The following is a 55,558-nucleotide window of genomic DNA, read 5'->3' on the forward strand; positions in this document are numbered from 1 at the left end:
GTGTTTCATCCGCGAGCCGGAATTCGTCGGCCAGACCAAGGACCGCCTTGCCACGGTCGAGGCGCAGCGGCTGGTGGAAAATTCCGTCCGCGACCATTTCGACAACTGGCTCGCCGCCGATACCAAATCCGCGGGGGCAATCCTCGACTTTCTGGTGCTCAGGGCCGAGGAACGCCTGCGCCGCAGGGCCGAGAAGGAAACACAACGCAAATCCGCCACAAAGAAACTCCGCCTTCCCGGCAAGCTGGTGGATTGCTCTAGTTCAACACGCGACGGCACCGAATTATTCATCGTCGAGGGGGATTCAGCGGGCGGCTCGGCCAAAATGGCCCGCAACCGCAAGAACCAGGCGCTGCTGCCGCTCAGGGGCAAGATCCTGAACGTGCTGGGCGCGGCCAGTTCGAAACTGGGCAGCAATGCCGAGATCAGCGACCTGACGCAGGCGCTTGGCGTGGGGCTGGGCACCAAGTTCAACATCGACGATCTGCGCTATGACAAGGTCATCATCATGACCGACGCGGATGTGGACGGCGCGCATATCGCCTCGCTCCTGATGACCTTCTTCTTCACCCAGATGCGGCCGATGATCGACGCGGGCCACCTGTATCTAGCCTGCCCGCCCCTCTACCGCCTGACCCAAGGCGCCAAACGGGTCTATTGCCTGGACGAGCCCGAGCGGGACGCGTGGCTGGAGAAAGGGCTGGGCGGCAAGGGCAAGATCGATGTGTCCCGCTTCAAGGGTCTGGGTGAGATGGACGCCAAGGACCTCAAGGAAACCACGATGGACCCCGAGAGCCGCAAACTGATCCGCGTCACCATCGACGAGGACGAACCAGGAGAGACCGGAGACCTCGTCGAACGCCTGATGGGCAAAAAACCCGAACTTCGCTTCCAATACATTCAGGAGAACGCGCGGTTTGTGGAGGAGTTGGATGTATGAGGGCGAGTCATGGACTTTCCGCCAACATAATAGTTAGTTTCTGATGCCCAAACCTCCTGAAGTCCTAGTAGCATTCTTCAAGCAACCCTATGACAAAATCGGCTCATGGAAGATAGTTGGGGACCAACTTGGCCAATACGATGCCCTTGGTGAAGTACTAGACGAGCTTCAACATGAGAGCGATCGGGGAGCCGCGATTGTTGCGGCAACCGTACTCGATGGCCTTCTAAAAGATCTGTTATTCGCTCTTTTTCAAAATCATGACAAAGAGAGAGAATGCTTTTCAGGAAATGGTCCTCTTGCAACATTCTCGTCAAGAATAGACCTCTCATATTAACTTGGCATTGTTTCCAAAGAAGAACAGCTGGCATTGAACATCAAACGCAAAGTCCGAAATGACTTTGCACATATTCGTAGGCTGAAGTTCGATACGCCGGCAATCGCCGACCGTTGTAGATCTCTAGATTTTGCAACAAGAAACCAAGAATCCGACAGTCCTCGGTATGTTTTCCTAAACAACTCTATTGGTTTGATTTTTCAACTTTTTGACAGATCCAGCGAGATAAAGTCTCGACGACCCAAACTAGAAATTAGGCGAACAGTCAAAGACTTCTCCACAGATGAGAAGTAGGTAAGCGGCTGGATTTGACCAGCAAGCTGTAGCGCGGGTTCTCAACCCATACTTCATCCTACCAAGCCGTCACGAAGGTGCGTGCCCCCTAACCGGGCAACACGCCCCTCGCGCCCGGCCCGAGGGTGGGTGCGGAACGCGCCCGCCCTGTGGGGCGGGTCGGGCGCGTGCGAAATTCAAGGAATTTCGCATTGGTTGGATCAGCCGCTCTCCCATCCATTTGAAATCTTGACGACAAATGCGTGAGGGCTGTTGCGTGTGGGCTAGGCGTGCATAGACTCCCCCCATGACCTCTTTCATCGCCGAAAACCAACTGGCCCTGCTTCTGCTCTTCTTTCTGGGGGGCTGTATCGGCACCGGGTTCCTGTTTCGCAAACCCGCTGGGCACCGGGCCTGGAAGCTGGCCGATCTGGTCTGGGTGCTGCTCGGCGGGATTGGCGCGCTGACGGCGATTATTGCGGGGCTTTATGTCTCGGACAGCTCGCGCCTCGACCGGCAGATCGATGTGGCCTATGCCGCCACGCTGGCCTTTGACCGCGACGCCGCCCGGTTCCGCCTGCGCTTTTGCGACCCGGCCTATGACCCCGATACCGGGGTTCTGTGCGAAAAGGTCGAGTTCCTGTCCGCCTCCACCGCCAGCAATGCCGACCTGCCGCTGTTCATCGCCGTCACCGACGAGGTCGCGCCGCTGCAGGGGCTGAACTTTCTGTTTGGCGGGCGCGACGAGGATGACATGGACGGGATGAAGGGCATGATGGCGCAGGCCGATGCCTTTGACCCCGATCAGTTTCTGGTCTTCACCACGCTGGATGACGACACACAGGCAGCGGTGGACAATATGCGCCGCAAAGTGCCCGCGATCGCCGGGGATTACCTGATCTTGGCGCAGGCCTATGACGATCTGGTGGAACAGGTGGGCAAGCTGAAGGATGAATGGGAATACCTGCAGGCCAATGCGCATATCCTGATCCTGCAGATCATCGCGCTGTGCCTTGTGAGCTTCGCCGCACCCTTCCGGTTGGGAAAATCCGTGGTGGAGTTACGCTGAAGCGCCGCTTGGAAACACCTTTTCAGCGCCGGTAGCTCTCGGCCAGCTTTTGTGGATCGGCACCGGCAAAATACCGTGTCAGCGTCCAGAGGTTGCGCGCCCCGCGCCGGAGCCATCCAGCCTTGGCGTATCGTTTGGCGCTGGTTGTCGCGCGCACGGGCAGGCCCGTCAGCCGTGGCAGGGCGCGCACCAGCGCCACATCCTCCATCAGCGGCTGATCGGGATAGCCGCCGACGCGCTCATAGACCGCGCGCCGCACCAGCAGGCCCTGATCGCCATAGGGCAACCCGAACAGCCGCGAGCGCAGATTGGCCCAGCCCGCAACCCACGCCGGGGCAAATCCACCGGCACGGAAGGCAAGCCGGAAATAAGCCCCCTGCCCCGACCCCTCGATATGTTCGCCGACAACCTGCGACCAGCCCCGCTCCAGTACCGTATCGGCATGCAGGACCAGCAGCCAATCAGCCCGGGCCTCTGCACAGCCGCGCCGCAGCTGCCCCCCGCGCGAGGCAGGCCCGCTCACCAGATGCGCCCCGGCCTCATCCGCGATGGCGCAAGTGACATCCTGCGAGCCGCCATCGGTCACGATCAGCTCGCGGATCAACCCGGTCGTCAGCCCTTCGATCAGGGCCTCCAGACAGGTTGGCAGGCTGTCACCGGCGTTGAGCGTCGGGATCACGATGCTGATCTTGGCCGCCATGTGCTTCTCCTCTGGTGCCCGGGCGGGGTTGTCCTATATCACGGGGGCCAGACCCTAGACGAGGAACCCCAGATGTCCACCCGCCGCATCCTGATGATTACCGGTTCTGACGCTACGGATTTTCTACAAGGCCTTGTCACCAACGATATGAAGGGGCTGGAGCACGGGCTGGTCTATGCCGCGCTTCTGACGCCGCAGGGCAAGTATATCGCCGATTTCTTCCTTGTCCGGCAAGGTGACACTATCCTGCTGGATGTGGCGGAAATCCTCGGTGACATGCTGTTCAAACGCCTGAGCATGTACAAGCTGCGCGCCGATGTGCAGATCGCCGAGAGCGCGCTGAACCTGCAGCGCGGCACCGGCCCTGCCCCCGAGGGTGCCCTGCCCGACCCGCGCCATGCAGATCTTGGCTGGCGGCACTACTCCGAGGTGGAGGAAAGCGATGATGGCAGCGATTGGGATGCGATTCGCGTGGCCCATTGCATCCCCGAAACCGGGGTCGAGTTGACACCGGACAGCTATATCCTGGAATCCGGGTTCGAGGCGCTCAATGGCGTGGATTTCAAGAAAGGCTGTTATGTCGGTCAGGAAGTGACTGCGCGGATGAAGCACAAGACAGCGCTGCGCAAGGGGCTTTGCCTGGTCGATATCGATGGCGAGGCCGAACCCGGAACCGCGATCACCGCCGATGGTAAGCCCGCCGGAACGCTCTTTACCCGGTCCGGCAACCGCGCCATGGCCTATCTGCGCTTTGACCGCGCCAAAAACGATCTGAGCGCGGGCGCGGCCCGGGTCCGGATGGATCAGGCCTGACCCCACAGCCCTTGCCGCATTCAAGGTTTGAGTTTGGATCGGTTTCTTCGCACACTATGCAGACGCGTGTTTGAGGGACGAAGATGCTTCAGCTCTATACCGCGATCTGGCGGGTCAGTTCCGGGCGGCAGATCGTTCTGATCCTGTTGTCGCTGGCCATCGCCGGGCTGGCGGCTGTCCCGCTGGATTTTCAGAAGAACATCATCAACCTGCTGACCGCAAACACGCTGGAGAAGGAAAAGCTGTTGCTGCTGGGCGCAGGGATGATGGCGGCAATCCTGCTGAGCCTGCTGCTGAAATGGATCATGGGGTACCGCGCCAGCACTTTGGGTGAGGATACGATCCGCCTGATCCGGGCACGGCTGCTGGAGCGGACCGACATTCCGGGCCGCACTAAGGGGCGTCAGGGCACGCTGACCACCGCAATCTCGGCTGAGGCCGAAGAGTTGGGCAAATTCGCCGGAAGCGCCTTTTCCGAGCCGGTGGTGCAGATCGGCACCTTGATCAGCGTGATCGGCTATATCGCCTCGACCCAGCCGATGCTGGGGCTGATCGCGCTGATGATGATCGCGCCCCAGATTCTGATCGTGATCTATTCACAAACCCACGTGAACCGCTTCATTGCCGAGCGGGTGCATGTGCTACGCGCCTCGACCGACCGCCTGAGCGCCGAGCAGTCCAAAGAGGTCAAGGCCGCCATTCTGGCCGAGTTCGACCGCATCTATGACACTCGTCGGCGGATCTTCATCTGGAAACTGTCCAGCAAGTTCCTGCTGAGCGTCATTAACGGCCTTGGTACGGTTGCGGTGCTGATGCTGGGCGGCTGGCTGGTCCTGGACGGGCGCACGGATGTGGGCACCGTGGTGGCAGCCACAGTGGGCCTCACCCGCATTCAGGCCCCCACCGCGTTCCTGATCGCCTTTTACCGGCAGGTCAGCGCCAACAGGATCAAGTTCGACCTGTTGCGTGAGATTCTGCCCCCGTCGCCATCGGCTGGGAAACCGGCCAAACCGTGACAGCCGCGAGTCGGTCAAGGCGCGGCCTGATCTGAAATGTTTGTGCAAAAGCCCAATGAACACGCGCCAGCTGCCGGGCGGTTGGCGAGTATTTGGTTGGTTCCGTTGTGACGCCGCGTTACGCGCGTTCGGAATATTCCATGGTCTCGGTGTTCACGACGATCATTTCATCCTGCCCAACAAAGGGGGGAACCATGATCTTGACACCATTGTCGAGGATCGCGGGTTTGAAGGAGTTTGCCGCAGTCTGCCCCTTGACCACCGGTTCGGTCTCGACGATCTGGCAGGTGACTTTTTGCGGCACCGTGGCGTTCAGCGCCTCGGCTTCGTAGAACTCGACCACAATGGTCATACCATCCTGCAGGAAGGGGCGGCGGTCGCCCAGCAACTCGGCCGGGACCTCGACCTGCTCATAGGTTTCCGTGTCCATGAAGACCAGCATCCCATCGTTTTCATAGAGAAATTGCTGATCTTTCTGCTCCAGGCGCACACGCTCGACCTTGTCAGCAGACCGGAAGCGTTCATTCAGTTTCGAGCCGTTGCGCAGGTTGCGCAGTTCGACCTGAGCAAAGGCGCCGCCCTTTCCTGGCTTCACATGGTCGACCTTGACCGCAGCCCAGAGCCCGCCATTATGCTCCAGCACGTTGCCCGGCCGGATTTCGTTTCCGTTGATCTTGGGCATGACTTAAATCCTTCACATACGGTTGATGCCTTGTTTCGCGCTCCTATATCTGGCGCAAAGGACACAGGCAAGACAACGATACCTTGTGCTGCACATGCAGCGAGCCATGCACTCAGCGCAATGCTCTTATGCACTTCTGGGGTACCCGAATCGAGTCTGATCAGTCATAAGCAACGCTACGCCGAAAAATGCAAGAGCAAGAACAACAAGGAAGACGAGATGCAAGATTTCGTTGACGGCACCGCCTTTAACAACGAGCAAGGCAATCGTGCACGCAAACTTTTCGCGGCTGTCGTATTGGCCGCATTGGACGACGCCATAGCCGACGACAAGAAGTACGGCAATGGTCCTGAGCAGATCGCCCGCTGGGCACGCTCGCGCGATGGGCGCGAAGTTCTGAGCTGCGCCGGGATCGATCCGAACGAACGAGTCGTGGGTGGCCTGATGGAATTCGTCGGTCGCGGGGTGCGCACATCCGTCGCGCTATCGCGCGAAGAGAGCGAGCGCCGCAATGCAGCGCAGCAGGCAGAAGCGGCCTGATCGCAATCTCCTCAAGGTTGAAAAAGCGCGCCCCACGGGGCGCGTTTTTCGTCAGAAGAACAAAATCCACTGCCGCGCCGTCCAGAGCTCGGCCGCCAGCATCAGACCAAAGACAGCCACGCCAACCGGCCCCAGACCGCCGCGCCACAGGCTCCAGAACGCCAGACAGCAGGCAAGGGCCACCACTGGCGCCACCCAAAGCGAGTGATGGGTGCTGTCCCAATAGCTGACCGGGCTGTCGAAGACCCAGTTCGTAAGCGGCCAGAATTGCGGCCGCCCATCCCCGGCATGCAGCACGAAATCCGTCGCCAGATGCAAAAGCGCGGCACCGGCAAAAGCGATCAGAACCGGACTGCGCCGGATCAGCGCAACCGTCATCAACAGCCCCCAGAGAACGAAACTGTTGTCGATGGCAAAGACGCTCTGCCAGGCGGGCGAGAAATAAAGCTCGTCAAACACCACTTGCGGTGGGATGCCCTGCACATGGAGCGCCCAAAGCGCCATCACATAAAGCGACGCATCCGGCGCCAATGCCCCCAGAAGCGCCGCAGCCATCACCCGACGGCCCTGCCCCCGCCCAAAGACGGCGGCACCGATCAAAAGATGCGCAGGCGTGTTCATGGGGCTTTTCCTCGGGGCGCAAATCAGGTCATCTGCGGGCCACGTTAGGAGGCGGGCCATGGTCAAGTCCATCATGATTCAGGGCACTGGCAGCAATGTCGGGAAATCCATGCTGGTGGCCGGGCTGGCGCGCGCCTATGCCCGGCGCGGGCTGCGGGTTGCCCCGTTCAAGCCGCAGAACATGTCAAACAATGCCGCCGTGACGGCGGAGGGCGGCGAGATCGGGCGTGCGCAGGCGCTGCAGGCGCGGGCGGCGTTTCGCGCGCCGCATACGGATATGAACCCGATCCTGCTGAAACCCGAAACCGATACCGGCGCGCAGGTGATCGTTCAGGGCCAACGGCGCGGCACCCTGAAAGCCGCCGATTACCGCAAGGACAAATCCAGCCTGCTGGCGGCTGCGTTGGAGAGCTTCGACCGGCTTTGCAGCGATGCCGATCTGGTGCTGATCGAGGGCGCAGGCAGCCCGGCAGAGACCAACCTGCGCGCAGGCGACATTGCCAATATGGGCTTTGCCTGCGCGGCAGGGGTTCCCGTAGTACTGGTGGGCGATATCCACCGTGGTGGCGTGATCGCGCAAATTGTCGGCACCCAGGCAGTCTTGGATCAGACCGATCTGGACCGAATCAGGGGTTTTGCGGTGAACCGCTTCAAGGGGGATATCCGTCTGTTCGACGAGGGGCGTGACGACATCGCGGCGCGCACCGGCTGGCCCTGTCTGGGTGTGGTGCCGTGGTTCGAGGACGCCTGGAAGCTGCCCGCAGAGGACATGATGGACATCCGCTCACATGCGGGCGGGGCGTTCAAGATTGTGGTGCCGCAATTGGAACGCATGGCGAATTTCGACGATCTCGACCCGCTGGCCGCCGAAGCCGGCATCACGGTCGAGATCGTGCCGGGCGGGCGCCCCCTGCCCGGCGATGCCGATCTCGTGCTACTACCGGGCAGCAAATCCACGATCGGCGATCTGGCTTATTTCCGCGCCCAGGGCTGGGATATCGACCTGCTGGCCCATGTGCGGCGCGGCGGGCATGTTCTGGGCCTGTGCGGTGGCTATCAGATGCTGGGACACAGTATCGACGACCCCGATGGCGTCGATGGCCGTCCGGGCAAGGTCGCCGGTCTGGGCCTGCTGGATGTCGAAACGGTGATGGCGGGGCGCAAGCAAGTCAAGCTGACCGAAGCGGTTGCGCTGGAGACCGGCGCAACGGTGCGCGGCTATGAAATTCACATGGGCCGGACCGCCGGGCCGGATTGCGCGCGTGCATGGCTGTCCATCGGTGACCGGCCCGAGGGCGCGGCCTCGGCCAATGGCCGCATCCGCGGCAGCTATCTGCATGGTATCTTCTCGTCGGATGCGTTTCGGGCGGGGTATCTGGCGTCGCTGGGACAAAGCTCAGACACCGCCTATGAGGACGGTGTCGAAGCAACGCTCGACGCGCTGGCCGATCATCTGGAGCGCTACATGGACCTCGACCTGCTGCTGGCGTTGGCCGAAAGCCCGGCGCGGCGGTAGGGGCTCAGCCCCATGACTCAGCCCAAGTCGCGGGCGGTCAGTGCGCGCTGAATTTCGCGGCGGACAAGCTTGCGCACATTGCGCGTGATCCGCTCACCCAGAACGCCTTGCAATTCCTCTCGCAGAATTTCCGCGACAAGCACGCGCAGGCTTTCCTCGTCCAGTACCGCCCCATCCGAGATCGCCGAGTCTTGCTGAGATGCAGCGGCGCCTTGTGGCGCGTCTTCGGTGTGCGTCGTTGCAGTCGTCTCCGGCGCGGGGTCGACTTCATCGACAGCCGGCTCCACCACCGAAGCTGCAGCGATTTCCACCTGTGACATCGAATCCGGTGCCGCTGCCGCGTCTTTTTCAGGCGCACGGTTCCGCCAGGAAATGGATGGATCGACCTTGGTGCCGGAATACTCCTCATTCGTGGTGCCGTCAGGCTCCCACTGATCCTCGGTGCGCGCAATCGCCGCTTCAAGCGCTTCGATCTTCTTGCTCAACGGCTCTTCAATTGGTGCACTTGACGGATTGGCTGTTTCGGCATTGTGGCGAAACGAAAACTCATCCGCCGATTGTTCACGATCTCGACTTTCGTCCGGAACGATCTTTGGGCGAATCCATGCCACCTTGTCGTTCGGAACCGCATCTTCGGGCCGCAGCAGCATCGGACGGGGCTTTGACGGAGGGGTTTCACCCTCTGCCTGCCGAGCCGACTGCGCCGCCTCATAAAGCGTCGTTCTAGGGTTGGTCCACGGAACCGCTGTCCCACGCTCGGGTGGCCCGCGGCGCTCTGCCTCGGGAACGGGCTCCGTCACGCGCAAAGCGGGCGTCAGGACGAGCTTATTGGCCTTTTTTGGCCTTCGGGGCGCGACCGGTCGCGGTTCGGGCACGCCTTCATTGCTGACAAGTTTTCTGATCGAGGACAACACATCCTCGATTCCCAAATCGGCTGCTTGATTGGACATTTTTTTCTACCACTCTGAACCTCACCCCAAGTGTAGCGAAGCCCGGCTGTTCTGCCAACACAGGAGTGGAACGTTATTGCCTGCCCAGCGCTTTCAGGACACGGTCCAGATCCTTGCTCTGCTTGCTGACCCGAGCAGGCGCGTTTTTCACCAGGTTATAATAGAGCGTCGGATCATAGATCTGAACCGCCAGCCCCAGCCGTTCGGCCGTAAGCAACCCCTGCGACAACAACACCTGATAGGCAGCCAGAGAACGTTCGGAGCGCGCAAAAATCTGCTGGGTCTGCGCATCGAGCAGGTCCTGCTCGGCGGTCAACACATCGAGGGTCGTCCGCGCACCCAGCGTCGCCTCTTCGCGAATACCGTCAAACGCGATCTGCGCCGCGCGCACTCGTTCGTTCGAAGCGGTCAGGCTGGCTTCGGCCGTCTGGAACCGCACATAGGCGTCCTTGACCCCCTGAATGACGTCCTTTTGGGCAGTCAACAGCGCAAAACGGGTGGAATCGCGGGTGGCGATTGCGCGCCGAACCTGCGCCGCAAGCGCGCCCCCGGCATAGACTGGTTGCCGAAAGGTCACCCCGGCAGAAGAGTCATTGCGAAAATCGGAACTGCTGAAGTCCTCAGTATATCCCAGATCCGCATCCAGGGTCACGTTCGGCCCAAGTTCCTTGCGTTGCTGCTGCACAATCAGTTCCGCAGCACGTACCTGATGCTGTGCCGCCAGAATGTCCGGGTGGGTTCTGACTGCAACCGCTATGGCCGCGTCAATCGAAGCTGGAAGCCTCGGAAGACTTGGCTGGCCCGCAGTTTTGCCGGGCTCGTTTCCGACGGCGTTTACATATTCGGCCTTGGCCGTCGTGAGACTGCCTAATGCATCAGCCAGGTTTGCGCGGGCTGCGGCAACACTGGCCTCTGACAGAGCCACATCCGTTCTTGTGACTTCGCCCACTTCAAAGCGATCTTGCGAAGCGCGCAATTCCTCACCCAGAACTCGGACGTTGTTGCGGCGAAGTGCAACATTGTCTTCCTGCAGGATCAGGTTCATATAAGCACTGACTGCCCGGAACAGGATGCTTTGCTCGACATCAATCAGTGATTGACGTGCTGACAACACCGATTCCTGGGCGGCTTGCTTGGCCAGCCGGGTTGCACCGCCATCAAAGAGTAATTGCTGGAAGGACAAGCCGATAAAACCCTCGGTATCACCATTGTTAGAACTGAAGTTGTTGTTCTGTTGATCCACCAATTGCCGCTGAATCTGCATGGTCCAGTTGATGATCGGCCGCAGCTGGGCCACTGCAATCGCGACATCTTCGTCCGCCGCCCGCAGCAGTGCCCGGTTCTGCTCCAAAAGCCCGCTGGTATTATAGGCCCCAACCAGCGCATCTGCGAGATTATCCGCGAGCGCCGATCGTGGCACCACTGATGCCGCCAAAAGCGCAACCGACAGGGCCGTTCCTTTTAGTACTGCTCTCAACATTGTTTTCCGCGCCTCTTTATATGTCCGGCCTGTTTTTCCCGACCCAACGGGTCACAGCGAAAATTCCGGTTGTTTTGCGAACCCCGGCAGGACTTGTCCGCCAGCATTGAATGCGTATCGCCATGACAGCTTGCCGCCGGACTTATGCCCGATCCGAACGGTCCCCACGCCGTCCTCGACAAAGGTGCAGGCAATGCGCCCGCCCTCCTTGAGCTGCGCCAGCAGAGCTTCGGGCACCTGTTCGACGCCCCCCTGAACAAGGATGGCATCATAGGGGCCATGCTCGGCGGCCCCTTCGGCCAGTGGACCGTGATGCACAACCGCATTGTCGGCACCGGCCTCAGACAAAAGCGACTGCGCCTCACCTGCCATGGCCGCATCTTCCTCGACAGCCACGACGAGCTGCGCCAAGCGCGCTGTCACGGCGGTGGAGTACCCAAGTGCCGCAGCCACATCCAGAACCGCTTCGTCGTCCTGAATGTTGAGCGCATCAAGCATTTTCGCGAATGTCCGGGGTTCGGGCAACACCCGTCCATCGCCCAGATCGATCATCTCCTCCGCGTAGGCGGCCTCGCGCTTCGCATCGGGCACGAAGGTTTCGCGAGGGACCTCCAGCATCGCCTCGATGATCGGGAACTTGGTCACATCCGACGGGCGGACCTGCGTATCCACCATGGTACGGCGCCGTGCGGCAAATTCAGGCATAATCGTGATCTTCCAACACTGTGTTACTGTGGCTTGTGCCATACTGGCATCCAGGCGGCAATGTCCCATCCACAAGTAACATTTCCTCGGTTGCCCTGTTGCAACGTGCACATTCGCCAGATTGGTCTCTCAAGTGGGTGTTTTTTGGCCGAGACCGTCTGGACGCCATTGAACAAAGCTGCTAGAACACCCCCTGAACCACAGCAAGTGATTGATTTCACTGAGAAAGGCGAGTTGGCGGAGTGGTGACGCAGCGGATTGCAAATCCGTGTACACCGGTTCGATTCCGGTACTCGCCTCCAAATAAAATCAATAACTTATCGAGCCACCATGCCAGTCTCTGGTCTCCCCTCATAATTCTGGGGGACATATAGGGGACAAGGTTGATCGTTTCCTCAGTAGTGTTCGGCCTCGCGACTGCGGCCTAACGTCCTTGGCGACTACCCCAAGACAACCCGCTTATGACGGGAAGCCAATTCGGTGCGGTCCGTCAGATTATTCGCTAGTTTGGCGCAAGAGCCTCCATAGACCAACCTTACCAAGTAATTGATATCTTCCTGCCACTCCAAGATTTCTGAGTGGTCTGCATCATAAAGCGACCTTAGCTCTGACTGAATTTTAGGCAAATCTATCAACCAGTTGTGCGCTGCGCAGTTGCGAATGGTTCGCACTCTGTCACATGTCCGTTGCTCATCCTTGCAAATCAGGCCGAGGCCGAACGAAAGGCTAATACGAGTAGAGAAGTTCATTTCCTTGTTGTCGTGAAGCAACTTTTTGGAAATCTTATGGTCAATCAGGAAGCTTTCGAGCAAGCGAGTGACTAGGACCTCGATCATCGAAGACCACACTAAGATTTGCCCTCGTATAGTTCCGGCAGAGCTTTCCTGGTTCGCCTCCAGGATAAAACGATACACTTCAGGCCATCGATCCAGAAACAGTAATCGCTCAGGTTCAACGGCGTCGTCCTCACCAACCGCTGACTTGGGTTCGAATGCCGCAACTGGTCCAAATTTGCCAGAAGCGCAAAGCTCATAAATCTCCTTGCCATGAGGCTCTGAGACGCTCGGCTCAGCCGTGAATTGAACCTTCTGTTTTATGTGATCGAATTTCACGAAGCAGTTGATCTTGGTTCTTTGAGGATTGGCCCACGCTGGGCTGTCTACTGACGAGTAAGTTAGTTTCATATCTCATAACGGCTTGGGACAACGTAGCATTCATAGCTGTCCCACCAAGAACTGAATTAAGCAAACGCAACAGCATGGACGCTCTCTCACCCCCTCGCCACCACCAACGGCGGATCATCCGGGAATGACCGGATATCGAACCACTTGAAGCACGTCCCGTCCGGGTTTCGCTTATCGCCCATGCGAATGAAGCTGCCATTGGCCCCGTGGCGGATCAGAGCGGCCCTGAACGCTCGTAAGTCGATGAGCCACCAGTTTTGCAGCGACAGCCCATCAACGTCCGCGTGCCCGTAGAACATCCAGTCGCCGTAACCGTTCACTATCTTGGAAAGCTCCGTCTCTGCACCTGACGGCACCTGTGCGCGAATGGTGAACTGGTTGGGGTAGAGCATCGCGTAGCCGGGACGGCGAACACGGGCTGCGATGCGCATGTCTCTGGCGTCCAGCGTAACCAAGTCCGTGGCCTGGAAGTGATCCAGAGGATCAGGCGCGGCCTTGAGCAAGTGGCCCCCGACGATGCGCCTAATCTCCGGCAGGAACTGATCCGACCAGCTCCGGTTCACTTGGTAAAAGGTCATGGAAACACTCGTTACAAACAAAAGAGGGCGCAGTGACTACCGCGCCATGGTTGAAGTTCACTAAGCCGCTTGGGCGTTCTCCCTTTTCTCGGCCAAGGTGGCCCGCCAGTCAGCGAGCCATTCGGGGTGGCGTTTGAAAGTGGTCATGCGTTACTCCCTTCCAAAAAGTCGCCCTGTTCAATGTCGTGCAGCAGGTCATTGGATTTCTCCGCGACGGTCTTGATAAGCGCCCCTACAGCGCTCGCGTTCTGCTCGCCGCCGTCCTCCCAAGTCAGGGCATCAAGGGCCAATGTCAGGCCGTGCAGGATAACTGCATCACGGGCGAGGTCGTGCCTGTCCTTGCCTACCTGTTGACTGCGCTCACCCATTGCACACGGCCTCCGGCTGCTTACGCAGGGCGTTAAGGCCTCGCTGGATGCTGTGATAGAGAGTGCGGCCTTCCCCGGCATAAGTCCTGTCCAGTTCAACACCCTCGGAAGCCGCAAATCTTACATGCGCCGCAATGCCTTCAAGCGTCTGCGCCGTTGCGGCGGTGACTTCGCGTTCTATCCGCTGCCAAAGCAGGTTGAGAGGGCTTTCCACCGGGATATCGCCGCCGTAGCCGTTTATGCCTGCCCTGATGGCCTCGTATTCACGCATCAACTGGCAAACCGGGTCGCCAAGTTCAGGATCGATGGGCATGGGCTTACCGTCACGCATGGCCCTGTGCATCCCGCGTGTGCAGCCCAGAAAGATGAAGTCCAGGCTTGCACCTGTGTCATGGGTGAATTGCAACAACTCGTCGGTTGGCGCGCCTTCCGCATCTGTCAATTCGGCTGGGGCGGAAACGTCCAGCATTTCCGCAATCTCTTTCACGCGACGCTTGGCCGCTTTCATATCAAGCCTGCTCATCGCTGCACCCTTTCTCTTCAGGCTCAAAACCCGGCTGCATGTAAAGGATATCGGATGCGAGGTACGCAGTGCATTCCAGCAGCCCGCGATATCCATCTTTTACAAGGTCGATATTCATGGCGCTGTCGGAGGCCGCGATACCGGTGCGGGCGAGCGAGATAATCCTTGCTGCCTTGTCAAATGTGCCCTCCTGTCGAGCGACTTCATAGTTGGGTCCGAGCATGACGGTATTGGTCGCGCTGGCGCGTTGAACATCATTGCTTTAGCCTCCGGTTGTGGTATTGATAGAAATCATATCATAACGAGCAGCACAAATGTCAATAGAAATTCTATCAATTAGGCAAATCAAGGCGGCGCGAGCTTTGTTGGCTTGGTCCCAAGTGGATTTGGCAGAGCGTTCTGGGGTTTCTTATCCGACAATCGCCAGACTTGAGACCAATGATGGCCCTCTGGGTGGTCGAAGAGAAACGGCAATTGCGATCCGATCAGCCCTCGAAGCCCAAGGCATCCAGTTCCTAGACAGCGGCGAGGTTGCTGCGGGGCCGGGGGTGGCTATGAAGCCCTGAAGTGATTGCGTTCCTAGTTGGCGCAGTGTTCATCGTTGCGCGCATACTCGATCCCATCGCATGGACTCTCGCGCGTTCCTACTTGGCAAAACTGAGCATGCCCCTGTAGCCTTGTGCCACGCTGATAGGGAGACCAGTCACCATGAACATCTCTGTGCTATTTGATACCGCTATTGCCAAGCTCGAAGCTCAAGACACAAAGGCCTTCAATCCGAATTATGGCGTAGGGGCTTATCGCTACAACGGCACAAGTTGCCTATTTGGCGGAATGATCGATGATGCACTCTATAAACCCGAAATGGATGCGCACCGTGACGAAAGCGGCAACGTCGTCAAGCGCGCACCATCCAACGAAAGCGCGATCCTGGACGCCATACGCGCCTCGACCGGCGTCAACTTGCTTGATGACCTGAGCGCGGAGGACATCGAGACTATTCACGGCATCCATGAGGTGGAGTGGCAACCCGGACGCTCCTTCAAAGCACTTCTTCCCGCTGAAGTGTCCGCTAAGATTTGGCCCTTAGAGCCAGTGCATTAAGAGTTAAGCATCGCTAAGAGGTCACGTGCCTCTTGGCAGGTTTGCTCCGCGCGAGAGACTGACCTGTTCACCTGCTTTCGAGTAGTTCCGGTAAGCTCGGCAGTCTCGGCTGCAAACTGTTTCTCATGCTGGGGCTTCTTGGTGGAACCAGTTGTTCCAGCTAGACGCCGGGCCTCCCAAAGCAATTTGCGCTTCGCCAAATGCTCAGACTTCTGCACCTGATCCAACTCCGACCGCATCAGGCTCTCGTCAATCTCCCAGAGCTGGTGAAATCCTCTACCGGGCTGCTATTCCCGCTAATCTTGCTAATCGGTCAGGCGGCCATGGCCCTATGAACGTGAAGACCCCGCACCGTGCGTAACCGGTACGGGACCGATTGTCAGCGCGTGAACAAGTGCGGCCCTGATTCAAGGATCCTGGGTCAATGGGATGGATATTGCGGACGATATGACCGTAACAAGCGAAATTGCCGAGATACATCCGAGTGTTGTCCCACCCTGTACATCTAGTAGGTCCAGGTCAGATACCTCACCTTGAACGGGCGCTGCGGGAATATGGAGGTACTTTGTATCTGCGGTGTCCCGCACAACCTTAAAGGTCACACCCTCTGGTAGCTTACCAAGAACTTCTTTGATTGCTGATGTGGCGTCGCTTTCCAGGCGCGCGCTGAAGTCTTTATCATTCCAGGCGCGCTCTTAGAGTGCTGCAAGCTTGTCGGCGCTGTTTGAAGTTTTGAATTCCATGACCTCCGTGCTCCTAGTTCGCGATGCGTAGTGCCGTCCCCTTTTGGGTGACCTCGAACCAGGAAGTATGAAGGCGACCTGCGGAGTAGATTTCTGAAGCATTAAAATCAACTGATCTGGCGGCAGGAACAGATGCCAACAGTAAGTCCCGCCATTCATGCTAATCGCGAGCCACATTGGCGAAGCTTAATCGGCTGTTAGGTTCATTCTCACAAACGGCTCGCACCATCTGTCCCCCACTGCACAAGCCAAACTTCTCACACCGGAGGCATCCGTATCATGAAGAAAGTATATTGCTGGGCCTACGCAATCGGTATTGCGCTATCGTTGAACTCTGCTGCGCAAGCGAGTGAGGCCTACGTCGGGTGCGGCCAGACAGAACTCTTGCACAGCAACACATCGATTAAGTTCGTCGGTGCAAAAGAGACAGAGGACGAAGTCGGCGACCGGCGGGAATTATACTGGCATCTCAAAAGTCTTGATGGCGACTTTGCCGGGACGTTCGACGTCATCTCCACTATTATTGGCGGAGACACTAAGACAGGACACGACGTTAGGGTTGATGGATTGCTAAGGCTCCCAAACGGAAACATCTTTTTACTAGGCAGAACATCGCTCGAAGATGCAACCGACACCGAACGGTCCGGCAATGCGGCGCAGCAGGTTGACCTTACAGTCACTGGCGGCACAGAAGAGTTTGCTGACGCAAGCGGCGGCGTTACCATCACGGTTCCTGAAAGCGACAAGAACCATTTGGAGAACCGCCCAATGACGATCAACCTAAGCTGCTGAACCCGACTTGAGCATCTGGTTGCACGCAGCGCTGCTTGTCATTCTGGGGCTTGCTGTGACGCTCTGGTGCGCATGGGGGTCGCCAAACAAGGCATGAGCGGGATTCGGGACAAGTTAAGGTGGTGACCGGGTTTGTGTCATAGGTCGAAGTGTCGGCTAAGCGCCCGCAGGCGCGACAAAATAGCAAAAAAACTACAGATGTGTTGACATCGCGGTTAGAGAAATCATGTCTGAACCATCCACCTCATACGGTATATCCTATGAGACAGGCCGCGCTGAAAGGCGCGGCTTTTCCCTTTTCTGAGAATACTTATGAGACGAGTCTACGTCTACATTGATGGCTTTAACCTGTATCACGCAATCGATGAGCTGAATGACGACAGCCTCAAGTGGCTTTGCCTGAGACGCCTTTCAGAGGCAATGATAAGTCCTAGAGAGGAAATCAGCTCTATCAAGTACTTCTCTGCGTATGCCACTTGGATTCCCGACGCATACGCTCGGCATAGGGCCTATGTGCAAGCATTGCAGGCCGAGGGCGTCAAATTTGTCCCAGCGAAGTTCAAAAAAGAAGTATCTAAAGTGCCGGGTCTGTGGTGCCCAGTACCAGACGTATGAGGAAAAAGAGACCGATGTGAACATCGCCATTCACTTGGTTCGCGATACCATGTTGGACGTGTTTGATAGGGCGCTAGTGATTTCAGCCGACACGGATATGCGTAGTGCTGTTGAGATGGCGCGCGACCTGAGTGGAACAAAGTCTATCGACGTTGTGGCCCCGCCTGGACGCAAGAAAAGGTCGAAGTCTCTAAAGCCGTTGTTTGAGATTTCAAAGGGTAAACTTAGGTCTTCTCGTCTGCTTGATAGCTACAATTTGGGCTCGGGAAAAGTTGTTCATATGCCGAGCAGATACCGACTTCCCAACGCCTAGAACTTTGCGTGCCGGTCAAGTGGGCATGCCCTTTGCATTAGGTGAGTAAGCCTTGCTCACGCCCCGCCCGCCTTCACACTCCGGTAACAATCCCGGTCTAGGCCCGGCCATCCTTTGTATTTCTTCGTACTGACCCCACGCCTGTGGGGTCACTTTTTTGCGCCCGCCTGCCTTCGTCATAAGCCATCTAAGCGACTAAGCGCACGAACTGGACCAGTTCCTCGCCTTCCAACTCAACAGCGCCAGCTACGAAGGCCGAGACGTCGGGGCTGTGTGACCACGCCCTTGCCTCTGCGCTGATGTTGTCCAGCGCCTGCTTTATCTCTTCCTCTGGGGTCATGATGGCAGTATGCACATTCATACCGGTTGTGGACAGTATGCCCTCGGTCTTGGCCATCAGCACCGTTAGCGCAACCTTGCCCCAAGTCGGGGGTAGAGACGGTTCGGAGCGTGCGAAAACATGGGGCGAGGCTGCGTGTCCTCGGTATTGTGTTACTGACTGCTCCCCCGGCTGTCCCGTTGTGATTCCGCGCGGCCTCAATAACGCAATTGGGAGTATCCGGGATAAAGCAGCTTCTGTAGGCGTTCCTGCCGGAGTACCTCGCACGCGGAATAGTCAGAGAAATCGGTGACATAAGACTGATTGACGCGCACCCATGCCGCCAAAAACTATGAGATTTGGAGGGGGATCAAATGACAACTTACACCTATACAGGCACTTCGGTGTCATATGCTGGCCCTGACAGCACCACTGTAGTCGCGGTTGACGTCACCACTCTAACAATCGTTGCGGCGGATACGGATGACAGCTTCAGCTATGCCATAACTGCATCAAACACAGGTGGCCTTCCAGAGGTCAGTATCACAAATCAAAATTTCTATAGTGTGCAGGTCAATGGCGTTTCGGCTCTAACGGGCCTTTTCGAAATAGAAATCGGTCAAATTGCTTGGGGTCCGGGAAATATAACCCAATTGATGAATTTCTGGGATGATTTTGATACCGCACATGGATTTACGTTAGGCGGCGCGACAATTCCAGAGATTTCCACGGTGGCGGATTGGCAAGCGTTTGAGGCTAGCGTTACCGACGTTGGCGCTATCATTATTGGCCCATATGTGGCAGGCAGCACAGTCAATCTCGCCAACTTGCCTGGAGTTGTAATCACCGAACATGACCGTATCATCGGCGATACCGACGCCAATTTTCTTGAGGGCGGCGTTGGCAGAGACCAAATCCAAGGGCTCGGCGGCAACGATACTCTGCGCGGTGGCAACGGATTTGATACGCTGAAAGGTGGTGACGGGGCGGATCGGCTCTTTGCGGGTGACGGTGCCGATGTGGCGCGCGGAGAGAACGGCAATGACACATTGCGCGGTGGCAACGGAAACGATACCCTCTATGGCGGTGCGGGCAGTGACGTCGTCTATGGCGGCACCGGCAAGGACGTTCTCGGCGGCGGCAATGGCAATGACCGCCTCTTTGCGGGCCGGGACGATGACAAGGTCACGGGTGGCTGGGGCAACGACAATCTTGGCGGCAACGACGGCGACGATTCACTCAGTGCCGGAGTAGGTAACGACACCATATTCGGCGGCGACGGCGCGGACACGCTGGGCGGCGGCGATGGTGCAGACGCGCTGTGGGGCGGGGCGGGTAATGACACGCTGTTCGGGAGCAACGGCGATGACTCGCTGCGCGGCAGTGGCGGCGATGACAGCTTCTTTGGTGGCGCGGGCGCTGATGTGTTGGACGGCGGCGCGGGCAATGATACGCTTCGCGGCGGCGCAGGCGTGGATGTGCTGGTTTTCACGAGCGGTGCGGATCAGGTACTCAGCTTTGGTCTAGGTGACCGGATTGATCTGTCGGGAGTGACCTCAATCTTCAACTTTGCAGACTTGCAGGCAAACCATCTAACTGGCCCAGTGAATGCGACAATCAACGATGGGGCGGGCAACATCATGACGCTTTTGGGCGTGGGGTCAGGGACGCTCGATGCGGGTGACTTCATCTTCTAAAGCGTTCCGCCCAAAAGCTGAATAGGCATCCAATGCGCTGTTCGACAAGGAAAATACCAGCCTATCGGTTCAGTCCCGATTTCGGCCCCATCAGCCGATATGAACTCTCGCCGGGACGCTCTGGATCACCCTGCGCAAGTTCCAGGTCGAACTCTTCCAGAAACGGCACCAGCAGCCCCGGATCGGCCATATAGAAGGCCGTTGTGTCTCTGAGGTCGCAACGAGGCACACAGTCAGCATTGTAGCCCCACAAGCCCCGCCCTGCGCGCTCGTCCATCCATCTGTGCAGGTCGTCATAACTCCGTCCGAACCCATCTAAAGGAACCAGCACGCGGACCCTCAGAGGATAGAACAGCTCGTCAGCGGCTTTCTTTCGGGAGCGGGATTTGGTGCGCATGGCGGGAAAACTAGGAGCGATTTTCAGCTTGGGCAAGCTGCAATGTTCCCAGTATGTTCTCTTTATGCCTGTCTCTCATCCGCCAGCCCATCCATACCCCGGAAAGGCCCGCACGTTGCGGGATGCTGCGGCTGGTGGTCAGGTCATCACGCTTCGGTGCAACCTGTGCCGTCGCAAAGTCCATTTCCTTGCCTCAGACCTCGTTAACATCGTTGGCCCCGACTGGCCCATGCATGAGCCGGTACTCAGCAACTTTTCCAGGGCGCGTGACCTTGATTAATCAAAATTAACACGGCCAAGGCGAAAGGCTCAGCATTCGCTTCCATCTAACTTGAAGGACGAAACAGAAACAGGCGGCTGGTGCTGGAAATCCGGACATCTGATTGAACGGGTGCGCATCGAACGGTCTGGTGAGTCCAGTGAACCTTGTTACGCAGCAATGCGCTCAAAATGGGAGGAAGACATGAAACCTATGAATAAAAACTCAGCAGAAGCTCAAAAAGCGGCATTTTTCGAAAAGATTTGGAATGATGACGCCTTCGCTCGGGCATTGGAAGCGAACCCGAGGGCCGCGCTTGCAGAATTCGGGAACAACCTGCCCGAAAATGTAGATATCCGTGTCGTGCGCGACACTGAAAAGGTGAAATATCTACATATTCCGGCGGTTCCGGTCGATATGGAACTGTCTGACGCCGATCTGATAAGTGCTCAGGGCGGCACCACGCCGCTCTGCGGTGTCATCCTCGGTAGCATCATCAGCGTTGCTTCGGTCAGCGTCAGCGCCACGTTCACCAAGGATATGTAGCGGCTTTGCCACCGTTTTGGGGGTTAGGGCATCAATCGGCGCCAACGCCTCCCTGGTCGGAGCGTGTTGTGCGCCGGTCCTGATATGGTTCGGGAAGCAAGGCGCCGGTGTCAGCGCGTCGCAGTAACCCCCTTTGGCATGACCTCATAGCCCGGCTCTTCGGGCTCATCATCTGCCATTTCGGCCGGAAAGCCCGCGGCGCGGATGTCGAGGCCGGTGGCCTTTTCCAACCGCTTTATGATGTTGGGAGAGAGTTCTCGCGCGCCGAAACGGGCGATACCGTCATCGATGATATCGATCAGCAGCGGGTTGACCTCCAGCGGCACACCGGCGCGGTCGGCCACGTCCTGAAACAGCCCGATATCCTTCTTCACCAGATCCATGGTGAAAGAGATGTCGCGCGACCCGTTCAGGATCACTTGACTTTCGGTTTCATGCACAAAGGATGTGCCTGACGAGATCGCGATGGCCTCATAGGTCGTGTTCAGGTCCATACCAGCCGCCTTTGCGGTCACCAGCGCCTCGCAGCAGGTCACCAGATTGGCCGTGGCCAGGTAATTCGTGATCACCTTAAGCACCGAGGCCGAGCCCAACTCGCCGGTATGCAGGATGCGTCGGCCCATGGTTTTCAAAAACGGCGCGATCCGCTCGAAGGTGGCGCGATCACAGCCCGCAAAGATCGAGATATTGCCGGTGGCCGCGCGGTGACAGCCGCCCGAAACCGGGCAATCCACCGCCGCCCCGCCCCGCTCAATCACCATCGCGCCAAGGCGCTTGACCTCGGCCTCATCCGTGGTCGACATCTCCATCCAGATCTTGCCGGGCCGGATCTCAGGCAGCATCTGAGCCATCACCGCATCCGAGGCGGCAGGCGATGGCAGGCAGGTGATCACGGCGTCGCAATCGCGCATCAACTGGGCGGGGCTTTCGCCACCTTGGGCACCGCGCGCGACAAAATCGCTGACCAGTTCATCATTGAGGTCATGCACGCTTAGGTCGATCCCGTTTCGCAACAGCGACCCGGACAGCTTGCCGCCCACATTGCCCAGCCCGATGAACCCTACTTTCATACCGTCCCCTCCCTTAGCGGTTTCGCTCAGGCGAGCACGAACGGGTGGGTCCCGTCCTGCTGCTACGCGACGTGCTGCGGTCGCTTTTGCGCCTTGAGCGCAACTCGACCTAGGCCGCCCGCCGATTACCAAAGCGTAGGCGGTCGCCGGTTGACTCGTTTTCTCGACCTTGAATCGGTCGATCCAGTTGCGACTCGTTGCGTCAGCAAGTCTTGCAGTAAGCGGTAGAACGTGGCGCGCGAGGGCAGCATCAAGGCCGAGCGCCTTTAGAACACGGGCAAGAGTTTCCTGTGGGGACTGCGCCAGCCCCTCATAGCTGATCCGCAATGGCGCCACGCGTTCCCGCGCAAACCAGTCCTCCCACGCGGCGTCCATGGCAGCGAGGTCAGCCATGTGCCCCGCAATCTCCGCGCTGTCGTATCTGGGCACCCGCGGAGGTCCAAGGCGTTCCAGTTCCGAACCGTCCGCAGCACGATGCCACAGCCCGGTCTGCTCGGCCATCACCCAAGAGACCGCCTGAGCGAGCGCATCCGAGCGGTGCAGATAGATGAACAGCGTTCGACCAAAAGCGGCCTTGATGCGGTCGACATCATTTATGTGACCGGGACAAAGCAGGCCCGCCTGTTTGAGGAAGTAGGCGAAACTCGGCTGCTGCATGCGCAGACCAAAAACACCGGTGTCACCAGTGCCTTTGTTGCGCGCGCACTCGAACACGGCGTGCAGAGCCTCTTTGCGCGTGCCAAAGCTGTGATTGGGAAGCCCATAAAAGTCCAGCCAGCGCTCAAGCGAAGGTTGATAGAATAGAGAGTCGGGCCGCCCTGCGATGCCCGTCTCCTTGAGAAGCATGCACAGCAACGTGCTGCCACTGCGTGGGCTGGTGCAGATCATGTAGGAGCGGGACTCGGGCATGGGCCGGGTATAGCAACCACCGGTCGGTCGAGAAACCTGTGGTCCGGCTCAGGCACATCCCGTTGAGGTCAAGGAGCCGCCATTCTAAGGCGACCCGAAAGTCCACGATTATGCCGCTGGAAGACACCGGGCCGTCGCTTTTTCACTTCGCGGCGATTGATCTGGTGCGTTGCGCTTGACAAGGCCAGTGCCGGTGCCGCATGTCGCTGGCGTTGGTGTCCTCGAAAGAGGATGAAAAGGGAATGTGCCAGCGGCCGGGAAAGAAACCCGAACTGCTAAGCACAGCCGCCCCCGCGACCGTGACCGGAGAGGCTGCCCAAAGTCACTGGCCCAAAAGGCCGGGAAGGCAGGACAGCCACCGGGGCCGACAGGCCTCGACATCCGCAAGCCGGGAGACCTGCCAGCACCCGAACTGAAACCGGACGGGGTGTGCCGGTGACGGGTCCATGTGTTGCAGCGTGGCCCGCATGTACCCCGTCCCCCACCGCCCGAGGGGGATGAGACGTGACTGACCAAACACCAGTGGAACTGCTGGTCTGTACCACCTGCCGCCGTGGCCTCGCCATCGAGGATGACGCTCAGCGCCCCGGCAGGCTGCTCCATGACGCGCTGACCCAAGCTGACCTGCCCGAGGGTGTGCACCTGAAACCAGTGGAATGCCTGTCGAACTGCGACCAGGGCTGTTCCATTGTTTTACGTGGCGGGCCGGACCGCTGGACCTTTGTCTATGAAAATCTGAACGAAACCGATCATGTCGACGTCATTGTCGAAGGTGCCACCAGGTATCTGGCCACCCAGGATGGTTTGGTCAAATGGCGCGAACGCCCCGAGCATTTCCGTAAAAACTGCGCCTCGCGCATTCCCCCGATTGGAGTCTGAGAATGAGCACCCTTGAAAAACTCCCTGTCACCGTGATCACCGGATTTCTGGGCTCGGGCAAAACCACGCTGGTGCGCCACCTGATGCAGAACCCGCAAGGCAAGCGTCTGGCTGTTGTCGTCAACGAGTTCGGCGATGTTGGCGTGGATGGCGATATCCTGAAGTCCTGCGCCATCCCAGATTGCCCGGCGGAAAACATCATGGAACTGGCCAATGGCTGCATCTGCTGCACCGTGGCCGATGATTTTATACCGACCATCGAGGCGCTGATGGCGCTTGAACCGCGCCCCGAGCATATCCTGATCGAAACCTCCGGTCTGGCGCTACCCAAGCCCCTGCTGAAAGCGTTCGACTGGCCCGATATCCGCTCGAAAATCACCGTGGACGGTGTGATCGCTCTGGCCGATGCCGAGGCTGTCGCGGCAGGCCGGTTTGCCCCGAATGTTGAGGCCGTAGATGCCCAGCGCCTGGCGGATGACTCGATTGACCACGAAACGCCTCTGTCCGAGGTGTTCGAGGATCAGATTTCTTGCGCTGATATCATCCTGCTGACCAAGCCCGATCTGGCCGGTCCCGAAGGCGTGGCCAAGGCCAAAGAGATCATCGCGGCCGAGGCCCCGCGCCCTCTGCCCGTGGTCGAAGTCGCCGAAGGCGTGGTCGACGTGCGCGTGGTCCTGGGTCTGGAAGCAGCCGCCGAGGATGACATGGACGACCGTCCCAGCCATCACGATGGCCATGACGATCACGAGCATGACGATTTCGAAAGCATCGTCGTCGAGCTGCCCGAACAGAGCGACCCGGCTGAGCTGGTCGCCAATATCGAACGACTGGCCAAAGAGCTGAACATCCTGCGGGTCAAAGGCTATGCCGCCGTCACGGGCAAACCGATGCGGCTGCTGGTCCAAGCCGTTGGCGCGCGCGTGCGCCATCAGTATGACCGCCCGTGGAAACCCGATGAAGCGCGCCGTTCACGGCTGGTGGTCATTGCCGAGCATGACAACATCAACGAGGGCGCGATCCGCGATATCCTCATCGGCCTGTCCGAGCCTGCCGAGTAACCGATGCACGTCGTCTTCCGCGAAAGCCACGGGTTAGAGGAAACGGAGACCCCAACCGATCTGGGCCAGAGCCCGGCGGATCTGGTAGTGCTGTCCTTCTCGGACAGTGACCTCGGCGCTTTTGCGGCAGGCTGGCATCGTGGCGGCGGGCCCGAGGGGCGGATGCCGACCCTGAGGCTCGCCAACCTGACCGCGCTGAAACATCCCCTGTCTGTCGACACCTATGTGGAACAGACGCTGGAGGGGGCCAAAGGCATCCTGATCCGCCTGATCGGCGGCGTGCCTTACTGGTCTTACGGACTGCAGCAGGTTCTGGCATTGGCACAGCAAAAGGGCCTCGCCTTGGCGGTTCTGCCCGCCGATGGGCGCGAGGATACGCGGCTTGATGCCTATTCCACCCTACCCGTCTCGACGCTCAGGCGGCTGGCGCATCTGTGTGACACCGGCGGCGAGGTGGCCGCGCAGGCGGCGCTGGCACAGATGGCGCTGGCAACCGGGCTCTATGCCGGGCCGGTCATGGGCGCCAAGACGATTCCCGAATGTGGCGCATGGTGCCCCGATCGCGGTGTGATCGCCCCCGAGACGGGTTTTGAGGCGGACAAACCGCGCATTCTGATCAGCTTCTACCGCGCTTACCTGACCTCCGCCGATACCGCCCCCATTGCCGCGCTGATCCGAGCCTTCCGGGCGCGCGGGTTTGAGGCGGTCGGGCTTTTTGCGCCCTCGCTGAAAGCGCCCCGCGCGGCGGGTTGGCTGTCAGAACAGGTGGTCGCGCTTGCACCCGCCGCCATCATCAACGCTACCTCGTTTTCGGGCAAAGGCGCATCCGGTAAGTCACCACTGGATGCCGCCGGGGTTCCCGTGTTTCAGGTTGCCTTGTCCACCTCGCGCCGCAAGGCCTGGGAAGAAGCAGAGCGAGGTCTCTCGCCCGCCGATCTGGCCATGCACGTGGTCTTGCCCGAGGTGGACGGGCGCATCTCGGCGGGCATCGCGTCCTTCAAAGAACCGGGCAAGCGCGACCCCGATCTGGAATATTCCCGCTTCGCCCATCGGGCCGAGCCGGAGCGGATTGAGGCCATCATCGACCGCGTGTCGGGCTGGCTGAACCTCAACACCAAAGCGAAAGCCGAACAGGTGCCCGCGTTTGTCCTGTCGACCTACCCCGGCAAGGACTGGCAGATGGCCCATGCGGTAGGTCTGGACGCGCTCGCCTCGGCTGAGGCGATGCTGTGTGATCTTCACGAGGACGGCTATGACACGGCACCGGCGGAGCCAATTGCAGACACATTGCCGGGCGCGCGGATTTTGTGGCCGCTGGAGGACTATCTGGCAGCCCTTGGCGAACTGCCGGAGCCACTGCGCACCGACCTCGAAACCGTCTGGGGCAAGCCCGAGGACGATCCAATCTTTGTCGGAGATGCGTTCCACTTCGCCGCCCTCCAACGCGGCAAGGCGCTGGTTGCGTTGCAGCCCGAACGCGGCGCGACCGAGACGCGCGAGGACGAGTATCACGACCTGTCGCGCACCCCGCGCCATGGCTATGTGGCGTTTTATCTGTGGCTGCGAAAGGCCCTTGGCGCCGATGCTCTGATCCATATCGGTGCCCATGGCACGCTGGAATGGCTGCCCGGAAAGTCCGTCGCCTTGTCATCGCAGTGCTGGCCCGAGGCGCTGATCCGTGACCTGCCGGTGATCTATCCGTTCATCGTCAACGACCCCGGCGAGGCCGCCCAAGCCAAGCGCCGGATCGGGGCGGTGACGCTGGGCCATATCCCGCCCGCGTTGAAAGAAAGCGGCACGCCGGACCGGATGGTGCGGCTGGAGGCGCTGCTGGACGAATTTTCGAACGCCGACGGGCTGGACCCGAAACGCCGCGACCGCCTGCAGGCAGATATCCGCGACGAGGCGCAAGCGATCGGGCTGGAGAGCGATCTGGGTCTGGATCAGGCCACCTGCGGTGCCGAGGCCATCACCCGCATCGACCGCTTCGTCTGCGACATCAAGGAAAGCCAGTTCGGCGACGGGCTGCACATCTTTGGCCGCGTGCCCGAGGTCGCAGGCCCCTTTGATGCTGCCCACTCGGCAAAAGCTGAGCGCCGCGCCCTGCTGGATGCGCTCGCGGGCAAGCGGATCGACGCTGGCCCCTCCGGCTCGCCCTATCGCGGGCGCGACGATGTGCTGCCCACCGGGCGCAACCTCTATACGACCGATCCCCGCTCGGTGCCGACACGGGCGGCCTTTGCACAGGGTGTGAAACTTGCTGAAGAACTGGTGCGGCGGCATTTGCAGGAAGAAGGCGATTTTCCCAAAGGGCTGATCGTCGATCTCTGGGGCTCGGCCACCATGCGCACGGCGGGTGAAGAATTTGCCATGGCGCTGCACCTGCTGGGTGTGAAACCGGTCTGGGATAAGGGCTCGGAACGCGTCTCGGGTGTCGAAGTGCTACCGATCACCGATCTGGACCGTCCCCGCCTGGACGTGACTCTCAGGGTGTCGGGCCTGTTCCGCGATGTGTTCCCGACGCTGTCGGCGCTTTACGGGCAAGCAATCCGCGCGTTAAGCGCGCGCGACGAGGCCGCCGACTGGAACCCCTATGCCGGGCGGGCCCCTGCCGCACGCGTCTATGGGCCAGCGCCGGGCAGCTACGGGCTGGGCATGGGGCATCTCAGCGAAACCTATACCGATGACGCCCGCAAGGGCGCTGGCGACGCCTGGCTGGATGCCAGCGCCTTTGCCTTGGAGGGCGAGCATATTGTCCGCGACGCCGACGGCATCCGCGACCGCGTGACCCAAGCGGACAGTTTCGTGCATCCGCAGGACCTGGCCGAATCCGACCTGTTGCTGGCCAACGACTATGCCACTCATGAGGGCGGGTTTGCGGCGGCCAAGGCTGTGACCGGCGGCAGCGCCAAGCTCTACCATCTCGACAACACCAACCCGGCGACGCCCCGCGCCCGCACCCTGCCCGAGGAAATCGCCCGCGTGGTGCGTGCCCGCGCGGCCAATCCAGGCTGGATCGCGGGCATGCAGCGCCACGGTTTCCGCGGTGCCGCCGAAATCGCCGCAACGCTGGATCATATGGCGAGCTTTGCGCATCTGTCTGACAGCGTCGCGCCGCATCTCTTTGACCTCTATCACGATGCCACCTTGGGCGATCCTGATGTGGATGCCTTTCTGCAGGAGGCCAATCCGCAGGCACATCAGGCCATGTCCGACAAGTTCCGCGCGCTTTACGAGGCCGGGCTTTGGGACACCCGCCGCAACTCGATCCGCGCCGGGCTGGAGGCAGGCTCATGACCGCCCCCGTGGTGCAGGGATGGTGCCCCGGCGCCCATCGTCCGATGATGTCCGGCGACGGGCTGGTCGTGCGGGTGCGGCCCCGGCTGGCGCGGTTGAGCGCCGATCAGGCCCTGGGCCTTTGTGCGGCAGCCGAGCGGTTTGGCAATGGCACCATCGACCTGACCAACCGCGCCAATCTGCAACTGCGCGGCGTGGCCGAACCCGATCATCAGACCCTGCTGGAGGAGTTGTCGGCACTTGGTCTGCTGGACGCCGAGCCGGGCATCGAGGTAAAGCGCAACATTCTGGTCTCACCGCTTTATCGGCAGGACGACCTGACGGCGCGGCTGACGCAGGAACTGATCGACCGTTTGGACCAGTTGCCCGCCCTGCCCGCGAAATTTGGATTTGCCATCGATACCAGTCGCGAGCGTCTGCTGGCACGCGACTCTGCCGATATCCGGATCGAGCGTGGTCAGGATGGGCTGATCCTGCGGGCTGACGGGGCCGAAACCGGGCGGACCGTGACCGAGCGCGATGCGATCACCCGGTTGATCGAGCTTGCCTGCTGGTTCTCGCAAAACGCCACGCCGGAGGCGCGACGCATGGCGCGGCTGATTGGCTCAACAGCCCTGCCCACCAAGTGGCAAGGCAACAAACCGGGGCCGCAAGGCAAGCGGATCGAGCCGGGCCAGACTGCCCTGGGTCCGCTCTATGGCGCGCCCTTCGGCCAGCTTCTCGCACGGGGCTTGTCCGACCTGATCAACGCGTCCGGGGCCTCGGCGCTGCGTGTCACGCCCTGGCGGCTGTTCCTGCTGGAAGGCGGGGCGGCGCTCACTCCTGCGGAGTTTGTGACCAGCGGCACAGATCCGCTCATGACAACCGACGCCTGCCCCGGCGCCCCACTCTGTCCGCAGGCGCAAGTGGAAACGCGGGCGCTGGCCCGGGCATTGGCCCCACGTACAGGCGGCGCTTTGCATGTCTCGGGCTGCGCCAAGGGCTGCGCCCGGATCGCCCCGAGTGACCTGACATTGGTGGGCCGCGACGGTCGATTTGATCTTGTCAAACAGGGCCGCGCAGGGGATGAGCCCTGCCAGCGCGGCCTGACCGCCCAAGACCTCATGAGTATGGACCTGACCTGATGCCTTATGAATACGAAACCGATGGCGCGGCGATCTACAAGCAAAGCTTTGCCACGATCCGGTCCGAGGCTGACCTGACCCGCTTTGACGCCGATGAGGAGCAGGTGGCCGTGCGCATGATCCACGCCGCCGGCATGGTCGGGCTGGAAGCCTTCGTACATTTCTCGCCCGGTTTCGTCACCGCCGCCCGTACCGCGCTGGAAGCGGGCGCGCCGATCCTGTGTGATGCGCGGATGGTCAGCGAAGGTGTCACACGGTTCCGCCTGCCTGCCGAGAACGAGGTGATCTGCACCCTGCATGACGAGCGCGTGCGCCCCTTGGCCGCCGAGATGGGCAATACCCGCTCGGCGGCAGCGCTGGAGCTCTGGCGCCCGCATCTGGCTGGCGCGCTGGTGGCCATCGGCAATGCGCCCACGGCCCTGTTTCACCTGCTGAACATGCTCGAAGACCCCGATTGCCCGCGCCCCGCCGCCATCATTGGCTGCCCAGTGGGATTCGTCGGCGCGGTGGAAAGCAAGGACGCCCTGTGGGAGGCACAGCCGGTCCCCTCCTGCATCGTCAAGGGCCGTCTGGGCGGTTCTGCGATCTCCGTGGCCGCCATCAACGCCATCGCGAGTCGCGCCGAATGAGCGTTGGCACCATATATGGCCTCGGCCTCGGCCCCGGTGATCCGGACCTCATGAGCGTCCGCGCCGACCGGCTGCTGCGCGGCGCGCAGCATGTGGCCTATTTTCGCAAAGCGGGCCGCACCGGGCAGGCCCGCAAGATCGTCAATGGCATGATCCCCGAAACGGCCACTGAATTCCCGATGGAATACCCGGTGACCACGGAAATCGCGGTGACCGATCCGCGCTATAACGAATTGCTGGCGGATTTCTACGAAGACTGCACCGCGCGGCTAAAGGACCTGTCGGATCAGGGCGAGAGCGTGGTTGTCCTCTGCGAGGGCGATCCGTTCTTCTACGGATCTTTCATGCATCTTTACAGTCGCTTGCGCGACGAAGCTCCGGTAGAGGTGGTGCCCGCGATCACCGGAATGTCCGGCGCTTGGACGGCGACGGGAGATCCCATCACCTGGGGAGATGATGTGCTGACCGTGCTGGTCGGCACCCTGCCCGAGACGGCGCTGGTGGAACGCATGGCGCAGACCGACGCGCTGGTGGTGATGAAGATCGGACGCAATATCGACAAGGTGAAACGGGCGCTGAAATCCGCCGGGCTCTATGACCGGGCCTGGATCGTGGAATATGCGCAGATGCCCAATCAGACGGTCACCAAGCTCAGCGAGGCCTGTGACGGGATCACGCCCTATTTCTCGATCATCATCGTGCATGGGCAAGGACGGCGGCCATGAGCGGTTGGGTCAGGATCGCGGGGCTTGGCCCCGGCGATGCCGCATTGGTCACGCCCGAGGTCAGCGACGCCTTGGCCAAGGCCACCGATGTGGTGGGCTACATTCCCTATGTTGCGCGGGTGGCCGAACGCGCGGGGCTGACCCTGCATGCCTCGGACAACCGGGTTGAAATCGACCGCTCGCAACATGCCTTGCAAATGGCGGCCGAAGGCAAGCGCGTGGTGGTGGTCTCCTCCGGCGATCCCGGCGTGTTTGCGATGGCCTCTGCGGTGTTCGAAGCGGTTGAAAATGGCCCCGTCGTCTGGCGCGATCTTGAGATTTCAGTGCTGCCCGGCATCACCGCCATGCTGGCCGCCTCGGCCCGCGCAGGCGCACCGCTGGGCCATGATTTCTGCACCATCAACCTCAGCGACAATCTCAAGCCCTGGGGCCTGATCGAAAAGCGCCTGCGCCTCGCCGCGCAGGCGGATTTCGCAATGGCCTTCTACAACCCGCGCTCGAAATCCCGCCCCGAAGGCTTTGTGAAGACACTGGAAATCCTGCGCGAGGAATGTGAGCCCGAGCGGCTGATCCTGTTCGCCCGCGCGGTTTCGACCCCGGATGAAGCGCTGAACATCTCGACGCTGGGTGAGGCCACGCCCGAGATGGCCGATATGCGTACCATGGTGATCGTCGGCTCTTCGCGCACCAGGATCATCGAAAGGCAAGGTCCGCCAATCCTTTACACGCCAAGGTTCACCCCGGAATGAGCGAGCCAGTCCAAAACCTGATCCGGCGTGGCGCATTCGGTGCGCGCAGGCAGAACGGGTCGGTCGATCATCAGGACCGGCAGGCCCAGAACTCGCGCCGCGTCGATCTTGGCGCGCGCGCCGCTGCCGCCAGCGTTTTTGGAAATCAGCAATTCGATCTCGTGGCGGGCCATCAGCGCGATATCATCCTCCAGCGAGAAGGGGCCTCGTGCGACCACCACATCCGCATCAGGCAGCGGGAGGTATCCCGGCTCATCCACCAGCCGAAGCAAATAGCGGTGCTGAGGCTGGGCGGCGAACGCATCCAGATGCAGGCGTCCAACCGCAAGGAAGACCCGTTTGGCCGGTCCTGCCAGTGCGCCGACCGCATCAGCGATATCCGCAACCCGCTGCCATCTGTCACCCGCGCGCTCCTGCCATTCCGGGCGCGCCAGCGCCGCAAGGGCCGTAGCGGTCTGCGCGCAGGCAGCAACCGCGTTGCGACTCATCTGGGCGGCAAACGGGTGGGTGGCGTCGATCACATGGGTCACGGCGTTGTCGCGGATATGAGCGCAGAGGCCCTCGACACCTCCAAAGCCGCCGATCCGGGTTGGCAGGGGCTGCGGGCGCGGTGTCTCCACCCGGCCCGCATAAGAATAGGTTGCGTTCAGGCCCCGATCGGCAAGCGCGCGGGCCAGCGCGTTGGCCTCACTTGTGCCGCCCAGGATCAGAATGTTGGGGTTCGCGGGGTGCGACATGGCTGAGCATCCGTGGCTGACCGTCATCGGTTTGGGCGAAGATGGACCGGATGGCCTGCCCCCCGCAAGCCGCCAAATTCTCGACAGCGCCGAGGTGGTGATGGGCCCGCCCCGCCACCTGTCTATGATCCCCGAAAGTGCGGCGGAACGGGTGGAATGGCCGGTGCCATTCTCGGACGGGTTGCCGCTGCTCGAACGCCTTCGGGGCAAGCGGGTTGTGGTGCTGGCCTCAGGCGATCCTTTCTGGTTTGGTGCGGGGAGCGTGATCGCGCGGCACTTCGAGCCGAACGAATGGACCGCCCTGCCCGGCCAATCGAGCTTCTCGCTGGCTGCCGCCCGCCTTGCCTGGCCTCTGGAACAGGTGCTGACGCTGGGCCTGCATGCCGCTCCGCTCACCCGCTTGCGCCCGCATCTGTCGCCGGGCGTGCGGATGCTGGTCCTTCTGCGGGATGGCGCGGCGGTTCAGACCCTCGCCGATTGGCTGAACGAGATGGGGTTCGGCGACAGTCACCTCCATGTGCTAGAGGCGCTTGGCGGACCGCGCGAACGCCGCCGCTCGACAACGGCTGAAGCGCTGTCGTTTGATGACATCCAGCACCCGGTTTGCGTTGGCCTTGAGATAGACGGAGAAGGCCGCGCTATCTCCAAAGCGAGCGGGCTGCCGGATCAGGTCTTTGAAAGCGACGGGCAGATCACCAAACGCCCGATCCGGGCACTGACGCTGTCCGCGCTGGCTCCGAAACCGGGTGAGCATCTGTGGGATATCGGCGGCGGCAGCGGTTCGATCGGGATCGAATGGCTGCTGCGCCATGACAGCCTGACGGCAACCACGATCGAGCCCCGCGCCGAAAGGGCGGAGCGCATCCGCCGCAACGCCGACGCTTTGGGGGTCGACCGGTTGAACGTGGTGCAGGGCGAAGCGCCGGAGGCACTGGCCGGTTTGCCCATGCCCTATGTCGTCTTTGTCGGCGGCGGGCTGAGTGCGGCCTTGCTGGAATGGCTCAAAGCCAATCTGCCAGGCGGCACAAGGCTGGTCGCCAATGCGGTGACACTGGAAAGCGAGGCACTGCTGGCTCATTGGCACGAAAAGCTGGGCGGCGATTTGCTGCGGATCGAATTGGCGCAGGCAGGTCCGCTGGGGCCGCGCCGGGGCTGGAAAGCGGCCTATCCGGTGGTGCAATGGAGTGTGACGCTATGATCGTGGCCGGGATCGGGTTTGCCTCTGCCGCGACCGCAGAAAGCCTGCATGATGTCTATCAGCGTGCGGCACAAGATCACTTTGTTACCGCGCTGGCCACGGCCGATGACAAGGCGGCGCACCCTGCTCTGACCGCTTTGGCCGCCGACCTGCACCTGCCGGTTCTGCGTGTTGAGGCCGATGCGCTCAGCGCCACCAGAACACTTACCCAATCGCAACGCAGCGCGACCGAGCGCGGCACCGGCAGCGTGGCCGAGGCCGCGGCCCTTGCCGCAGCCGGGCCGGATGCGCGGCTGATCGCCCCCAGACATATCTCGACCGACCGCCTCGCCACCTGCGCGGTCGCCATCGGAGGACAGACATGACCGTACACTTCATCGGCGCCGGGCCGGGCGCCGCCGACCTGCTGACCCTGCGCGGGCGCGACATCATCGCCGCCTGCCCGGTCTGCCTTTATGCCGGGTCCCTGGTGCCGGAAGAGATTCTTTCCCATTGCCCCGAGGGCGCGAAGATCATCAACACCGCACCGATGGATCTGGATCAGATCATGGGCGAGATCGCCGCCGCCCATGCCGAGGGCCAGGATGTGGCGCGGCTGCATTCCGGGGATCTGTCGGTCTGGTCTGCCATGGGCGAGCAGATCAGGCGACTGAAAGCGATGGGCATTCCCGTCAGCGTCACCCCCGGCGTGCCGTCTTTCGCCGCCGCGGCCGCCGCTTTGGGAACGGAACTGACCCTGCCCGGGCTGGCGCAATCGGTGGTGCTGACCCGCACGCCGGGGCGCGCCTCGTCCATGCCCGAAGGTGAAACACTGAAGAACTTCGCCCGCACCGGGGCGACGCTGGCCATTCACCTGTCGATCGGCAACTTGGACACGGTTATCGGTGATCTGACCCCGGCTTATGGCGCGGATTGCCCTGTGGCTGTGGTGTATCGCGCAAGCTGGCCTGATGAGCGGATCGTCCGCGCTACGCTTGCGACCCTCAAAGAGGCGCTGGACGAAAGCATCTCGCGCACCGCGCTCATCCTGGTTGGCCCGGCTTTGGCAGGCGAAGGCTTTGACGAAAGCAGTCTTTATTCCAAGACCTATGACCGCCGCTACCGGCCGCAAAGCGCCGACAGCCCGTGGTCGAGCTGGAGCCATGGGGATGACTGAGGCGATGACAAACCCTCCCGGCCTGCTGATCTCGGCCCCCTCATCGGGGACCGGCAAGACCACGGTGATGCTGGGGCTGCTCCGGGCGCTGGCCGAAGACGGTCTGGCGGTGCAGCCCTTCAAGAGCGGGCCGGATTACATCGACCCGGCCTTTCATCTGGCGGCGGCGAAACGTGCCTCGTTCAACCTCGATACGTGGGCGATGGATGAGGCTCTGTTGGGCGGCATAGCGGCACAGGTGGCGGGAGCGGATATCGTGGTGGCCGAAGGCTCCATGGGGCTGTTCGACGGGGTGGCAAAGCCGGGAGAGACCGGCCACGGCACCAGCGCCGAGACCGCGCTGCGCATGGGCTGGCCGGTTGTTCTGGTGCTGGATGTTAGCGGTCAAGCGCAATCGGCGGCGGCCACGGCGCTGGGGTTTCGGATGTACAACCCCGACCTGCCCTTTGCCGGTGTGATCCTGAATCGCTGCGCCAGCCCGCGCCATGAACGCCTGACCCGGCTGGGTATGGAGCGTGCGGGCCTGCCGGTGCTGGGCGTACTGCCGCGCCGGGGCGATCTGACCCTGCCCGAACGGCATCTGGGTCTGATCCAGGCGGTGGAACATCCCGATCTGGAAAGCGCCATCGCGGGCTATGCGGCTTTTTTGCGCGAACATGTCGATCTGGAGGCAATCAAAGGGGCAGCGTCTTCCTCAGGCCCCAAGGGGCCATCGTCAGCCGCGCTGCCGCGCCCTCCGGCGCAACGGATCGCGCTGGCCCGTGATGCCGCGTTTTCCTTCACCTACCCGCATCTTCTGGAAGGATGGCGCGCAGCAGGGGCCGAGATCCTGCCGTTCTCGCCGCTGGCTGATGAGGCCCCGGCAGCAGATGCCGATCTGGTCTGGCTGCCCGGCGGCTACCCGGAACTGCATGCGGGCACGCTTGCCGGGGCGCGGACCTATCTGACCGGCCTGCGCAGACATGCCGAAACCAAACCCGTGCATGGGGAATGCGGTGGCTATATGGCATTGGGTGAGGCCCTGATCGACAATGAGGGCAACCGGCACGAGATGGCGGGGCTGCTCGGGCTGGTGACCTCTTATGAGAAGCGCAAATTCAACCTTGGCTACCGCAAGGCCACCCTGAGCGCGCCAATGCCCGGCTTTGAAGCCGGAGCCGCCTTGCGCGGGCATGAATTCCACTATTCCTCGATTGTCGAACAGCCCGATGCGCCGCTGGCCCGCGTTGTCGATGCCGAAGGTGTGGAAGGCCCGCAAACCGGATCGCGGCGCGGCAATGTGACGGGCACCTTCTTTCACCTGATCGCCGAGGCGTGCTCATGACCGGGTTTGTGTCTTTTGTCGGTTCCGGCCCCGGTGACCCCGAACTGCTGACCCTCAAGGCGGTGGACCGGCTGCAACAGGCTGACGCGGTTCTGTTTGACGATCTGAGCAGCGGCCCGATCCTGAGCCATGCGCGCGAAGAGGCCGATCTGGTGGGCGTGGGCAAGCGAGCCGGTCGCCCCTCGCCCAAACAGGACCATGTGAGCCGCCTGTTGGTGGAATATGCGCAGACCGGCGCCCGCGTGGTGCGGCTGAAATCCGGCGATGGCGGCATGTTCGGGCGGTTGGAGGAGGAGTTGGTGGCCTTGCGCGATGCCGGGATCGGATACGAAATCATCCCCGGCATTCCATCGGCCTGCGCAGCAGCGGCAGCAGCGGGCATCCCGTTGACCCGGCGTTTGACCGCCCGGCGGGTGCAATTCGTGACCGGTCATGATGTCAGCGGCAAGCTACCCGAGGACCTGAACCTGACTGCGCTCGCTGACCCGATGGCCACCACGGTGGTTTTCATGGGCAAACGTACCTTTCCGCTGCTGGTTGAGGCGCTGCTCGCAAAGGGCCTGCCGCTGGACACTCCCGCGCTGCTGGCCGAATCCGTCTCGACCCCGGATCAGGCGCTGCATCGGACGACGATGGGGGATCTGTCGAAAAAACTGACCGCTGAAATCGGCGCTGCCCCTGCGTTAATCCTCTATGGGCCGCTTGCCGATGAATGAATGCCGCTTTTGGGGTTGACCCAATTGGGGCAGGCAAGACAAGAGTGCAGATACGGTGCTCGGGCCGCGAGGTCCGGGGAAAAGGGAATGGGGTGCAAATCCCCGACTGCCCCCGCAACTGTAATCGGGAAGCAAGCGTGGCAATCGCCACTGGCACACCGCCGGGAAGGCCCTCGCTTGTGACGATCCGTGAGTCAGGAAACCTGCCGTGATTGGAAACAGCCGGACAACCGGCACACGTATCCGCCGGGGATGGCGGGAAGGAGACAGTAAATGCATATCGAACCGGGCGTCGTGCATGGCGCAAAAATGGTTTTCGCCTACGGCACAGCAGCCGCTGCCGCTGGGTATTCTCTGAAACTGATCGCAGACGATCTGAAAGAACGCGCCGCGACCTCGTTCATTGCGCGTTCCATCGCCGCCACACTGGGCGTCTTTATCTTCTTCGAGGTGCTGCCGCATTTCCCGGTCGGCATTTCCGAGGTTCACTTCATTCTGGGGACCACGCTGCTGCTGATTCTGGGTGCGGCACCCGCTGCGGTTGGTCTGGCCGCTGGCCTGGCCATTCAGGGCCTGCTCTTCGCGCCCAGTGACGTGCCGATGTATTTCGTGAACATCACCACATTGCTGGTGCCGCTTTTTGGTATCCATGCGCTGGCCAAGCGCGCGCTGCCGCAGAACGTCGCCTATGTCGATCTGGGCTACACCGATGTTCTGAAACTGTCGGCAGCCTATCAGGGCGGCGTGATCGCCTGGGTCGCTTTCTGGGCCTTCTACGGTCAGGGGTTCGGTGCCGAGAATATGGCCGCCGTTGGCAGCTTTGGTCTGGCCTATATGCTGGTCGTGCTGATCGAGCCGGTCTTTGACCTCGCCGTTCTGGCCGGTGCCAAGTCGCTGAAAGGTATGAAGGGTTCTGGCCTGGTGACCCCGCGCCTCTATCACGCGGCCTGATCCAATCTAACGCGCAAAGGATGGCTCCGGCTCAACACAGGCCGGAGCCATTGTCTGTTATGCAAGAGCTTTTCCTGATCGGTATTGGCACCGGCAACCCGGATCACGTGACCCGCGAGGGCGCGCGCGCGATCTGTGAGGCGGACCTGATCCTGATCCCCCGCAAAGGCAGCGGCAAAGAGGATCTGGCCGGTCTGCGTGAGCAGATCATCACCGATCTGAGCGATACCCCGCCGCCGTTGGCCCATTTCGATATTCCCAAGCGCCGCGCCAACGCCGGTTACCTGCAAGGGGTCGAGGACTGGCATGACGCCATTGCGCAGCGCTGGCAGGAGGCCATTGCGCGCCACAAGGACGCAAAGCGTGTCGCCCTGCTGATCTGGGGTGATCCCTCGCTCTATGACAGTTCGCTGCGCATCGCCGACCGGCTGGAGCCGAAACCGGCGATCCGGGTCATTCCCGGCATCACCGCCATTCAGGCGCTGACCGCCGCTCATGCGATTCCGATCAACGAGTTGGGTGCGCCCTATATCGTCACAACCGGACGCCGCATACGGGACGAGGGCTGGCCTGACCCGGTCACCTCTGTCGCCGTGATGCTGGACGGTGAATGCTCGTTTCAGTCGCTCGATCCCGACCGCTATGACATCTGGTGGGGCGCGTTTGTCGGGATGCAGGAACAGATTCTGATCCATGGCCCGCTGCACGAGGTATCCCGGCAAATCATCGACACACGCGCCACAGCCCGCACCGAGCATGGCTGGATCATGGATATCTATCTGCTGCGCAAGCGCGCGGGCTGAGCGGGCCGTGTAATCCACGCAAATGTGATGCCGCCTTCCCCCATAACATGGCATCAAGGCGAAAAAGATCGGGAGAATGCCATGATCAGAATCGCTTGCCTTATTGTCGCGCTGGGGGTTGCCAGTATAGCTCATGCAAAAGACATGGTGGCGCGTGAGGGATGGGCGGTGCTGCCGACCGGTAAATCCTACGACCAACTCGTCACCGACGTGAAAGCTGCCGTGAAAGAGAACGGGCTGATCGTCGTGACCCAGGCCGGGCCGACCAAGGCGGCCGCAGCGCGCGGCATCACCATACCGGGCAATCGTGTCATTGGTGTCTTCAACAACGACTTTGCGGTGCGCGTTCTGAATACCTCAACCGCAGCGATGATCGAAGCGCCGATCCGGCTTTATGTGACCGAAAATGCAGACGGGACGGCCACGCTCTCCTACAAAACCCCGTCCTTTGTCTTTGCGCCCTATGCAGAGGGTGGCACCGAATTGCAGGCCATTGCACTAGAGCTGGATGGCCGCTTTGACGCCATCGCCAAGTCTGCCGTGACCTCACAGTGACGTGATTCCACTTGCCTCCGGACGCGCAACGCGCAATCTCCGCTCAAAGCTTGTTCGGAGACCCGTTGATGCAGAACCAGACCATTCGCGCCGCTGACCTTCTGGCCCGCAGGCTCTACGAGGCGGGATGCCGCCACGCGTTTGGGATGCCGGGGGGTGAGGTGCTGACTCTGGTCGATGCGCTGGAAAAGGCCGGGATCACCTTCCATCTGGCCAAGCACGAGAACGCGGCGGGCTTCATGGGCGAGGCCGTGCATCACCGCGACGGCGCGCCTGCCATCCTACTCGCCACGCTGGGTCCGGGTGCGATGAACGGGATCAATGTGGTCGCCAACGCGCAGCAGGACCGGGTGCCGATGATCGTGTTGACCGGCTGCGTCGATGCGGATGAGGCGCTGACCTACACCCATCAGGTGATGGATCATCAGGAGGTGTTCCGCCCTATCACCAAGGGCACGTTCCGGATGACCGCCAAAGGCGCCGATATCGTGGCTGACAAGGCGGTGTCGCTGGCGATGCAACAGCGCTGCGGCCCGGTGCATATCGACGTGCCGATCTCGGTCGCGGATACTCAGGTCGCGCCCCCGCGCCTGCGCCGTCTGGCACCAGCGGCCCCGGTCGCCCCCTGCGGCACCGAGGTGGAACAGGCGCGCAAATGGCTGGCCGCCAGCGAGCGGCCCATCGCGATCATCGGGCTGGATGTGCTTTATGACGGGTCGGCCTGCGTGACTCGCGCCTTTCTAGAACATTTCGGCATCCCCTTCGTGACCACCTACAAAGCCAAAGGTGTGATCCCCGAAGACCATCCGCTCTGCCTGGGTGGCGCGGGCCTGTCGCCATTGGCCGACAGCCACCTTGTGCCCTTGGTCGAACGCGCGGATCTGGTGCTCTGCATCGGTTATGATCCGATCGAGATGCGTCCCGGCTGGCGCGAGATCTGGGACCCGGCAACGCAGAACGTGATCGATGTCGCAGCTGCGCCCAACGATCACTACATGCATCAGGCCGGGGTGAACCTTGTGGCCGATACCGCCGCCACTCTGGAGGTCCTTGCCAAGGGCATCCCGGCACGCCCGACATGGTCCGGGAACGAGCCCGATGAGGCCCGCCGCGCGCTGGCTGCGGCCTTCCCCAACGATGACGAATGGGGACCGGCGGCTGTGATCGCCGAGACCCGCGCCACCCTGCCGGACACAACGCTGGCCACCGCTGATAGCGGCGCGCATCGCATCCTGCTTAGCCAGATGTGGGGCTGCTCCGAGCCGCGCGGACTGATCCAGTCCTCGGCCCTGTGCACGATGGGCTGCGCGGTGCCCATGGCCATCGGGTTGAAACTGGCCGAACCGGATCGGCCCGTCATCAGCTTTTCCGGCGATGCCGGGTTTCTAATGGTGGCTGGGGAACTCTCGACCGCCGCAGAACTCGGCGGCAACCCGACCTTTCTGGTCTTCGTCGATGCCAGCCTTGCGCTGATCGAGTTGAAACAGAGGGGCCGACAGATGACGAACCGCGGCGTGGATTTCGGGCACCATGATTTTGCGGCCATCGGGCGGGCCTTTGGTGGCAATGGTCACACAGTGCGCAACCGCACCGAACTGCGCGCCGCGCTTGAGGCCGCGCAAAGCGCTGACCGTTTCACCGTAATCGCCGCCGAGATTGACCGCGAGGGTTATGATGGCCGTATCTGAGGGTGCATTGAGCGGGGTCAAGGTTCTGGATCTCAGCCGTATTCTGGCCGGACCGACCTGCACGCAATTGCTGGGGGATCTAGGGGCCAGCGTACTCAAGATCGAAAACCCCGCGACGGGCGGCGACGACACGCGGCAGTGGGGTCCGCCCTATGCCGAGGATGCCGATGGCAATCCCAGCGATCTCAGCGCCTATTTCATGGCCGCCAACCGCAATAAAAAATCCGTGGCGGTTGATATCACCACCCCCGAAGGGCAGGCCACCATCAAGCGACTGGCCGGTGAGGCCGATATCCTGATCGAGAATTTCAAACCCGGCGGGCTGGCAAAATACGGGCTCGATTATGCCACGCTTTCGGCTGAGCTGCCGGGGCTGGTCTATTGTTCCATCTCGGGGTTCGGACAAACCGGCCCGAACGCCTCGAAGCCCGGTTACGACCTGATGGCGCAGGGCTATGGCGGGATCATGTCGCTGACCGGCGATCCCGAGGGCAGTCCGATGAAGGTGGGCGTTGGCATCGCGGATGTGATGTGCGGCATGTACGCCACCGTGGGTATTCTGGCCGCGCTGCGCCACAAGGAGCGCACCGGCGAGGGCCAGCAGATCGACATCGCATTGGTGGATTCGCAGATCGCCTGGCTGATCAACGAAGGCGTGAACTATCTGACCACCGGCAACACGCCCCAGCGGCGCGGCAACGGCCATCCCAACATTGTGCCCTATGATGTGTATGAAACCGCTGATGGCCATGTCATTCTGGCTGTCGGCAACGATACGCAATTCCAGCGGTTCTGCGCCTTCATCGACCAGCCCGACCTCGCTCGGGACGCGCGTTTCGCAACCAACCCCCAGCGACTGGCGCATCGCGATGCGTTGAACGCCATTCTGCGGCTCGCCCTGTGCCAGCGCAGCAGCGCCGAGGTGATCGCTGGGCTGGAGGCGGTCAAGGTTCCGGTCGGCCCGGTACAGACTCTCGATCAGGTCTTTGCCGGTGATCAGGTGGCGGCCCGCGACATGCGCCTGACATTGCCCGCCGGACCTGGCCCCGTCGATCTGATCGGCAATCCGCTGAAACTCTCGCGCACCCCGGTCACCTACCGCCACGCGCCGCCTGTCTTCGATGCCGATACCGATCAAGTGTTACGCAGCGACACCCCCTTCGACGATTGAAACACATTGCCTGTTTTGGCGGCGTTCGGCTGAAACATGCCACCCAATCGGCGGATTTTTTCGCGTTTTCCGCACACGTCGTTTCACCAATTCGCGAGCACGGTCGATACTGTTACTGGCCTTGAATAGAGTTTGCTAAGGCAATGGCAGCCTTACGAAAAATTACAGAGTGGACCCCGGCATGAAACAAGACGTTTTTGGACAGATGAACAGCCTGACACGCGCGGACAGCGCCGAGGCATGGGATGGCGTTCTTCTGGGCTTCCTGGCGCATGCGGCGGTCACCCCCGAACATCTCGGCAAGGTCCTGACGCTGGAGCCCGATTTTGCGCTGGGTCACGCGGTCAAGGGCATGTTCCTGTCGCTGCTGGGACGCCGCGAACTGATGGCGACCGCCGCCGAGGCGCTGACCCTAGCCGAAGATGCGGCGCGGCACGGATCGATCACCTTACGCGAACAGAAATATGTCGAGGCGCTGCGGCTGTGGCTGAACGGCAACCAGACCGGCGCCGTGCAGACCTTTGAGACAGTGCTGCGCGATCATCCCGACGATACACTCGCGATGAAGCTCAGCCATGCCTGCCGCTTTGTGCTGGGCGATTCCCAAGGCATGCGCCGCTCGATTGAGCGTGTGATGCCTGCATACGCCCCCGACCATGCCGGGCGTGGCTACCTGCTGGGCTGTCACGCGTTTTCGCTGGAAGAAACCGGGGCCTATGAAAAGGCCGAGATCGCCGGGCGTCAGGCGCTTTGGATGGTGTCCGATGATGCCTGGGGCCTGCACGCGGTCGCGCATGTGCATGACATGACAGGCAATGCCAAAACCGGGTTGGAATGGCTGTCAGGCCGCGAGGCCGCCTGGGCGCATTGCAACAATTTCCGCTACCATGTGTGGTGGCACAAGGCGCTGATGCATCTCGACCTGGGTCAGGTCGACCGGGTGATGGAGCTTTATGACGCTGAGATTCGCAAGGATCGCACTGACGACTACCGCGATATCTCGAACGCCACCTCTCTCCTGATGCGGCTGGAACTGGAAGGTGTCGATGTCGGCGATCGCTGGGACGAACTGGCCAATTTGAGCGCCTCGCGAACCGAGGATGGCTGCCTGATCTTTGCCGATCTGCACTACCTGCTGGCCCTGACCGGCAGCGACCATGGCGAGGCTGGTGCCCGGATGCTGGCCCGCATCCACGCCGATGCCAAGCGCAGCGATTGCGATGTCTCACGCCGCATGGCCGATCCGGGTGTTGCGGCGGCCAACGGGCTCTGTGCCTTTGGCGAGGGCCGCTATGGCGAAGCCTTCGATAACCTGTTGATGGCCCGCGACAAAATGCACCTCGCAGGCGGTTCACATGCCCAGCGGGATGTGTTTGAACGCCTCACCATCGATTCCGGTCTGCGCGCCGGGCGGTTGGACGCGGTCGAACTCATTCTCGACGACCGGCAGGCCAAACGCGCGGGCGGTGAAGACAATTATGCTCTGGCCCGCCGCGCATTGATCGCAGCCGGTCGGGGTGGCGCGGACGCGCAAAGCGTGCCCGCCGAATAACGACCTGGAAGGACCTGAACAGTATGGCGACGATTTCGCCCGCTTCCGATTTTGCGATGGTCCGGGATCGCGCGGATACACCCGCGCGCACCCGCGATCCGAGGCTGGATTTCTATCGCGGTATCGCGATGTTCATCATCCTTATCGCCCATATTCCCGGCGACCCCTGGGCCAAGTGGATTCCGGCCCGGTTCGGATTCTCCGACGCTACCGAGATCTTTGTCTTCTGCTCGGGCATGGCCTCGGCGATTGCCTTTGGCGGGGCCTTCCTGCGCAAGGGCTGGTGGATGGGCACCGCGCGCGTGGCGTTTCGCATCTGGCAGGTCTACTGGGCGCATATCGCGCTGTTCTTCTTTGTGCTCATGTCGATGGCTGCACTGGACAATTCTGGGGCGTTTGAAAAGAGTTACGTCAGCTCTTTGAACCTGCAGCACTTCTTCAAGGACCCTGCATCGCAACTGGTCGGCCTGTTCACCCTCACCTATGTGCCGAACTATTTCGACATCCTGCCCATGTACCTGGTGGTGCTGGCGATGATGCCGCTTTTCATGGCGCTGCACCGGATCAGCTTCTGGGCCGCTGCTTTGACCTCGGTCAGCATCTGGGCCGTGGCCCAGACCGGTGTGCTGGCCCTACCCGCCGAACCCTGGTCGGACCGACAATGGTTCTTCAATCCGTTCGGCTGGCAGCTCTTGTTCTTCACCGGCTTTGCGTTCATGCGCGGCTGGATTCCGGCCCCGCCGGTCTCGAAGGTGCTGATCTGGATCAGCGCGCTGTTTCTGGTTCTGTCCGCGCCCTTCGGGTCTTGGAAAGTGTTCCTGTGGGTCGATGCCTGGAACGGACAGGTCGGGGATGCAATCCGCGAGGTCTGGCCGCTGACAAAGGAATTCCGCGACAAGACCGATTTCGGCCTGTTCCGCTATATGCATTTCCTTGCACTGGCCTATCTGGGCTGGGTTGTCGCCGGGGAGAAGGGCCAACGACTGGTGGCAACCGGAACCGGAGCGCTGGCACAGGTCTGGCGGGTGATGCTGACCTGGATCACCAAGGTCGGCCAGCAATCGCTTGCGGTCTTTGTGTTCTCGATGGCAGCCGCCCGCCTGATCGGCGTGTTTCTAGACACCGCTGGGCGAAACTTTGCCAGCGTGACCGCTGCTAACCTCATTGGTTTTGCAATGTTAATCGGGGTGGCCTATGCCGCCGCCTGGTTCAAATCGCAACCCTGGAAGTCCAAGTCATGACCCTGACCCGCCGTGCTTTTCTGACCACGACATCGGCTCTCGCTCTGGCACCCGCTCTGGGCTTTGCGAGCGGCTCGGGCGTGCCCTTTGACCGGTCCGTGGTGATTGCACAGGCCCGCGAACTGGCCAGCCGTCCCTATGCGATGCGCGATGCGGTTCCGCAGCCCTGGCAGGACCTGACCTATGAGCAATATCGCTCGATCCGGTTCAATCTGGATCGTGGGTTGTGGCGCGACACGCCCGCGCCCTTCAATATCGATTTCTTCGCGCCCGGCCTCTATTTCCCGCGCTCGGTCCAGATCCTGTCAGTCGAGGATGGAAATGCGACGCCGGTCGGTTTCGATCTGTCGATGTTCAACAAATCCGAAGACGTGCCAAAACTGCCCTCGGATGAAACGCTGGGCTTTTCCGGGTTTCGGCTGCGCACAGAGATGCACCGACCCGGCCTGACCGATGAGTTCTGCGTGTTCCAGGGCGCCAGCTATTTCCGTGCCATCGGTCTGGACGAGGCCTATGGCCTGTCCGCCCGCGGCCTTGCGCTGAAGACCGGCGAGCCGGATGGCGAGGAGTTTCCCGAATTCATCCGCTTCTGGCTGGAGCGCCCCGCACCGGGCCAGCAAAACATGGTCGTGCATGCGCTGATGGATAGCCCCAGCGTGACCGGTGCCTACTGCTTTGACATCACGCCCGGCGAGGATTGCGTGATGGAGGTTGAGGCGACGCTCTTTGGACGCGAAGAGCTGGACCATGTGGGCATCGGGCCTCTGACTTCGATGTTCCTGTTCGATCAAACCAACCACACCCGGTTTGACGATTTCCGCCCCGCCGTACATGACAGCGACGGGCTGATGATCGAGAACGGTGCGGGCGAGGTGATCTGGCGCCCGCTGGCCAACCCGACCCGGCTGCAGATCTCGTCCTTTGTTGACCGCAACCCGCGTGGTTTCGGGCTGTTGCAGCGCTCGCGCAGCTTCTCGGATTTCGCCGATCTTGAGGCCAATTACCACCGCCGCCCTGGCCTCTGGGTCGAACCCAAAGGGGAATGGGGCAAAGGCACGGTGACTTTGGTCGAGATTCCGGCGGATCAGGAAATCTATGACAATATCGTCGCTTATTGGCGTCCCGCGACCCCGTATGCGGCGGGCGAGCAGGTCGATATCGCCTATCGCCTGACCTGGGGAGAAGAGCCCAACCGCACCGCCCTGCCCCGCGTCATCAACACCGCCATGGGCGACAACACCTTTGGCGAGGGTCGCTTAGCGGTAGTCGATTTTGAAGACGCGCCACTGCTTGACGACATCGACAAGATCGACGTCATCACCTATTCGCCCCATGCCGAGGTCACCGATGGTGTGTTGCAGCGCAACCCAGATACCGGCGGGCTGCGGCTAGCCTTCGGGTTCGAACCTGCCGATCGCGACCATGTGGAACTGCGGGCGCAATTGCGCCGCGATGGCAAACCCGCCTCCGAGGTCTGGCTCTACCGGTGGACCACCACATGAGGCAGGTTCTGCATATCATGCCGCCCCGGGCCGAACTGGAGATGCCGGTTCAGGATTTCGGCGCGCGCTTTCGCGACGCCGATGTCCCGCGCGGGGCGAGGGGTGCGGATTCCGCATGGCTGTGGCGCTTTCTTGCCTTCACCCCGGCGCTGGCAGCTACTCTGGGGCTCGTCTGGGTGATGCAGGACTGGTTCGCGGATGAGGGCGTCTCTCTGGTCGAAGGCATCCTGCTGGGCCTGATCTCGTTCAATTTCTTCTGGATCACCTTCACGGTCAGCACCGTGCTGCTTGGGCTGGTCTCGCTGTCGCGCCGGGCACCGCAGCGGGTGCGTGAGCGCCCGCAGCCCTTGCGTGTGGCGCTGCTGATGCCGGTCTATAACGAGGTGCCCTGGTATGTGCTGGGCAATGCCCGCACCATGCTGGAAGAACTCAAGGCCCGCGGCGGCGCGCATCATTATGCGATGTTCATCCTGTCCGATACCCGCGATGACGCTATCGCCGCACAGGAACAGGCCAGTATCGAGGCGCTGCGCACCACGCTCGCGCCTGACCTGGAACTTTATTACCGCCGTCGCGTGCAGAATACCGACCGCAAGGTGGGCAATATCTCTGACTGGATCAGCAACTGGGGGGCCGATTGGGACGCCATGCTGGTGCTGGATGCCGACAGCCTAATGACCGGGCGCGCCATCGTGCGCCTGACAGATGCGCTGGCGCGCGATCCCTCCGCTGGTCTGGTGCAGAGCTTTCCGCAGCTGATCGGCGCGCAATCGGTCTTTGCCCGCGTGCAACAGTTTGCCAATGGCGTCTACGGCGCGGCCTTCGCCGAAGGTCTCGCGCGCTGGTGTGGCGAAGAGGGCAACTATTGGGGCCATAACGCGATCATCCGCACGCAGGCCTTTGCCAATTGCGCGGGCCTGCCGCGCCTGCGCTCGCTGACGGGCCGCGAGCAACTGATCATGAGCCACGACTTTGTCGAGGCGGGCCTCTTGCGCCGCGCGGGCTGGAGCGTTCGGTTCCTGCCGCGCATTCGCGGGTCTTACGAGGAAACGCCCCCGACGCTGATTGACCACGTACAGCGCGACCGGCGCTGGTGTCAGGGCAACCTGCAGCACCTGAACCTGCTGGGCTCGAAAGGCTTCCGCTCGATCTCGCGCTTTCACATGTTCCATGGTGCGATCGGCTATCTGTTGTCGCCGATCTGGTTTGCCCTGCTGGTGATGTGGGCGCTGATCGGGCGCGGCGAAGATGCCTCTGTTCTGCATTATTTCAGCCCAGACAACCCGATGTTCCCGCAATGGCCCGAGATGACCGAAGCGCGCCACGCGCTGATCATTGTGCTGATGTATGCGATGCTGCTGGCCCCGAAACTGCTGGGCGCGGCGGCGCTGCCGCTGACCGGCGCGCGCTATCGCGAGTTTGGCGGCGGCGGGCGGTTCAGCCTGTCCTTTCTGTCCGAGATTTGCCTGTCGATCCTCTACGCCCCGATCCTGATGGTGCAACAGATGATCGCAGTTTTCCGCAGCCTGCTGGGAGTGCAAAGAGGCTGGTCGCCGCAGGCCCGCGATGGCGGCAGCTATGGCTTGCGCACGCTGCTGATCTGCCACGCGCTGGAAACAGCGAGCGGGCTGATGCTGACGGCGGGCATCCTGGCAGGCGTGGTCTCGGCCTGGCTGATCCCGATTGCACTGAGCCTGACGTTGGCGGTGCCACTATCCGCGCTCAGCGGCGTCAGCGCCGGCGCGGCGCGACGTCTGCTGGGCATGCGCGAGGATTTCCGCGAACCGGCGATCACCCGCACCGCACGCACCTATCGCAGCGAATTGAAATCGCTGCTGGACGGTCAGGGCGCGGTGACCCCTGCGGAATGATCCGCCACGTTGGGTGGCTGTCGGGATAACGAGGCATCCGGGTGACGGAAACTTTCAAAGTTTCCGGTCCGATTTCATTGAATGAAATCGTGCGCTCCCGCGTGGGAGCCCGTCACGGCTCCTTCGCATCTGCTTGGAATTTCGGGCTTTTGGCAAAGAATTCAGGGCGCAGAGTCCGGAACGAGCCATGCGCGCTCATGGTTCAGCGTGCTATGCGCGCGCCCGGAACCTCTCAGCTTCCGGGCAGCCCCTCGGCCCAATCGACGATCATGTCGGCCCAGCCCTGCGGTATCTGGTGCCCGCCCGGAAACAGCGCAAATTCCAGCGCGCTGCCCTCAACACAGCGGGTCCACTTGCGCCGCATGAACTGTCCGGTTTCGGAAAACCCGTCAGGCCGGTTATCGACGCACTCATTTGCCGCACGCCAGATTTCCAGCCCGGCAAAGATATCACCCTGCCGGAAGCGACCACCGCCCAGCTCTCGGCCCTCAAGTGGGACCACATTGTCGGTCCAGCCATGGGTGTGAAACAGGCGAATCGGTCCCGCGCACGCCTCGGGATGCGGTCGCCAAAACCCGCCTGCAACCGACGCATAGGCCGCAAACGCATCCGGCGTGTCACAGGCCAGGTAATAGACCATGAAACCGCCGCCCGAGAACCCGGATAGGATGGTCCGGTCAGGATCAATACCGAACCGCGCGCTTGCGTCAGCGCGCACATCCTGCAGGAATCCCAACTCGTCGCGCCCCTCCCAGCCGGGATAAAAAACCCAGGATCGGGGGCCATCGCCGTTACGTGGCTCGCCGCTGGGCGCGATCACCGCATAGCCGCGCGCCTTGAAGCCCTCGACCATGCCGCGCATTTTCAGCACGCCCTGACCGGACCCGCCATAGCCATGCAGGAAGATCACCGCAGGCATGCTTTCTTTCGGCGTGTCGGGCAGTTCGATATGATAGATGCCGGTGTCGATTTCACAGGCACCCTCAAGATCACCACACCCCGCCAGAGCGCCCTGCCCCAGCCAGGATAGGGCCAGGCACAGTCCTATTGCACGGATCATCCACCATTCTCCTCAAACGTCACAACAGGCAGACCGGCATCGAGCCAGCCGGTCGCAGAGCGTGATCCCAGCATGCCGCCAGGCACGTCTATGATGTTGGTATAGCCCGCTTCGGTCAGGCGCAGGCTCATGTTCGCCGAGCGTACGCCGCGGGCGCAGATCAGCGCAATGGGCTGGTTGGTATCGGACCCGGCAACCTCCTGGAGGGCTGCGATGAAATCCTTGCGCCGCATGTCGATGGGATGCGCGTCTGCACCAACCCCGGTGCGCGCCCATTCATCCGGGCGGCGGATATCGATCAGCACGATCTCACCAGCCGCCGCCTTGTCGCGCGCCTCGCCGACCGTCAGCTTGCCGCCTGCATAGGCGGGCGGGATCAAACGGTATTCCCGAACGGCAAACCCGGCGGCCACGGCCAACGCCCCGCCAACAAGAATCCGCCTGCGCGTCAAAATCCCGGTTTTTCGAGGTTCCGTCATGGCACCGATCTCAGTCCTATTGCTTGCCGCTACCTAACATATTCGTTGCAAAATGCCCGCGCTTTGACACCCCCAACCCCATCAAGATCGCGTCAACGGCGCCGCACTCGGGCCAAATCGTCGCAGGTTTCGCCGCAACTGATTGCCCTTAGGACACATTTGAAAACTTGCAATAACTCGACAGGTTGGAAATTATCCGTAATCAGCGCGTTGATTGATTTTCATCCCAAGACCGGAGAGCAGCTGGTGTCCCTATTTCTGATCGTGGCCCTTCCCTTTCTAGGAGCCGTGTTTCCGGCCCTGCTGATCCGCGCAGGCAGAAATGCCTGTGCCTGGTCCGCCGGGGTTACAACGCTGCTGGCCTTCATAGGGCTGATGATCAACCTGCCCGCCGTGATGCGCGGCGAAGCGGTGACAGCGCGGTTGGAGTGGTTGCCCTGGCTTGGGTTGAACGCAAATTTCTTTCTGGATGGATTGGGCTTTCTCTTTGCCGCGCTGATCCTCGGGATCGGGTTGCTGATCATCCTTTATGCGCGCTTCTACCTGTCGCGTGAGGATCCGATGGGGCAGTTCTATACCTATCTGCTGCTCTTTCAGGGCGCGATGGTTGGGATCGTTCTGTCTGACAACATCCTGCTTTTGCTTGTGTTCTGGGAACTGACCTCGCTCAGCTCCTTCCTGCTGATCGGCTATTGGAAACATCTGCCCGAAGGGCGGCAGGGCGCGCGGATGGCGCTGGCGGTCACCGGCTCTGGTGGGCTGGCGATGATCGCGGGCATGCTGATCCTGGGCCATATCGTGGGCAGCTATGACCTGAGCGTCATTCTACAGAACAAGGAGATGATCCAGTCTTCGCAGCTCTACCTGCCCGCGCTGATCCTGATCCTGCTGGGCTGTTTCACCAAGTCGGCGCAGTTTCCGTTCCATTTCTGGTTGCCACATGCCATGGCCGCGCCGACCCCGGTCTCGGCCTATCTGCACTCGGCCACGATGGTGAAAGCGGGTATTTTCCTGATGGCGCGGATGTGGCCGGTGCTGGCGGGCACGCCGGAATGGTTCTATATCGTGGCCACGACCGGGCTGATCACCATGGTGCTGGGCGCGATCATCGCGCTCTTCAAGGACGATCTGAAAGCGCTTCTGGCCTTTTCGACGGTCAGCCATCTGGGTCTCGTGACCATGCTGTTGGGCTTTGGCACCGAGATCGCGGCCATTGCTGCAATCTTCCACATCATCAACCACGCGACCTTCAAGGCCGCGCTCTTCATGAGCGCAGGCATCGTCGATCACGAGACCGGCACACGGGACATCAAGCGGCTGGGCGGGTTGCGCCACCTGATGCCGGTGACGTTCACCATCGCGCTGATCGCCAGCCTATCGATGGCAGGCCTGCCGCCGCTCAACGGCTTCCTGTCGAAAGAGATGATGCTGGAAGAGACCTTGCATACCGTCTGGGGTCATTCGCATCTGCTGGTACCAGGCCTGGCGCTGCTGGCGGCGCTGTTCTCGGCGGCCTATTCCTTCCGCTTCATCGCGCATGTCTTCCTGGGGCCCAAGCGGAGCGACTATCCCGCCCATCCCCACGACCCGCCGGTTGGCCTGTGGTTGGCCCCGGCCTTTCTGGTCGTTCTGGTGGTTACGATCGGGCTGAACGCGCAAGCAATGGTTGGCCCGCTGGTCAAGGTCGCCGCCTCGGCGGTCACCGGCGGAGAGCTGCCCTATGTCAAGCTGAAGCTCTGGCACGGGTTCAACACCGCGCTTCTGATGTCGACCATTGCCACCATTGGCGGCCTGATACTGCTTGTCATGCATGGAGGGCTGGAGCGGGCCTGGAACGCCATGCCGCGCCCCGAGGCCAAGACCATTTTCGACGCAGTGATCGGCGCGCTGACCAGGCTGAGCCGCGCCGTGACCGACACGCTGCACAACGGGGCGATCTCGCGCTATGCGATGATCTTTGTGGTCTTCACGCTAGCAATCGCGGTCTATGCCTATTTCACCGGCACGATGGAGATGCCGACCCGTGACGTGCAGGACGCGCCGCTGCTGCCGATCGTGGCCTGGTTCTGCCTGATTGCAGCCACGGCGATGCTGACCTTCTTGCACCGCAACCGGCAGCTTGCGCTGGTGCTGATCGGGGTGGTCGGGCTGATCGTGTCGCTGTCCTTCAACTTCCTCTCGGCGCCGGATCTGGCGATGACCCAGATCTCGGTCGAGGTGGTGACAATCATCCTGCTGCTGCTGTGTCTGAACTTCCTGCCCAAGACCACGCCGGTGGACAGCAGCCTGACGATCCGTGTGCGCGACGCGGTGATCGCAGGCGTGGCTGGTGTGGGCTCAGCCGCGCTGATCTATGCGGTGATGATCCGCGATTTCTCGTTCCCGACGATCTCGGAATTCCATCTGGCCAATTCCTACAAAGGTGGCGGCGGCACCAATGTGGTCAACGTGATCCTGGTGGATTTCCGGGGCTTTGATACCTTTGGCGAGATCATCGTTCTCGGCATTGCCGCATTGGTGATCTTTGCCCTGACCGAGGCGGTGCTGGCCTCGAATGTGCGCGCCTATCTGCTGAACCGCAAACCTGAATGGCCGCAATCGGGGGATACGCATCCGCTGATGATGGTGGTTGCAACACGGGTCCTGATGCCAATCGCATTGATGGTCGCGACCTATATCTTCTTCCGCGGGCACAACCTGCCGGGAGGCGGCTTTATCGCCGGGCTGGTCGCGGCGATTGCCTTTGTGATGCAATATATGGCCAGCGGTTTCACCTGGGCCGCCGAGCGCCAGCGCATCTTCTATCACGGCATCATCGGCAGCGGCGTGCTGATCGCGGCGGCGACCGGCATGGGGGCGTGGTTCAACGGGCTGCCCTTCCTGACCAGCGCCTTTGGTTATGTACATCTGGAACCGCTGGAGGAGTTCGAACTGGCCACTGCCGCGCTCTTTGATCTGGGCGTGTTCCTGGCGGTGCTGGGCGCGGTGATGCTGGCGCTGGAAAGCCTGTCGCGTTTTGCCTGGCAACCCGGAATGGTGACCGAACATGCGATGGACATCAATCCCAAACGCGATGATCCGCCACCCGAGCCAGACCCCGATGAACCTGCCACGGAAGAAGGGAAATAACATGGAACTCCTTCTTGCCACCGCCGTCGGCGTTCTGACCGCCTCGGGCATCTACCTGATCATGCGCAAGCGCACCTTCCCGGTGATCCTGGGCCTGTCCCAGCTGACCTATGCGGTGAATGTGTTTCTCTTCGCCACCGGGCGGCTGGCAATAAACCAGCCGCCGATCCTGAACAAATATGCCGAAGTGCCCTATACCGATCCTCTGCCGCAAGCGCTGGTGCTGACGGCCATCGTGATCTCGTTCGGGATGACGGCGGTGATCGTGATGCTGGCGCTCAGCGCCTACCTGTCCTCCCGGAATGACCGGATCGACCTGACCGAAGAGCCGGGAGACGACGCATGAACCATCTGATCATTGCGCCCGTCGTCCTGCCGGCGATGCTGGCCCCGTTCATCATCATGGTCATTCGCCACCATCTGGACCTGCAGCGGGTGTTTTCCGTGGCCGCCAGCGTACTGCTTCTGGGCATCTCTTTTGCGCTGATGGGGCAATCGCTGGGCGGCGAGATCCAGACCTATGAGTTGGGCGACTGGCCCGCGCCCTTTGGTATCGTGCTGGTGCTGGACAGGCTTTCAGCGCTGATGGTGCTGCTGACCTCGGTGCTGGCGCTGCCCATCGTTCTGTACGCGATCGGGTCCGGTTGGGACAAGCGCGGGCGGCATTTCCATGCGCTGTTTCATTTCCAGCTCATGGGGGTAATCGGCGCGTTTCTGACCGGCGATGCCTTTAACCTGTTTGTGTTCTTCGAAGTTCTGCTGATCGCCTCTTATGGGTTGATGACCCATGCGGGCGGCACCCGGCGGCTGCGCGCAGGCGTGCAATATGTGGTCTATAACCTGCTCGGATCGACCTTGTTCCTGTTTGCGCTCGGCACGCTTTATGCGGTGACCGGCACGCTCAACATGGCCGACCTGGCTGCGCGCGTGGCCGAAATGCCGCCCGAGGATACCGCCCTGCTGCGCGTGGGTGCGGTGCTGCTGCTGCTGGTCTTTGCGGTCAAGGCCGCGCTTCTGCCGCTGCATTTCTGGCTACCGCTCAGCTATGCCAACGCGCCACTGCCGATTGCCGCCCTCTTTGCGATCATGACCAAGGTCGGCGCTTATTCGATCCTGCGCATGTACACGCTGGTGTTTGGGCCAGAGGTCGCGGTAACCCAGGGGCTTGTTGGAGAGTGGCTGCTGCCCGCTGCCATGCTGACGCTCGCCGCTGGCGCTATCGGTATTCTGGGATCACGCGATATCGGACGCCTCGTGGCCTTTGCCGCGGTCAGTTCCATGGGAACCTTGCTGATTGCAGTGGGGCTGTTCACCCCTGCATCAACCACAGCCGCCCTCTACTACATGGTGCATTCGACTTTTGCGACCGCGCTGATGTTCCTGGTGGCCGATATGGTGATGGAACGACGGGGTCCCGAGATTAAGCCCAGAACCCCCATGCCCCAATCCGGGCTGATCGCCAGCCTGTTCTTTGTGGGTGCCATCGCATTGGCGGGGATGCCGCCACTGTCGGGGTTCATGGGCAAACTGCTGGTCCTTCAGGCCTCCTGGCCCGCACCTGAACGTGCGGCGATCTGGGCGGTCGTCCTGATCGGATCCTTCGTCACGATTGTGGGGCTGGCGCGCGCGGGGTCGCTGATCTTCTGGAAAAGCCACGCTATCGCAGCTGAGCCCGACCCTAGCCCCCAAGACCCGCCCGAGATCGACACGGCCCCCGAACCTTCTCCGGGCCTCACCTTCAGCGCCGCTTTCGCCCTGCTTGCCGGGTTGATCGCGCTGACGATCTTTGCCGGTCCCGCCACCGAGTTCGCAAGCGCGACGGCGGAACAGTTGTTCAACCCGGACCACTATATCAACGCGGTTCTGAAAGGAGGGGAGAAATGAGACTGCTCCGTCGCATTTTCCCGCACCCGTTCCTGACCCTGCTGCTGACGCTGGTCTGGCAGCTTCTGGTCAATGACCTCTCGCTCAATTCGCTGCTGTTTGGGTTCTTTCTGGGCATCGTGATCCCGGTGGTGACCATGCCCTATTGGCCCAACCGGCCCAAGCTGCAGAATATCCCGATGGTGATCGAGTACATTCTCGTCGTGCTCTACGACATTGTGGTCGCCAATATCGCCGTGGCGCGGATCGTGCTGTTCAAACCTGACGCCGCGCGCACCCCTGCCTGGGTCCGCATCCCGCTGGAACTGCGCTCGCCCGAGGCCATCGCCGTGCTGGCGGGCACCATCACCATGACCCCCGGCACGCTCAGCGCGGACCTCTCAGCCAAGGGGCATAGCCTGCTAGTGCATTGTCTGGATACCGATGACCCCGAAGCGGTGCGCGACGAGATCAAGCAACGCTATGAACGGCGCCTGAAGGAGATTTTCGAATGATCACATATGCCATCTACTTCGCCTTCGCCTGTTTCGGTGTCGCGCTGATGATGAATCTCTGGCGTATCCTGACCTCGGACGGGGTCGGCGTGCGGGTTCTGGCGCTGGATACGATGGTGATCAACACCATCGCCCTGCTGATCCTCTATGGCATCAGCATCTCGTCCGAGATCTTTTTCGAAGCGGCGATGATCATCGCCATGCTCGGGTTCGTTTCAACCGTTGCCTATGCGCGCTTCATGCTGCGCGGCAATATCATCGAGTGAGGCTGGCATGGCATTTGCAGGCGAACTCCTGATTTCCTTCTTCCTGATCGTGTCGGGTATTTTCGGTTTTGTCGGCTCGTTCGGCTTACTGAAACTCAGTGATCCGATGTCGCGCATGCACGCGCCCACCAAGGCCACCACGCTGGGCGTGGGGGGCGTGCTGATCGCGTCTATCCTGCACTCAATCTTCATCGAGCAGCATCTTTCGTTGCATGAATTGCTGATCACGCTGTTTTTATTCATCACGGCCCCGGTCAGCGC

Annotated in this window: 55 protein-coding genes, 1 tRNA gene, 1 pseudogene and 2 riboswitches (2 of these 59 only partly in view); of the genes and pseudogenes, 39 read left to right on the plus strand and 18 right to left on the minus strand. The window is 61.3% G+C overall.

All coding sequences use genetic code 11. The features are described 5' to 3' along the window. Window positions 1-940 carry the final stretch of a DNA topoisomerase IV subunit B gene (gene parE / locus Q5Y75_RS06565; protein WP_306195494.1) on the plus strand. Its footprint begins 1,019 nt before the window's first position, so the window shows 940 of its 1,959 coding nt (coding positions 1,020-1,959); its start codon lies off the left edge, out of view; its stop codon occupies window positions 938-940. A gap of 917 nt (window positions 941-1,857) precedes the next feature. After that, window positions 1,858-2,619 (plus strand): hypothetical protein, encoded by a 762-nt coding sequence (locus tag Q5Y75_RS06570; protein WP_306195496.1) that lies wholly within the window; start codon window positions 1,858-1,860, stop codon window positions 2,617-2,619. A 22-nt stretch (window positions 2,620-2,641) separates the two neighbouring features. Here Q5Y75_RS06570 and Q5Y75_RS06575 read toward each other — a convergent pair whose 3' ends face one another. After that, complete coding sequence (locus Q5Y75_RS06575) at window positions 2,642-3,319, minus strand: TIGR04283 family arsenosugar biosynthesis glycosyltransferase (protein ID WP_306195498.1); 678 nt, start codon at window positions 3,317-3,319, stop codon at window positions 2,642-2,644. A 72-nt stretch (window positions 3,320-3,391) separates the two neighbouring features. On the opposite strand from Q5Y75_RS06575, the gene ygfZ reads away from it, so the two are divergent. Continuing rightward, window positions 3,392-4,132: a CAF17-like 4Fe-4S cluster assembly/insertion protein YgfZ gene (gene ygfZ, locus Q5Y75_RS06580; protein ID WP_306195500.1), complete on the plus strand. Its 741-nt coding sequence runs from the start codon at window positions 3,392-3,394 to the stop codon at window positions 4,130-4,132. Window positions 4,133-4,215: 83 nt separating this feature from the next. Then, window positions 4,216-5,148, plus strand: coding sequence for an ABC transporter transmembrane domain-containing protein (locus tag Q5Y75_RS06585; protein WP_306195502.1), 933 nt, complete (start codon window positions 4,216-4,218; stop codon window positions 5,146-5,148). A 118-nt stretch (window positions 5,149-5,266) separates the two neighbouring features. On the opposite strand, the gene efp is transcribed toward Q5Y75_RS06585, so the two are convergent. Continuing rightward, window positions 5,267-5,830, minus strand: coding sequence for an elongation factor P (efp, locus tag Q5Y75_RS06590; RefSeq protein WP_306195504.1), 564 nt, complete (start codon window positions 5,828-5,830; stop codon window positions 5,267-5,269). Between the two features lie 219 nt (window positions 5,831-6,049). On the opposite strand from efp, the gene Q5Y75_RS06595 reads away from it, so the two are divergent. Further along, entirely contained in the window at window positions 6,050-6,370 is a 321-nt protein-coding gene (locus tag Q5Y75_RS06595) for a DUF6280 family protein (protein WP_306195506.1), read from the plus strand. 51 nt (window positions 6,371-6,421) lie between these two features. Here the strand turns inward: Q5Y75_RS06595 and Q5Y75_RS06600 are convergent, their stop codons facing one another. Further along, window positions 6,422-6,991: a cobalamin biosynthesis protein CobQ gene (locus Q5Y75_RS06600; protein WP_306195508.1), complete on the minus strand. Its 570-nt coding sequence runs from the start codon at window positions 6,989-6,991 to the stop codon at window positions 6,422-6,424. Between the two features lie 58 nt (window positions 6,992-7,049). Here Q5Y75_RS06600 and Q5Y75_RS06605 point away from each other — a divergent pair, with 58 nt between their 5' ends. Then, window positions 7,050-8,507: a cobyric acid synthase gene (locus tag Q5Y75_RS06605; protein WP_306195510.1), complete on the plus strand. Its 1,458-nt coding sequence runs from the start codon at window positions 7,050-7,052 to the stop codon at window positions 8,505-8,507. A 17-nt stretch (window positions 8,508-8,524) separates the two neighbouring features. Here the strand turns inward: Q5Y75_RS06605 and Q5Y75_RS06610 are convergent, their stop codons facing one another. The 3 genes from Q5Y75_RS06610 to Q5Y75_RS06620 form a co-directional block, all read right to left on the minus strand. Further along, a complete protein-coding gene (locus Q5Y75_RS06610) occupies window positions 8,525-9,157 on the minus strand; it encodes a hypothetical protein (RefSeq protein WP_306195512.1) in 633 nt (210 codons plus the stop codon). Window positions 9,158-9,530: 373 nt separating this feature from the next. Further along, window positions 9,531-10,937, minus strand: a complete 1,407-nt coding sequence (locus Q5Y75_RS06615; RefSeq protein ID WP_306195514.1) for a TolC family outer membrane protein — start codon at window positions 10,935-10,937, stop codon at window positions 9,531-9,533. 51 nt (window positions 10,938-10,988) lie between these two features. Continuing rightward, entirely contained in the window at window positions 10,989-11,642 is a 654-nt protein-coding gene (locus Q5Y75_RS06620; protein ID WP_306195515.1) for a protein-L-isoaspartate O-methyltransferase family protein, read from the minus strand. Window positions 11,643-11,870: 228 nt separating this feature from the next. On the opposite strand from Q5Y75_RS06620, the gene Q5Y75_RS06625 reads away from it, so the two are divergent. Next, window positions 11,871-11,944 (plus strand) — tRNA-Cys (locus tag Q5Y75_RS06625). 138 nt (window positions 11,945-12,082) lie between these two features. On the opposite strand, the gene Q5Y75_RS06630 is transcribed toward Q5Y75_RS06625, so the two are convergent. The 5 genes from Q5Y75_RS06630 to Q5Y75_RS06650 all read right to left on the minus strand — a co-directional run bounded on the left by Q5Y75_RS06630 (window position 12,083) and on the right by Q5Y75_RS06650 (window position 14,518). Continuing rightward, entirely contained in the window at window positions 12,083-12,826 is a 744-nt protein-coding gene (locus Q5Y75_RS06630) for a hypothetical protein (RefSeq protein WP_306195517.1), read from the minus strand. An 86-nt stretch (window positions 12,827-12,912) separates the two neighbouring features. After that, on the minus strand, window positions 12,913-13,404 hold the full coding sequence (locus Q5Y75_RS06635) for a hypothetical protein (protein WP_306195519.1): 492 nt from the start codon (window positions 13,402-13,404) through the stop codon (window positions 12,913-12,915). Window positions 13,405-13,547: 143 nt separating this feature from the next. Continuing rightward, window positions 13,548-13,772, minus strand: a complete 225-nt coding sequence (locus Q5Y75_RS06640; protein ID WP_306195521.1) for a hypothetical protein — start codon at window positions 13,770-13,772, stop codon at window positions 13,548-13,550. Continuing rightward, a complete protein-coding gene (locus tag Q5Y75_RS06645; RefSeq protein ID WP_306195523.1) occupies window positions 13,765-14,295 on the minus strand; it encodes a hypothetical protein in 531 nt (176 codons plus the stop codon). The genes Q5Y75_RS06640 and Q5Y75_RS06645 overlap by 8 nt, the downstream gene beginning before the upstream one ends. Further along, the gene (locus Q5Y75_RS06650; protein ID WP_306195525.1) at window positions 14,282-14,518 is read right to left on the minus strand and encodes a hypothetical protein; all 237 of its coding nucleotides are present in this window, start codon (window positions 14,516-14,518) and stop codon (window positions 14,282-14,284) included. Before Q5Y75_RS06650 ends, Q5Y75_RS06645 begins: the two co-directional genes overlap by 14 nt. A 91-nt stretch (window positions 14,519-14,609) precedes the next feature. On the opposite strand from Q5Y75_RS06650, the gene Q5Y75_RS06655 reads away from it, so the two are divergent. The 3 genes from Q5Y75_RS06655 to Q5Y75_RS06665 all read left to right on the plus strand — a co-directional run bounded on the left by Q5Y75_RS06655 (window position 14,610) and on the right by Q5Y75_RS06665 (window position 16,934). Further along, window positions 14,610-14,861, plus strand: a complete 252-nt coding sequence (locus Q5Y75_RS06655) for a helix-turn-helix transcriptional regulator (RefSeq protein ID WP_306195527.1) — start codon at window positions 14,610-14,612, stop codon at window positions 14,859-14,861. 142 nt (window positions 14,862-15,003) lie between these two features. Next, window positions 15,004-15,399, plus strand: a complete 396-nt coding sequence (locus Q5Y75_RS06660; RefSeq protein WP_306195529.1) for a hypothetical protein — start codon at window positions 15,004-15,006, stop codon at window positions 15,397-15,399. Window positions 15,400-16,421: 1,022 nt separating this feature from the next. Further along, window positions 16,422-16,934, plus strand: coding sequence for a hypothetical protein (locus Q5Y75_RS06665; RefSeq protein ID WP_306195531.1), 513 nt, complete (start codon window positions 16,422-16,424; stop codon window positions 16,932-16,934). A gap of 1,115 nt (window positions 16,935-18,049) precedes the next feature. Here the strand turns inward: Q5Y75_RS06665 and Q5Y75_RS06670 are convergent. After that, window positions 18,050-18,259 (minus strand): hypothetical protein, encoded by a 210-nt coding sequence (locus Q5Y75_RS06670; RefSeq protein ID WP_306195533.1) that lies wholly within the window; start codon window positions 18,257-18,259, stop codon window positions 18,050-18,052. 296 nt (window positions 18,260-18,555) lie between these two features. On the opposite strand from Q5Y75_RS06670, the gene Q5Y75_RS06675 reads away from it, so the two are divergent. After that, window positions 18,556-19,878 carry a calcium-binding protein gene (locus Q5Y75_RS06675; RefSeq protein WP_306195535.1) on the plus strand — a complete coding sequence of 441 codons (1,323 nt, stop codon included), beginning with the start codon at window positions 18,556-18,558 and terminating at the stop codon, window positions 19,876-19,878. Between the two features lie 61 nt (window positions 19,879-19,939). Here the strand turns inward: Q5Y75_RS06675 and Q5Y75_RS06680 are convergent, their stop codons facing one another. Next, on the minus strand, window positions 19,940-20,311 hold the full coding sequence (locus tag Q5Y75_RS06680; protein ID WP_306195537.1) for a hypothetical protein: 372 nt from the start codon (window positions 20,309-20,311) through the stop codon (window positions 19,940-19,942). 295 nt (window positions 20,312-20,606) lie between these two features. Between Q5Y75_RS06680 and Q5Y75_RS06685 the strand changes: the two genes are divergently transcribed. After that, window positions 20,607-21,080, plus strand: a complete 474-nt coding sequence (locus tag Q5Y75_RS06685; RefSeq protein ID WP_306195538.1) for an NHLP leader peptide family RiPP precursor — start codon at window positions 20,607-20,609, stop codon at window positions 21,078-21,080. A gap of 110 nt (window positions 21,081-21,190) precedes the next feature. On the opposite strand, the gene Q5Y75_RS06690 is transcribed toward Q5Y75_RS06685, so the two are convergent. Together Q5Y75_RS06690 and Q5Y75_RS06695 are read right to left on the minus strand one after the other, a co-directional pair. Continuing rightward, window positions 21,191-22,150, minus strand: coding sequence for an NAD(P)-dependent oxidoreductase (locus Q5Y75_RS06690; RefSeq protein WP_306195720.1), 960 nt, complete (start codon window positions 22,148-22,150; stop codon window positions 21,191-21,193). Between the two features lie 177 nt (window positions 22,151-22,327). Next, window positions 22,328-23,059: pseudogene (locus Q5Y75_RS06695) on the minus strand (Stf0 family sulfotransferase); the annotation flags it as partial. 196 nt (window positions 23,060-23,255) lie between these two features. Next, window positions 23,256-23,478, plus strand: a riboswitch (cobalamin riboswitch). A gap of 85 nt (window positions 23,479-23,563) precedes the next feature. On the opposite strand from Q5Y75_RS06695, the gene Q5Y75_RS06700 reads away from it, so the two are divergent. The 7 genes from Q5Y75_RS06700 to cobJ are packed head-to-tail and all read left to right on the plus strand — an operon-like array spanning window position 23,564 to window position 31,520. Next, a complete protein-coding gene (locus Q5Y75_RS06700; protein WP_306195539.1) occupies window positions 23,564-23,938 on the plus strand; it encodes a DUF1636 family protein in 375 nt (124 codons plus the stop codon). Window positions 23,939-23,940: 2 nt separating this feature from the next. Next, on the plus strand, window positions 23,941-24,996 hold the full coding sequence (gene cobW, locus Q5Y75_RS06705; protein ID WP_306195541.1) for a cobalamin biosynthesis protein CobW: 1,056 nt from the start codon (window positions 23,941-23,943) through the stop codon (window positions 24,994-24,996). A gap of 3 nt (window positions 24,997-24,999) precedes the next feature. Next, window positions 25,000-28,293, plus strand: a complete 3,294-nt coding sequence (cobN, locus tag Q5Y75_RS06710) for a cobaltochelatase subunit CobN (RefSeq protein WP_306195543.1) — start codon at window positions 25,000-25,002, stop codon at window positions 28,291-28,293. Then, window positions 28,290-29,417 (plus strand): ferredoxin-like domain-containing protein, encoded by a 1,128-nt coding sequence (locus tag Q5Y75_RS06715; RefSeq protein ID WP_306195545.1) that lies wholly within the window; start codon window positions 28,290-28,292, stop codon window positions 29,415-29,417. Before cobN ends, Q5Y75_RS06715 begins: the two co-directional genes overlap by 4 nt. Continuing rightward, a complete protein-coding gene (locus tag Q5Y75_RS06720) occupies window positions 29,417-30,046 on the plus strand; it encodes a precorrin-8X methylmutase (RefSeq protein ID WP_306195547.1) in 630 nt (209 codons plus the stop codon). The genes Q5Y75_RS06715 and Q5Y75_RS06720 overlap by 1 nt, the downstream gene beginning before the upstream one ends. Next, complete coding sequence (locus tag Q5Y75_RS06725) at window positions 30,043-30,771, plus strand: precorrin-2 C(20)-methyltransferase (RefSeq protein WP_306195549.1); 729 nt, start codon at window positions 30,043-30,045, stop codon at window positions 30,769-30,771. Before Q5Y75_RS06720 ends, Q5Y75_RS06725 begins: the two co-directional genes overlap by 4 nt. Further along, window positions 30,768-31,520, plus strand: coding sequence for a precorrin-3B C(17)-methyltransferase (gene cobJ, locus Q5Y75_RS06730; RefSeq protein WP_306195551.1), 753 nt, complete (start codon window positions 30,768-30,770; stop codon window positions 31,518-31,520). The genes Q5Y75_RS06725 and cobJ overlap by 4 nt, the downstream gene beginning before the upstream one ends. Here cobJ and Q5Y75_RS06735 read toward each other — a convergent pair. Further along, the gene (locus Q5Y75_RS06735) at window positions 31,493-32,257 is read right to left on the minus strand and encodes a cobalt-precorrin-6A reductase (protein ID WP_306195553.1); all 765 of its coding nucleotides are present in this window, start codon (window positions 32,255-32,257) and stop codon (window positions 31,493-31,495) included. The genes cobJ and Q5Y75_RS06735 overlap by 28 nt on opposite strands. Between Q5Y75_RS06735 and cbiE the strand changes: the two genes are divergently transcribed. The 14 genes from cbiE (at window position 32,256) to mdoH (ending at window position 47,985) form a co-directional block, all read left to right on the plus strand. After that, window positions 32,256-33,455 carry a precorrin-6y C5,15-methyltransferase (decarboxylating) subunit CbiE gene (gene cbiE / locus Q5Y75_RS06740; RefSeq protein WP_306195555.1) on the plus strand — a complete coding sequence of 400 codons (1,200 nt, stop codon included), beginning with the start codon at window positions 32,256-32,258 and terminating at the stop codon, window positions 33,453-33,455. The two genes, Q5Y75_RS06735 and cbiE, sit on opposite strands and share 2 nt — an antisense overlap. Next, a complete protein-coding gene (locus Q5Y75_RS06745) occupies window positions 33,452-33,820 on the plus strand; it encodes a cobalamin biosynthesis protein (RefSeq protein WP_306195722.1) in 369 nt (122 codons plus the stop codon). Before cbiE ends, Q5Y75_RS06745 begins: the two co-directional genes overlap by 4 nt. Beyond that, window positions 33,817-34,611, plus strand: coding sequence for a precorrin-4 C(11)-methyltransferase (cobM, locus tag Q5Y75_RS06750; protein ID WP_306195557.1), 795 nt, complete (start codon window positions 33,817-33,819; stop codon window positions 34,609-34,611). Before Q5Y75_RS06745 ends, cobM begins: the two co-directional genes overlap by 4 nt. A 4-nt stretch (window positions 34,612-34,615) precedes the next feature. Beyond that, window positions 34,616-35,935 (plus strand): cobyrinic acid a,c-diamide synthase CobB, encoded by a 1,320-nt coding sequence (locus Q5Y75_RS06755; protein ID WP_306195559.1) that lies wholly within the window; start codon window positions 34,616-34,618, stop codon window positions 35,933-35,935. Continuing rightward, window positions 35,932-36,651 (plus strand): uroporphyrinogen-III C-methyltransferase, encoded by a 720-nt coding sequence (cobA, locus tag Q5Y75_RS06760; RefSeq protein WP_306195561.1) that lies wholly within the window; start codon window positions 35,932-35,934, stop codon window positions 36,649-36,651. Before Q5Y75_RS06755 ends, cobA begins: the two co-directional genes overlap by 4 nt. A 36-nt stretch (window positions 36,652-36,687) precedes the next feature. Then, a riboswitch (cobalamin riboswitch) is annotated at window positions 36,688-36,876 on the plus strand. A 48-nt stretch (window positions 36,877-36,924) separates the two neighbouring features. Continuing rightward, the gene (locus Q5Y75_RS06765; protein ID WP_306195563.1) at window positions 36,925-37,602 is read left to right on the plus strand and encodes an energy-coupling factor ABC transporter permease; all 678 of its coding nucleotides are present in this window, start codon (window positions 36,925-36,927) and stop codon (window positions 37,600-37,602) included. Between the two features lie 59 nt (window positions 37,603-37,661). Continuing rightward, window positions 37,662-38,405, plus strand: a complete 744-nt coding sequence (cobF, locus tag Q5Y75_RS06770) for a precorrin-6A synthase (deacetylating) (RefSeq protein WP_306195565.1) — start codon at window positions 37,662-37,664, stop codon at window positions 38,403-38,405. Window positions 38,406-38,486: 81 nt separating this feature from the next. Next, window positions 38,487-38,960, plus strand: a complete 474-nt coding sequence (locus tag Q5Y75_RS06775; protein ID WP_306195567.1) for a DUF302 domain-containing protein — start codon at window positions 38,487-38,489, stop codon at window positions 38,958-38,960. Between the two features lie 68 nt (window positions 38,961-39,028). Continuing rightward, on the plus strand, window positions 39,029-40,648 hold the full coding sequence (locus Q5Y75_RS06780; protein WP_306195568.1) for a thiamine pyrophosphate-binding protein: 1,620 nt from the start codon (window positions 39,029-39,031) through the stop codon (window positions 40,646-40,648). Then, on the plus strand, window positions 40,635-41,819 hold the full coding sequence (locus tag Q5Y75_RS06785; RefSeq protein ID WP_306195569.1) for a CaiB/BaiF CoA transferase family protein: 1,185 nt from the start codon (window positions 40,635-40,637) through the stop codon (window positions 41,817-41,819). The genes Q5Y75_RS06780 and Q5Y75_RS06785 overlap by 14 nt, the downstream gene beginning before the upstream one ends. Before the next feature lie 181 nt (window positions 41,820-42,000). Further along, a complete protein-coding gene (locus Q5Y75_RS06790; protein ID WP_306195570.1) occupies window positions 42,001-43,371 on the plus strand; it encodes a tetratricopeptide repeat protein in 1,371 nt (456 codons plus the stop codon). Between the two features lie 23 nt (window positions 43,372-43,394). Beyond that, the gene (locus Q5Y75_RS06795) at window positions 43,395-44,612 is read left to right on the plus strand and encodes an OpgC family protein (RefSeq protein ID WP_306195571.1); all 1,218 of its coding nucleotides are present in this window, start codon (window positions 43,395-43,397) and stop codon (window positions 44,610-44,612) included. Next, the gene (locus Q5Y75_RS06800; RefSeq protein ID WP_306195572.1) at window positions 44,609-46,114 is read left to right on the plus strand and encodes an OpgD/OpgG family glucan biosynthesis protein; all 1,506 of its coding nucleotides are present in this window, start codon (window positions 44,609-44,611) and stop codon (window positions 46,112-46,114) included. Before Q5Y75_RS06795 ends, Q5Y75_RS06800 begins: the two co-directional genes overlap by 4 nt. Then, window positions 46,111-47,985, plus strand: coding sequence for a glucans biosynthesis glucosyltransferase MdoH (gene mdoH / locus Q5Y75_RS06805; RefSeq protein WP_306195573.1), 1,875 nt, complete (start codon window positions 46,111-46,113; stop codon window positions 47,983-47,985). Before Q5Y75_RS06800 ends, mdoH begins: the two co-directional genes overlap by 4 nt. A gap of 232 nt (window positions 47,986-48,217) precedes the next feature. Here mdoH and Q5Y75_RS06810 read toward each other — a convergent pair whose 3' ends face one another. Together Q5Y75_RS06810 and Q5Y75_RS06815 are read right to left on the minus strand one after the other, a co-directional pair. Beyond that, window positions 48,218-49,045, minus strand: a complete 828-nt coding sequence (locus tag Q5Y75_RS06810) for a CE1 family esterase (protein WP_306195574.1) — start codon at window positions 49,043-49,045, stop codon at window positions 48,218-48,220. Further along, window positions 49,042-49,524, minus strand: coding sequence for a rhodanese-like domain-containing protein (locus tag Q5Y75_RS06815; RefSeq protein WP_306195575.1), 483 nt, complete (start codon window positions 49,522-49,524; stop codon window positions 49,042-49,044). Before Q5Y75_RS06815 ends, Q5Y75_RS06810 begins: the two co-directional genes overlap by 4 nt. Before the next feature lie 246 nt (window positions 49,525-49,770). Here Q5Y75_RS06815 and Q5Y75_RS06820 point away from each other — a divergent pair, with 246 nt between their 5' ends. The 6 genes in view from Q5Y75_RS06820 to Q5Y75_RS06845 are tightly spaced (at most 7 nt apart) and all read left to right on the plus strand, a layout consistent with a single transcriptional unit that may run on beyond the window. Further along, a complete protein-coding gene (locus Q5Y75_RS06820) occupies window positions 49,771-52,653 on the plus strand; it encodes a monovalent cation/H+ antiporter subunit A (RefSeq protein WP_306195576.1) in 2,883 nt (960 codons plus the stop codon). 1 nt (window position 52,654) lies between these two features. Then, window positions 52,655-52,999: a Na+/H+ antiporter subunit C gene (locus Q5Y75_RS06825; RefSeq protein ID WP_306195578.1), complete on the plus strand. Its 345-nt coding sequence runs from the start codon at window positions 52,655-52,657 to the stop codon at window positions 52,997-52,999. Beyond that, window positions 52,996-54,537: a monovalent cation/H+ antiporter subunit D gene (locus Q5Y75_RS06830; protein ID WP_306195580.1), complete on the plus strand. Its 1,542-nt coding sequence runs from the start codon at window positions 52,996-52,998 to the stop codon at window positions 54,535-54,537. Before Q5Y75_RS06825 ends, Q5Y75_RS06830 begins: the two co-directional genes overlap by 4 nt. Continuing rightward, window positions 54,534-55,031, plus strand: a complete 498-nt coding sequence (locus Q5Y75_RS06835) for a Na+/H+ antiporter subunit E (protein ID WP_306195582.1) — start codon at window positions 54,534-54,536, stop codon at window positions 55,029-55,031. Before Q5Y75_RS06830 ends, Q5Y75_RS06835 begins: the two co-directional genes overlap by 4 nt. Continuing rightward, the gene (locus tag Q5Y75_RS06840; RefSeq protein WP_306195584.1) at window positions 55,028-55,297 is read left to right on the plus strand and encodes a K+/H+ antiporter subunit F; all 270 of its coding nucleotides are present in this window, start codon (window positions 55,028-55,030) and stop codon (window positions 55,295-55,297) included. The genes Q5Y75_RS06835 and Q5Y75_RS06840 overlap by 4 nt, the downstream gene beginning before the upstream one ends. A 7-nt stretch (window positions 55,298-55,304) precedes the next feature. Then, window positions 55,305-55,558, plus strand: partial view of a Na+/H+ antiporter subunit G gene (locus tag Q5Y75_RS06845; RefSeq protein WP_306195586.1) — the 5' portion only. 130 nt of this gene lie beyond the right edge of the window; the window shows 254 of its 384 coding nt (coding positions 1-254); the start codon lies at window positions 55,305-55,307; its stop codon lies beyond the right edge, outside the window.

Source organism: Ruegeria discodermiae (genome assembly GCF_030758345.1).
GTDB lineage: Bacteria > Pseudomonadota > Alphaproteobacteria > Rhodobacterales > Rhodobacteraceae > Ruegeria_C.

Bases quoted from the DNA above. Each gene is read 5' to 3' on its own strand.
- Q5Y75_RS06570 (WP_306195496.1), top strand. From the start codon at position 1,858: ATGACCTCTTTCATCGCCGAAAACCAACTGGCCCTGCTTCTGCTCTTC.
- Q5Y75_RS06575 (WP_306195498.1), bottom strand. From the start codon at position 3,319: ATGGCGGCCAAGATCAGCATCGTGATCCCGACGCTCAACGCCGGTGAC.
- ygfZ (WP_306195500.1), top strand. From the start codon at position 3,392: ATGTCCACCCGCCGCATCCTGATGATTACCGGTTCTGACGCTACGGAT.
- Q5Y75_RS06585 (WP_306195502.1), top strand. From the start codon at position 4,216: ATGCTTCAGCTCTATACCGCGATCTGGCGGGTCAGTTCCGGGCGGCAG.
- efp (WP_306195504.1), bottom strand. From the start codon at position 5,830: ATGCCCAAGATCAACGGAAACGAAATCCGGCCGGGCAACGTGCTGGAG.
- Q5Y75_RS06595 (WP_306195506.1), top strand. From the start codon at position 6,050: ATGCAAGATTTCGTTGACGGCACCGCCTTTAACAACGAGCAAGGCAAT.
- Q5Y75_RS06600 (WP_306195508.1), bottom strand. From the start codon at position 6,991: ATGAACACGCCTGCGCATCTTTTGATCGGTGCCGCCGTCTTTGGGCGG.
- Q5Y75_RS06605 (WP_306195510.1), top strand. From the start codon at position 7,050: ATGGTCAAGTCCATCATGATTCAGGGCACTGGCAGCAATGTCGGGAAA.
- Q5Y75_RS06610 (WP_306195512.1), bottom strand. From the start codon at position 9,157: ATGCTGCTGCGGCCCGAAGATGCGGTTCCGAACGACAAGGTGGCATGG.
- Q5Y75_RS06615 (WP_306195514.1), bottom strand. From the start codon at position 10,937: ATGTTGAGAGCAGTACTAAAAGGAACGGCCCTGTCGGTTGCGCTTTTG.
- Q5Y75_RS06620 (WP_306195515.1), bottom strand. From the start codon at position 11,642: ATGCCTGAATTTGCCGCACGGCGCCGTACCATGGTGGATACGCAGGTC.
- Q5Y75_RS06630 (WP_306195517.1), bottom strand. From the start codon at position 12,826: ATGAAACTAACTTACTCGTCAGTAGACAGCCCAGCGTGGGCCAATCCT.
- Q5Y75_RS06635 (WP_306195519.1), bottom strand. From the start codon at position 13,404: ATGACCTTTTACCAAGTGAACCGGAGCTGGTCGGATCAGTTCCTGCCG.
- Q5Y75_RS06640 (WP_306195521.1), bottom strand. From the start codon at position 13,772: ATGGGTGAGCGCAGTCAACAGGTAGGCAAGGACAGGCACGACCTCGCC.
- Q5Y75_RS06645 (WP_306195523.1), bottom strand. From the start codon at position 14,295: ATGAGCAGGCTTGATATGAAAGCGGCCAAGCGTCGCGTGAAAGAGATT.
- Q5Y75_RS06650 (WP_306195525.1), bottom strand. From the start codon at position 14,518: ATGCTCGGACCCAACTATGAAGTCGCTCGACAGGAGGGCACATTTGAC.
- Q5Y75_RS06655 (WP_306195527.1), top strand. From the start codon at position 14,610: ATGTCAATAGAAATTCTATCAATTAGGCAAATCAAGGCGGCGCGAGCT.
- Q5Y75_RS06660 (WP_306195529.1), top strand. From the start codon at position 15,004: ATGAACATCTCTGTGCTATTTGATACCGCTATTGCCAAGCTCGAAGCT.
- Q5Y75_RS06665 (WP_306195531.1), top strand. From the start codon at position 16,422: ATGAAGAAAGTATATTGCTGGGCCTACGCAATCGGTATTGCGCTATCG.
- Q5Y75_RS06670 (WP_306195533.1), bottom strand. From the start codon at position 18,259: ATGGCCAAGACCGAGGGCATACTGTCCACAACCGGTATGAATGTGCAT.
- Q5Y75_RS06675 (WP_306195535.1), top strand. From the start codon at position 18,556: ATGACAACTTACACCTATACAGGCACTTCGGTGTCATATGCTGGCCCT.
- Q5Y75_RS06690 (WP_306195720.1), bottom strand. From the start codon at position 22,150: ATGAAAGTAGGGTTCATCGGGCTGGGCAATGTGGGCGGCAAGCTGTCC.
- cobW (WP_306195541.1), top strand. From the start codon at position 23,941: ATGAGCACCCTTGAAAAACTCCCTGTCACCGTGATCACCGGATTTCTG.
- cobN (WP_306195543.1), top strand. From the start codon at position 25,000: ATGCACGTCGTCTTCCGCGAAAGCCACGGGTTAGAGGAAACGGAGACC.
- Q5Y75_RS06715 (WP_306195545.1), top strand. From the start codon at position 28,290: ATGACCGCCCCCGTGGTGCAGGGATGGTGCCCCGGCGCCCATCGTCCG.
- Q5Y75_RS06720 (WP_306195547.1), top strand. From the start codon at position 29,417: ATGCCTTATGAATACGAAACCGATGGCGCGGCGATCTACAAGCAAAGC.
- Q5Y75_RS06725 (WP_306195549.1), top strand. From the start codon at position 30,043: ATGAGCGTTGGCACCATATATGGCCTCGGCCTCGGCCCCGGTGATCCG.
- cobJ (WP_306195551.1), top strand. From the start codon at position 30,768: ATGAGCGGTTGGGTCAGGATCGCGGGGCTTGGCCCCGGCGATGCCGCA.
- cbiE (WP_306195555.1), top strand. From the start codon at position 32,256: ATGGCTGAGCATCCGTGGCTGACCGTCATCGGTTTGGGCGAAGATGGA.
- Q5Y75_RS06735 (WP_306195553.1), bottom strand. From the start codon at position 32,257: ATGTCGCACCCCGCGAACCCCAACATTCTGATCCTGGGCGGCACAAGT.
- Q5Y75_RS06745 (WP_306195722.1), top strand. From the start codon at position 33,452: ATGATCGTGGCCGGGATCGGGTTTGCCTCTGCCGCGACCGCAGAAAGC.
- cobM (WP_306195557.1), top strand. From the start codon at position 33,817: ATGACCGTACACTTCATCGGCGCCGGGCCGGGCGCCGCCGACCTGCTG.
- Q5Y75_RS06755 (WP_306195559.1), top strand. From the start codon at position 34,616: ATGACAAACCCTCCCGGCCTGCTGATCTCGGCCCCCTCATCGGGGACC.
- cobA (WP_306195561.1), top strand. From the start codon at position 35,932: ATGACCGGGTTTGTGTCTTTTGTCGGTTCCGGCCCCGGTGACCCCGAA.
- Q5Y75_RS06765 (WP_306195563.1), top strand. From the start codon at position 36,925: ATGCATATCGAACCGGGCGTCGTGCATGGCGCAAAAATGGTTTTCGCC.
- cobF (WP_306195565.1), top strand. From the start codon at position 37,662: ATGCAAGAGCTTTTCCTGATCGGTATTGGCACCGGCAACCCGGATCAC.
- Q5Y75_RS06775 (WP_306195567.1), top strand. From the start codon at position 38,487: ATGATCAGAATCGCTTGCCTTATTGTCGCGCTGGGGGTTGCCAGTATA.
- Q5Y75_RS06780 (WP_306195568.1), top strand. From the start codon at position 39,029: ATGCAGAACCAGACCATTCGCGCCGCTGACCTTCTGGCCCGCAGGCTC.
- Q5Y75_RS06785 (WP_306195569.1), top strand. From the start codon at position 40,635: ATGGCCGTATCTGAGGGTGCATTGAGCGGGGTCAAGGTTCTGGATCTC.
- Q5Y75_RS06790 (WP_306195570.1), top strand. From the start codon at position 42,001: ATGAAACAAGACGTTTTTGGACAGATGAACAGCCTGACACGCGCGGAC.
- Q5Y75_RS06795 (WP_306195571.1), top strand. From the start codon at position 43,395: ATGGCGACGATTTCGCCCGCTTCCGATTTTGCGATGGTCCGGGATCGC.
- Q5Y75_RS06800 (WP_306195572.1), top strand. From the start codon at position 44,609: ATGACCCTGACCCGCCGTGCTTTTCTGACCACGACATCGGCTCTCGCT.
- mdoH (WP_306195573.1), top strand. From the start codon at position 46,111: ATGAGGCAGGTTCTGCATATCATGCCGCCCCGGGCCGAACTGGAGATG.
- Q5Y75_RS06810 (WP_306195574.1), bottom strand. From the start codon at position 49,045: ATGATCCGTGCAATAGGACTGTGCCTGGCCCTATCCTGGCTGGGGCAG.
- Q5Y75_RS06815 (WP_306195575.1), bottom strand. From the start codon at position 49,524: ATGACGGAACCTCGAAAAACCGGGATTTTGACGCGCAGGCGGATTCTT.
- Q5Y75_RS06825 (WP_306195578.1), top strand. From the start codon at position 52,655: ATGGAACTCCTTCTTGCCACCGCCGTCGGCGTTCTGACCGCCTCGGGC.
- Q5Y75_RS06830 (WP_306195580.1), top strand. From the start codon at position 52,996: ATGAACCATCTGATCATTGCGCCCGTCGTCCTGCCGGCGATGCTGGCC.
- Q5Y75_RS06835 (WP_306195582.1), top strand. From the start codon at position 54,534: ATGAGACTGCTCCGTCGCATTTTCCCGCACCCGTTCCTGACCCTGCTG.
- Q5Y75_RS06840 (WP_306195584.1), top strand. From the start codon at position 55,028: ATGATCACATATGCCATCTACTTCGCCTTCGCCTGTTTCGGTGTCGCG.